The sequence below is a fragment of the Siccirubricoccus soli genome (assembly GCF_024178315.1).
Lineage (GTDB): Bacteria > Pseudomonadota > Alphaproteobacteria > Acetobacterales > Acetobacteraceae > Siccirubricoccus > Siccirubricoccus soli.
On the sequence record NZ_JAMZIK010000096.1, the window covers coordinates 1 to 55,338 of the forward strand.

Annotated in this window: 52 protein-coding genes and 1 pseudogene (1 of these 53 only partly in view); 35 read left to right on the forward strand and 18 right to left on the reverse strand. The window is 72.0% G+C overall.

Annotated features, from left to right (window positions below; translation table 11 throughout):
- The 8 genes and pseudogenes from NJ376_RS15240 to NJ376_RS15275 all read left to right on the forward strand — a co-directional run.
- Positions 1-552 (forward strand): annotated as a pseudogene (locus NJ376_RS15240) (hypothetical protein); the annotation flags it as partial.
- Between the two features lie 37 nt (positions 553-589).
- Positions 590-3,568 carry a virulence factor SrfB gene (locus NJ376_RS15245; protein ID WP_252954143.1) on the forward strand — a complete coding sequence of 993 codons (2,979 nt, stop codon included), beginning with the start codon at positions 590-592 and terminating at the stop codon, positions 3,566-3,568.
- Positions 3,565-6,189 (forward strand): virulence factor SrfC family protein, encoded by a 2,625-nt coding sequence (locus NJ376_RS15250; protein ID WP_252954144.1) that lies wholly within the window; start codon positions 3,565-3,567, stop codon positions 6,187-6,189. Before NJ376_RS15245 ends, NJ376_RS15250 begins: the two co-directional genes overlap by 4 nt.
- Positions 6,190-6,199: 10 nt before the next feature.
- Positions 6,200-7,360 (forward strand): hypothetical protein, encoded by a 1,161-nt coding sequence (locus NJ376_RS15255; RefSeq protein ID WP_252954145.1) that lies wholly within the window; start codon positions 6,200-6,202, stop codon positions 7,358-7,360.
- Positions 7,357-9,333 (forward strand): vWA domain-containing protein, encoded by a 1,977-nt coding sequence (locus NJ376_RS15260; protein WP_252954146.1) that lies wholly within the window; start codon positions 7,357-7,359, stop codon positions 9,331-9,333. The genes NJ376_RS15255 and NJ376_RS15260 overlap by 4 nt, the downstream gene beginning before the upstream one ends.
- Positions 9,330-10,151, forward strand: a complete 822-nt coding sequence (locus tag NJ376_RS15265) for an ATP-binding cassette domain-containing protein (protein WP_252954147.1) — start codon at positions 9,330-9,332, stop codon at positions 10,149-10,151. The genes NJ376_RS15260 and NJ376_RS15265 overlap by 4 nt, the downstream gene beginning before the upstream one ends.
- 283 nt (positions 10,152-10,434) lie before the next feature.
- Positions 10,435-11,628, forward strand: coding sequence for an ABC transporter permease family protein (locus tag NJ376_RS15270; protein ID WP_252954148.1), 1,194 nt, complete (start codon positions 10,435-10,437; stop codon positions 11,626-11,628).
- A complete protein-coding gene (locus NJ376_RS15275; RefSeq protein ID WP_252954149.1) occupies positions 11,625-13,172 on the forward strand; it encodes a formylglycine-generating enzyme family protein in 1,548 nt (515 codons plus the stop codon). Before NJ376_RS15270 ends, NJ376_RS15275 begins: the two co-directional genes overlap by 4 nt.
- A 170-nt stretch (positions 13,173-13,342) precedes the next feature.
- Here NJ376_RS15275 and NJ376_RS15280 read toward each other — a convergent pair whose 3' ends face one another.
- From NJ376_RS15280 to NJ376_RS29330, 3 genes are read right to left on the reverse strand one after another with little or no spacing between them, the layout of a single operon-like run.
- On the reverse strand, positions 13,343-14,398 hold the full coding sequence (locus NJ376_RS15280; protein WP_252954150.1) for a 2-oxoacid:ferredoxin oxidoreductase subunit beta: 1,056 nt from the start codon (positions 14,396-14,398) through the stop codon (positions 13,343-13,345).
- On the reverse strand, positions 14,395-16,242 hold the full coding sequence (locus NJ376_RS15285) for a 2-oxoacid:acceptor oxidoreductase subunit alpha (protein WP_252954151.1): 1,848 nt from the start codon (positions 16,240-16,242) through the stop codon (positions 14,395-14,397). Before NJ376_RS15285 ends, NJ376_RS15280 begins: the two co-directional genes overlap by 4 nt.
- A gap of 11 nt (positions 16,243-16,253) precedes the next feature.
- Positions 16,254-18,056: an FAD-dependent oxidoreductase gene (locus NJ376_RS29330; RefSeq protein ID WP_252954152.1), complete on the reverse strand. Its 1,803-nt coding sequence runs from the start codon at positions 18,054-18,056 to the stop codon at positions 16,254-16,256.
- A 255-nt stretch (positions 18,057-18,311) separates the two neighbouring features.
- On the opposite strand from NJ376_RS29330, the gene NJ376_RS15295 reads away from it, so the two are divergent.
- The 12 genes from NJ376_RS15295 (at position 18,312) to NJ376_RS15350 (ending at position 30,016) form a co-directional block, all read left to right on the forward strand.
- Positions 18,312-19,301 carry a Bug family tripartite tricarboxylate transporter substrate binding protein gene (locus tag NJ376_RS15295; protein ID WP_252954153.1) on the forward strand — a complete coding sequence of 330 codons (990 nt, stop codon included), beginning with the start codon at positions 18,312-18,314 and terminating at the stop codon, positions 19,299-19,301.
- 54 nt (positions 19,302-19,355) lie between these two features.
- Entirely contained in the window at positions 19,356-19,544 is a 189-nt protein-coding gene (locus NJ376_RS15300; protein ID WP_370288306.1) for a hypothetical protein, read from the forward strand.
- Positions 19,545-19,954: 410 nt separating this feature from the next.
- Entirely contained in the window at positions 19,955-20,509 is a 555-nt protein-coding gene (gene dcd, locus NJ376_RS15305; protein WP_252954155.1) for a dCTP deaminase, read from the forward strand.
- Between the two features lie 20 nt (positions 20,510-20,529).
- A complete protein-coding gene (gene murA, locus NJ376_RS15310) occupies positions 20,530-21,789 on the forward strand; it encodes a UDP-N-acetylglucosamine 1-carboxyvinyltransferase (protein WP_252954156.1) in 1,260 nt (419 codons plus the stop codon).
- 7 nt (positions 21,790-21,796) lie between these two features.
- Positions 21,797-22,537, forward strand: a complete 741-nt coding sequence (gene hisG / locus NJ376_RS15315; RefSeq protein ID WP_252954157.1) for an ATP phosphoribosyltransferase — start codon at positions 21,797-21,799, stop codon at positions 22,535-22,537.
- 229 nt (positions 22,538-22,766) lie between these two features.
- On the forward strand, positions 22,767-24,059 hold the full coding sequence (gene hisD, locus NJ376_RS15320) for a histidinol dehydrogenase (protein ID WP_252954158.1): 1,293 nt from the start codon (positions 22,767-22,769) through the stop codon (positions 24,057-24,059).
- Positions 24,060-24,618: 559 nt separating this feature from the next.
- Complete coding sequence (gene infA / locus NJ376_RS15325) at positions 24,619-24,837, forward strand: translation initiation factor IF-1 (RefSeq protein WP_111471402.1); 219 nt, start codon at positions 24,619-24,621, stop codon at positions 24,835-24,837.
- A gap of 12 nt (positions 24,838-24,849) precedes the next feature.
- Entirely contained in the window at positions 24,850-25,428 is a 579-nt protein-coding gene (locus NJ376_RS15330; RefSeq protein ID WP_252954159.1) for a Maf family protein, read from the forward strand.
- 608 nt (positions 25,429-26,036) lie between these two features.
- Entirely contained in the window at positions 26,037-26,390 is a 354-nt protein-coding gene (locus NJ376_RS15335; protein ID WP_252954160.1) for a hypothetical protein, read from the forward strand.
- A 74-nt stretch (positions 26,391-26,464) separates the two neighbouring features.
- Positions 26,465-27,865 carry a hypothetical protein gene (locus tag NJ376_RS15340; protein ID WP_252954161.1) on the forward strand — a complete coding sequence of 467 codons (1,401 nt, stop codon included), beginning with the start codon at positions 26,465-26,467 and terminating at the stop codon, positions 27,863-27,865.
- A gap of 57 nt (positions 27,866-27,922) precedes the next feature.
- Positions 27,923-28,888: a Bug family tripartite tricarboxylate transporter substrate binding protein gene (locus NJ376_RS15345; RefSeq protein ID WP_252954162.1), complete on the forward strand. Its 966-nt coding sequence runs from the start codon at positions 27,923-27,925 to the stop codon at positions 28,886-28,888.
- Positions 28,889-29,047: 159 nt separating this feature from the next.
- Positions 29,048-30,016, forward strand: coding sequence for a Bug family tripartite tricarboxylate transporter substrate binding protein (locus tag NJ376_RS15350; protein WP_252954163.1), 969 nt, complete (start codon positions 29,048-29,050; stop codon positions 30,014-30,016).
- Positions 30,017-30,078: 62 nt separating this feature from the next.
- Here the strand turns inward: NJ376_RS15350 and NJ376_RS15355 are convergent, their stop codons facing one another.
- Genes NJ376_RS15355 through NJ376_RS15365 form a run of 3 tightly spaced genes read right to left on the reverse strand, consistent with a single transcriptional unit; the run spans position 30,079 to position 31,769 of the window.
- On the reverse strand, positions 30,079-30,912 hold the full coding sequence (locus tag NJ376_RS15355) for a (Fe-S)-binding protein (RefSeq protein ID WP_252954164.1): 834 nt from the start codon (positions 30,910-30,912) through the stop codon (positions 30,079-30,081).
- A 58-nt stretch (positions 30,913-30,970) separates the two neighbouring features.
- Complete coding sequence (locus NJ376_RS15360; RefSeq protein ID WP_252954165.1) at positions 30,971-31,384, reverse strand: 4Fe-4S dicluster domain-containing protein; 414 nt, start codon at positions 31,382-31,384, stop codon at positions 30,971-30,973.
- A gap of 4 nt (positions 31,385-31,388) precedes the next feature.
- Positions 31,389-31,769, reverse strand: a complete 381-nt coding sequence (locus tag NJ376_RS15365; protein WP_252954166.1) for a RidA family protein — start codon at positions 31,767-31,769, stop codon at positions 31,389-31,391.
- Positions 31,770-31,992: 223 nt separating this feature from the next.
- Between NJ376_RS15365 and NJ376_RS15370 the strand changes: the two genes are divergently transcribed.
- Positions 31,993-32,406, forward strand: a complete 414-nt coding sequence (locus tag NJ376_RS15370) for a GFA family protein (RefSeq protein ID WP_252954167.1) — start codon at positions 31,993-31,995, stop codon at positions 32,404-32,406.
- A gap of 9 nt (positions 32,407-32,415) precedes the next feature.
- On the opposite strand, the gene NJ376_RS15375 is transcribed toward NJ376_RS15370, so the two are convergent.
- From NJ376_RS15375 to NJ376_RS15385, 3 genes are all read right to left on the reverse strand, one after another.
- Positions 32,416-33,720: a dicarboxylate/amino acid:cation symporter gene (locus NJ376_RS15375; RefSeq protein WP_370288298.1), complete on the reverse strand. Its 1,305-nt coding sequence runs from the start codon at positions 33,718-33,720 to the stop codon at positions 32,416-32,418.
- Positions 33,721-34,003: 283 nt separating this feature from the next.
- Positions 34,004-35,095, reverse strand: a complete 1,092-nt coding sequence (locus NJ376_RS15380; protein ID WP_252954168.1) for an alanine racemase — start codon at positions 35,093-35,095, stop codon at positions 34,004-34,006.
- A complete protein-coding gene (locus NJ376_RS15385) occupies positions 35,092-36,219 on the reverse strand; it encodes a threonine synthase (protein ID WP_252954169.1) in 1,128 nt (375 codons plus the stop codon). The genes NJ376_RS15380 and NJ376_RS15385 overlap by 4 nt, the downstream gene beginning before the upstream one ends.
- 45 nt (positions 36,220-36,264) lie before the next feature.
- Between NJ376_RS15385 and NJ376_RS15390 the strand changes: the two genes are divergently transcribed.
- Positions 36,265-37,359: a M20/M25/M40 family metallo-hydrolase gene (locus NJ376_RS15390; RefSeq protein WP_252954170.1), complete on the forward strand. Its 1,095-nt coding sequence runs from the start codon at positions 36,265-36,267 to the stop codon at positions 37,357-37,359.
- Positions 37,360-37,499: 140 nt separating this feature from the next.
- On the forward strand, positions 37,500-38,051 hold the full coding sequence (locus NJ376_RS15395) for a glycine zipper family protein (protein ID WP_252954171.1): 552 nt from the start codon (positions 37,500-37,502) through the stop codon (positions 38,049-38,051).
- Between the two features lie 31 nt (positions 38,052-38,082).
- Here the strand turns inward: NJ376_RS15395 and NJ376_RS15400 are convergent, their stop codons facing one another.
- Together NJ376_RS15400 and NJ376_RS15405 are read right to left on the reverse strand one after the other, a co-directional pair.
- Positions 38,083-39,060: a Bug family tripartite tricarboxylate transporter substrate binding protein gene (locus NJ376_RS15400; protein ID WP_252954172.1), complete on the reverse strand. Its 978-nt coding sequence runs from the start codon at positions 39,058-39,060 to the stop codon at positions 38,083-38,085.
- A 228-nt stretch (positions 39,061-39,288) separates the two neighbouring features.
- Entirely contained in the window at positions 39,289-40,023 is a 735-nt protein-coding gene (locus NJ376_RS15405) for an SDR family NAD(P)-dependent oxidoreductase (RefSeq protein WP_252954173.1), read from the reverse strand.
- Positions 40,024-40,141: 118 nt separating this feature from the next.
- Here NJ376_RS15405 and NJ376_RS15410 point away from each other — a divergent pair, with 118 nt between their 5' ends.
- The 6 genes from NJ376_RS15410 (at position 40,142) to NJ376_RS15435 (ending at position 43,534) form a co-directional block, all read left to right on the forward strand.
- Complete coding sequence (locus NJ376_RS15410; protein ID WP_252954174.1) at positions 40,142-40,408, forward strand: hypothetical protein; 267 nt, start codon at positions 40,142-40,144, stop codon at positions 40,406-40,408.
- 129 nt (positions 40,409-40,537) lie between these two features.
- Positions 40,538-41,260, forward strand: coding sequence for an acetoacetyl-CoA reductase (gene phbB / locus NJ376_RS15415; protein ID WP_252954175.1), 723 nt, complete (start codon positions 40,538-40,540; stop codon positions 41,258-41,260).
- Positions 41,261-41,549: 289 nt separating this feature from the next.
- Entirely contained in the window at positions 41,550-41,780 is a 231-nt protein-coding gene (locus NJ376_RS15420) for a hypothetical protein (RefSeq protein ID WP_252954176.1), read from the forward strand.
- 94 nt (positions 41,781-41,874) lie between these two features.
- Positions 41,875-42,540 carry a YciI family protein gene (locus NJ376_RS15425; protein WP_252954177.1) on the forward strand — a complete coding sequence of 222 codons (666 nt, stop codon included), beginning with the start codon at positions 41,875-41,877 and terminating at the stop codon, positions 42,538-42,540.
- A complete protein-coding gene (locus NJ376_RS15430) occupies positions 42,540-42,926 on the forward strand; it encodes a carboxymuconolactone decarboxylase family protein (RefSeq protein ID WP_252954178.1) in 387 nt (128 codons plus the stop codon). Before NJ376_RS15425 ends, NJ376_RS15430 begins: the two co-directional genes overlap by 1 nt.
- Positions 42,926-43,534: a GDSL-type esterase/lipase family protein gene (locus NJ376_RS15435; protein ID WP_252954179.1), complete on the forward strand. Its 609-nt coding sequence runs from the start codon at positions 42,926-42,928 to the stop codon at positions 43,532-43,534. The genes NJ376_RS15430 and NJ376_RS15435 overlap by 1 nt, the downstream gene beginning before the upstream one ends.
- Positions 43,535-43,622: 88 nt before the next feature.
- Here NJ376_RS15435 and NJ376_RS15440 read toward each other — a convergent pair whose 3' ends face one another.
- The gene (locus NJ376_RS15440) at positions 43,623-43,964 is read right to left on the reverse strand and encodes a phage holin family protein (protein WP_252954180.1); all 342 of its coding nucleotides are present in this window, start codon (positions 43,962-43,964) and stop codon (positions 43,623-43,625) included.
- Between the two features lie 68 nt (positions 43,965-44,032).
- Here NJ376_RS15440 and NJ376_RS15445 point away from each other — a divergent pair, with 68 nt between their 5' ends.
- Positions 44,033-44,932, forward strand: a complete 900-nt coding sequence (locus tag NJ376_RS15445) for a DMT family transporter (protein WP_252954181.1) — start codon at positions 44,033-44,035, stop codon at positions 44,930-44,932.
- Positions 44,933-45,017: 85 nt separating this feature from the next.
- A complete protein-coding gene (locus NJ376_RS15450) occupies positions 45,018-45,521 on the forward strand; it encodes a hypothetical protein (RefSeq protein WP_252954182.1) in 504 nt (167 codons plus the stop codon).
- Here NJ376_RS15450 and NJ376_RS15455 read toward each other — a convergent pair.
- From NJ376_RS15455 to NJ376_RS15465, 3 genes are all read right to left on the reverse strand, one after another.
- Positions 45,508-46,473, reverse strand: a complete 966-nt coding sequence (locus tag NJ376_RS15455; protein WP_252954183.1) for a Bug family tripartite tricarboxylate transporter substrate binding protein — start codon at positions 46,471-46,473, stop codon at positions 45,508-45,510. The genes NJ376_RS15450 and NJ376_RS15455 overlap by 14 nt on opposite strands.
- Complete coding sequence (locus tag NJ376_RS15460) at positions 46,473-47,276, reverse strand: SDR family NAD(P)-dependent oxidoreductase (protein WP_252954184.1); 804 nt, start codon at positions 47,274-47,276, stop codon at positions 46,473-46,475. The genes NJ376_RS15455 and NJ376_RS15460 overlap by 1 nt, the downstream gene beginning before the upstream one ends.
- Before the next feature lie 165 nt (positions 47,277-47,441).
- On the reverse strand, positions 47,442-48,116 hold the full coding sequence (locus tag NJ376_RS15465; RefSeq protein ID WP_252954185.1) for a glutathione S-transferase family protein: 675 nt from the start codon (positions 48,114-48,116) through the stop codon (positions 47,442-47,444).
- Positions 48,117-48,328: 212 nt separating this feature from the next.
- Between NJ376_RS15465 and NJ376_RS15470 the strand changes: the two genes are divergently transcribed.
- Positions 48,329-49,516 (forward strand): ABC transporter substrate-binding protein, encoded by a 1,188-nt coding sequence (locus tag NJ376_RS15470; protein ID WP_252954186.1) that lies wholly within the window; start codon positions 48,329-48,331, stop codon positions 49,514-49,516.
- A gap of 163 nt (positions 49,517-49,679) precedes the next feature.
- On the opposite strand, the gene NJ376_RS15475 is transcribed toward NJ376_RS15470, so the two are convergent.
- Positions 49,680-51,035 carry an MATE family efflux transporter gene (locus NJ376_RS15475; protein ID WP_305879986.1) on the reverse strand — a complete coding sequence of 452 codons (1,356 nt, stop codon included), beginning with the start codon at positions 51,033-51,035 and terminating at the stop codon, positions 49,680-49,682.
- A 173-nt stretch (positions 51,036-51,208) separates the two neighbouring features.
- On the opposite strand from NJ376_RS15475, the gene NJ376_RS15480 reads away from it, so the two are divergent.
- Together NJ376_RS15480 and NJ376_RS15485 are read left to right on the forward strand one after the other, a co-directional pair.
- The gene (locus tag NJ376_RS15480) at positions 51,209-52,264 is read left to right on the forward strand and encodes an alpha/beta hydrolase (protein WP_252954187.1); all 1,056 of its coding nucleotides are present in this window, start codon (positions 51,209-51,211) and stop codon (positions 52,262-52,264) included.
- A 193-nt stretch (positions 52,265-52,457) separates the two neighbouring features.
- Positions 52,458-53,435: a tripartite tricarboxylate transporter substrate binding protein gene (locus tag NJ376_RS15485; RefSeq protein ID WP_252954188.1), complete on the forward strand. Its 978-nt coding sequence runs from the start codon at positions 52,458-52,460 to the stop codon at positions 53,433-53,435.
- A gap of 196 nt (positions 53,436-53,631) precedes the next feature.
- Here NJ376_RS15485 and NJ376_RS15490 read toward each other — a convergent pair whose 3' ends face one another.
- Positions 53,632-54,387: an SDR family NAD(P)-dependent oxidoreductase gene (locus tag NJ376_RS15490; protein WP_252954189.1), complete on the reverse strand. Its 756-nt coding sequence runs from the start codon at positions 54,385-54,387 to the stop codon at positions 53,632-53,634.
- A 54-nt stretch (positions 54,388-54,441) separates the two neighbouring features.
- Here NJ376_RS15490 and NJ376_RS15495 point away from each other — a divergent pair, with 54 nt between their 5' ends.
- On the forward strand, positions 54,442-55,068 hold the full coding sequence (locus NJ376_RS15495) for a TetR/AcrR family transcriptional regulator (protein WP_252954190.1): 627 nt from the start codon (positions 54,442-54,444) through the stop codon (positions 55,066-55,068).
- Between the two features lie 134 nt (positions 55,069-55,202).
- Here NJ376_RS15495 and NJ376_RS15500 read toward each other — a convergent pair whose 3' ends face one another.
- Positions 55,203-55,338, reverse strand: the end of a protein-coding gene (locus NJ376_RS15500; protein ID WP_252954191.1) for an ABC transporter substrate-binding protein. Its footprint extends 1,418 nt past the window's final position; the window shows 136 of its 1,554 coding nt (coding positions 1,419-1,554); the start codon falls outside the window, past its right edge — the gene reads right to left on this strand; it ends in the stop codon at positions 55,203-55,205.

Consider the following 55,338-nt stretch of genomic DNA (forward strand, 5'->3'; position numbering starts at 1 on the left):
CGGGAGGCGGAGCGGCAGGACGCGCTGGAGGCGGAGCTTGCCCGGCTGGAGGAGGAGCGTGGCCGCCGCCGCCTCGCCTGCCCCCTGCCAGTGGAGCAGCCGCCCCCGCCCGAACCACCCCAGCGCCAGGCCGAAGCCCCACGTCCCCCTGAGCCGCCCCGCCGCCAGGAGCTGCCGCAGGAGCGCTGGGACCGCGGCGACCTCTCCATGCTGGAAGGCTGCTGGCGCAACACCGCGGAGATGACGACCGTCGATCCCACCACCGGGCAGCGCAACCCGCTGCGCTCCTGGCGCATGTGCTTCGACCGCAACGGCCATGGAAGGCAGGAATTGATCTGGGCCGATGGCCAGCGCTGCGCCGGCCCGCTCCAGGCCAGTTTCGAGGGGCGCCGGATGGTCATCGCCGAGCCCGCGCGCTGCACCGGCAATCGCGGCCTCTACACCGGCCGGCAGGATTGCGTCAGAATTAACGACAACGAGGCGGAATGCACCCGGACCGAGCTGGACGGTCCGCGGCCCGGCCCCAAGACGCCAGGACGTTTCCGGCGATGAGGGGCGGCGCCGGCAGGACGCTGCCAGGAATGGACGCATGACGAAGCTGATCACGCTGATGCCGAACAGCGGCATCCATTTCTGGGATGTCGATTTCGACCTGGATGCGCTGCCCAGGCTGAGCCGGCGCTTCTGGGAGGAGAAGCTGTCCGACGTCCCGGACGAGACCGGCGAGGTGCCGGTGGCGCTGCGCGAGCTGGTGGCGAATGAGGAGGGGGAGTTCGTCGATCCCGTCTCGCTCCACCAGCCGGTGGAGGAAGAGTGCTACTCCGTCAACGTGGCCCGGGCGCTGGAGCCCTTCCTCGCCAAATGGGTGCCGTTGCCGGTCTTCGCCGTGCTGCAGCCGCGCGCCAATGCGCCGGATCTGATGGATCGCGGCCCGAGCAACTGGGTGCGCGCCCGCATCGCGGAGCTGCCGCCCGACCCGCGCCGCAGCGCCACGCGCCCCGCCCGGCTGACGCTGGCCTTCGACACCGGGCTGATGGAGCCGGACCCCGACCACCCGGACACCATCGTGGCGCCCAATAGCCGCACGGTGATGCGCGGGCAGGAGCTCGCCCTGGTCGCCGATACCGAGCGCAACGCCTGGTTCATCAACGAGGAATGGGTGACCGCCTGGCTCGCCGAGATGTTCCGCGAGTTCAAGCAGGCCCAGACCCGCGGCCGGCCGCTGCGCAAGGAGGATTTCCCCTTCGCCTGCGAGCACCAGGCCCGCTACATCGCCTTCCTCGCCCTGCTGGGCGAGCTGGGCTGCGTCCCGCGCATCCGCTTCGTGGACACCATCTCCCCGGGGCTCGAGATCAACCCGGTGCAGGTCGATCTGGTGCTGGATGTCGGCAACAGCCGCACCTGCGGCATCCTGGTGGAGGAGCATCCCGGCCAGGGGATGAACCTCTCGGACAGCATGCCGCTGATCCTGCGCGACCTCTCCGAGCCGCACCGCTTCTATGCGCTGCCCTTCGAGAGCCGGGTGGAATTCTGCCGCGCCAGCCTCGGGCGGGACGCCATCGCCCGCCGTGCCGGCCGGCCCGGCTCCTTTGCCTGGCCCTCCCCGGTGCGGGTGGGGCCGGAGGCGGTGCGGCTGGCGGGGGCGCGGCTCGGCAATGAGGGGGCGACGGGCATCTCCTCGCCCAAGCGCTATCTCTGGGACAAGGCGAAGGTGGCGCAGCCCTGGCGCTACAACAGCCGCACGGCGGGGGAGGCGATCGACCCGCCGGTCTCCGGCATGTTCATGCGGCTGCTGACCGAGGAGGGGGAGGTGCGCGGCCTTGGCCGCGGCAAGCCGCCGCGCGGCACCCCGGCGACGCGGGCGCATTTCAGCCGCTCCTCCCTGTTCTCCCTGATGATCGCCGAGATCGTGCTGCAGGCCCTGGCCCAGGCGAATTCCCCGGGCGGGCGGCAGGAGCGGCGGGACAGCGACGTGCCGCGGCGGCTGCGCCGCATCGTGCTGACCATGCCGCCGGGCATGCCGCTGGCCGAGCAGCGTATCCTGCGGGCGCGCGCCGAGGCGGGCGTGCGGCTGGCCTGGCAGATGCTGGGCTGGACCGCGCCGGACGGCACGCCGCTGAACAAGCTGATGGAGGAGCCGAAGGTCCCGGAGACGCTGGACGAGGCGACCGCCACCCAGATCGTCTGGCTGCACAACGAGATCGCGGTGCGCATGGGCGGCGATGCCCAGGCGCTGTTCGATGTGCTGAACATCCCGGCCGGCCAGCCGCTCCGCGTCGCCAGCATCGATATCGGCGGCGGCACCACGGACCTCATGGTGGCCTCCTACCGGCTGGGCGAGGGCGATGCGGTGCTGCCGGCGCAGGAATTCCGTGAAAGCTTCAAGACCGCCGGCGACGATCTGCTGCGCCAGGTGCTGGCGGAGGTCGTGGTGCCCTGCCTCGCCGCCGCGCTGAAGATGGCCGGCGTGGTGGATGCCGGCGCGCTGCTGCGCCGCACCCTGGGCGGCGACCAGGGTGGGCAGAGCGAGCAGGAAAGGCACCTGAAGCGCCAATTCGTCTCCCAGGTGCTGGAACCGGTGGGGATCGAGATCCTGAAGGCGCGGGAAAAGGCGCAGGGCCGCAGCACCGGCGTGCTGCTGCAGGCGAAGCTCTCCGAGATCCTGCGCGAGCGCAGCATCGGGGTGGAGCGCGCCATCGCCTATGTCGAACGCCAGGCGCGCGAGGCCGGTGCGAGTGCCGAGAGCGTGCTGGAGGCCGAGATGGTCGCCACCGTGCCGATGGTGGACCGGCTGGTGCATGCCACCTTCGGGCCGATCCTCGCCAATCTCTGCGAGGCGGTCTGGCATCTCGGCTGCGACGTGCTGCTGCTCTCCGGCCGGCCTTCACGACTGACAGCGGTGGCCGACATCGTCACGGCGCGCATCCCGGTGCCGCCGCACCGCATCATCCGCATGCACCGCTACCAGGTGAGCGACGCCTATCCCTTCCGCGACGCCGCCAACCGGATCGAGGACCCCAAGACCACGGCGGCGGTGGGCGCCATGCTGGGGCTGCAGGCGGAGGCCAGGCTGCGCAATTTCCACCTCAGCAGCCGTGCCTTCCGGATGAAATCCACCGCGCGCTATATCGGGCGGCTCGACCAGTCCGGGCAGCTCCGCAGCAATGCGGTGCTGCTGCGGGATGTGGACCTGGACCAGGCGAAGGGCGGCGGCGATGTCGCCTTCACCACGCCGCTGGCCGCCGCCAGCATGATCGGCTTCCGCCAACTGCCGATCGAGCGCTGGACCGCCCAGCCGCTCTATGCCTTCGAGCTGCGGGAGCCGGAGAAGGCGGCGCGCCTCGCTTTGCCGCTGCGCGTCACCGTCCGGCGGCTGGATGAGCAATTCGGCGGGGAGGAGGGCGACCAGGAGGGGCTGGTGCGCGAGATGTTCAAGGTGGAGGAGGTGATCCAGGCGAATGGCGACCCCGCCAGCCCGAACGATGTCGATCTCCGCCTGCAGACCATGGAGCGCGGCGAGGGCTATTGGCGCGACACGGGCAATCTCGAACTCCGGAGCGTGCCATGAGCAACCCCCTGCTGGCGCGCGAGGCGGAGCGCGCGACCGAGATCGACCGGCTGGCGGTGGACAGCCTGGGCTGGGCGCAGACCGGTGCGCCGCAGTCGAGTGAGAGCCTGCCGCGCGACCTCCGCCGCGATGCCCGCCGGGCTAGGGGGCTGCGCAACGCGGCGCAGCGGCCGGTGGCGGTCGCTGTTTTCGGCGCCTCCCAGGCCGGCAAATCCTACCTCGTCTCGCGGCTGGCGGCGCCGCTGGGCAAGCCGCTGACGGCGCTGATCGGCACCCAGAAGCTGGACTTCCTGAAGGACATCAACCCGCCGGGCGGCAATGAATCCACCGGCCTCGTCACCCGCTTCACCATTGCCCCGCCGCCGGCGCCGGCGGATGCGCCCATCGCGCTGCGCCTGCTGACCCAGACCGATGTGGTGAAGATCCTCGCCAACACCTACCTGGAAGACTTCGCGCTGGACGAGGGCGCGGTGCCGCAGCCGGAGGACCTCCAGAAGCATCTGGCGCAGTTCGAAGGCGCGGCGGGGCCCGCGCCCTGCGACGGGCTGGACGTGGACGGCATCGAGGATCTGCAGGACTATCTGCGCAACCATTTCCGCGACCGGACGCTGATCGCCGCCCTCTCCAACAGCTTCTGGCAGCGCTTCGCGGATATCGTGCCGCGGCTGCCGGCGGAGCGGCGGGCGGAGGCCTTTGCCATCCTCTGGGGCCGGGACCCGACGCTGACCAAGGCCTGTAGCGAGCTGCTCGCCGTGCTGAAGCGCCTTGGCTTCCCGGAGGATGTGCGGGCGGGGATGGATGCGGTGCAGCCGCGCGAGACCAGCGTGGTGGATGTGCGCACCCTCTTCACCATGGGCCAGGCCTCGCCCGGCACGGTGCCGCTGCGCCCGGCCAGTGGCGGCGCCGCCGTGCCGGTGGACCGGGCGCTGGCCACCGCCCTCATCACCGAGATCGTCGTGCCCCTGGCCGAGAAGCCCTGGGCCTTCTTCGACCACACCGACCTGCTGGACTTCCCCGGCGCCCGGGTGCGCGAGGAGATCCCGAACGCCGAGAAATTCTTCGCCACGCCCGGCAATCTCGGCCGCGCCTTCCTGCGCGGGAAGGTCGCCTACCTGTTCCAGCGCTACAATGCGGAGCAGGAGATCAGCGCCATGCTGCTCTGCGTCGGGCCGCAAGTGCAGGAGGTGCAGACCCTGCCGAAGATGGTGGATGACTGGATCGGCCTGACCGCCGGCAGGACGCCGGCCGATCGCGCCGGCAAGCCTTCCAACCTCTTCTTCGTGCTGACGAAGTTCGACGCGGAATTCGAGGAGAAGGGGGGCGAGGACATCGCCTCCGGCCATCGCTGGACGGCCCGCATGCAGGCCAGCCTCGTCGATTTCTTCGGCAAGGCCTATGAGTGGCCGGATGAATGGGTGCCGGGCCAGCCCTTCACCAACACCTTCTGGCTGCGCAACCCCTCGGTCGGCTTCGATGCGGTCTTCGACTACGAGCCGGACCCGGAAGGCGGGCGGCGGGAGGTGGGCGTCTCGCCCCGCGCGGCGCAGCGGGTGCAGGAACGCCGCGACGCCTATCTGAACAACCCCCTGGTGCGGAAGCATTTCGCCAACCCGGCCAAGGCCTGGGACGAGGCGCTGCGGCCGAATGACGGTGGCATCGGGCATCTGGCGGCGGCGCTGGCGCCGGTCTGCGACCCGACGCTGAAGGCCCGGCAGCTCAAGGCCCGTGCCGCGGCGCTGGTGAGCAGCATGTCCGGCCGCCTCCGCCCCTTCTTCCGTGGTGGGGATGCCGAGCAGCGGGTGGAGGATGCGCGGCGCCGTGCCCGAATCCTCGGCCGTGCCCTGGCGCAGACGGCGCAGGCCCAGCTTCTCGGCCCCTTCCTGCGCAGCCTGATGGTGGATGCGGACAGCATCGCGGCCGTCTATTGGCGGCTGCGCGCCGATGCCAGCCTCAGCCTGGCGCCGATCGGCGCCGTCGCCACCAAGGACGATTACGACGATCTGCTGGGCGACCTGCTGGGCGAGCCGGAGGCCACCGAGGAGGCGCCTTCCGCCGCCGGGCCGCGCGACGTCTTCGAGCAATTCGCCAGCCTGGCGCTGGAGGATTGGGAGATGCGCATGCGGGCGCTGGCGGATGACGAGTCGGCGCTCGCCTATTTTCCCCTGCCGCGGGAGGTCATCGCCGAGATCGCCGGGGAGCTGGCGCAGGGCGCGCGCCGGCTGAAGCTGCGCGACAGCATCGCCGATGCGCTGCGGAGGCGGGCGAATTTCCAGGCCCGCGCCGATGCGATGGAGCAGAAGCAGGTGGCGATCGTCGAGGAACACATCAACGAATTCGTCCACCGGCTGGGCTGGCCGGCGGTGGAGCCGGCGAAGCGCCCGAAGCTCGGCCGCGATGAGCGGCCGATCTTCCTTGCCCGCGCGCCGGACCCGGCGCCGCCGCCCTTGCCGGAACAGCCCTCCGCCTATGACCGGCAATACAATGCCGACTGGATCGCGGGCTTCGCCGGGCTGATGGAGGGCAATGCCCGCTCCTCCGACGGCGTGGATTACGACATCGTGGCCAATGCGCGGCTCGGCCAGATCCTGCAGGGGCTGGCGGCAACGCTGGATGCGGCGTGAGGGCGCGGGCGTGAGCGAGGGCAGCGTCCGCCGCCATCCGACCCGCGGCGCCGGCTATGCCGAGCTGCGCCTGCCCGGCGCCGCCGCGGCCGTCGAGGACCCGCGCTTCCGCCTGTATTGGGAGCCGCATCACGACCCGTATCTCGGCCCGAATGGCTGGCAGGCGGCAGAGGCGGTGCTGCATCCGGAGGAGGCAGCGGTGGAGGGGCGGGACCTGCTCCTCACCCTTGGTCCCGCGATCTGCGAGCACCTGGAAACCGACACCTATGAGGTGATCCTCCTCGCCTTCCCCAATGGCCGCTTCGTCGTGCCCTGGGTGGAGATCCCACGTCGGCCCCGGCAGGGGCGCGGCACGGTGGTGGGGCGCGAGGCGCCGCACCAGGGCGTCGGAACCGTTGGCGGCGGCGGGGCGACGGGCGGTGGGACCACCGGTGGCGGGACCACTGGCGGCGGCGATGCGGTTCAGGATGGTGGTGTCCCCGGCGGTGGCGGCACCACCCTCGGCGGGACCGCTGGCGGCGGCGACACCATCGGGGGCGGCGGGACCACCGGCGGAGACACCATCACGGGCGGCGAGGCGGAGAGGCCCCCACCCAAGCCCCTCTGGCCCTGGCTGCTGCTGTTGCTGCTGCTTCTCGCCGCCGCGGGGGGCGCTTGGTGGTGGTTCCGCAACCCGCCGCCCGCCCCCGTGCCGGAGGCCGGCCCACGGACCGAGGCGCCGCCCAGCCCCGCCCCGCCGCTGGCCACGCCATCCCCCGGTCAGGCCGATGCCTGCCTCGGCGAGGGCGGCGTGCCGGCCGGGCAGCAGACCGCCCGCGATGTCGCTGGCCGCAGCGGCTGCCAGCCGGCGGAATATGTGCGCATCGCGGAGGCAATGCGGGAGGCCGGGCGGCATGACGATGCGCTGCTGCTGCTGGAAGCCGCGGCGGAACGCGGCGTGGGCGGCGCCATGGCGGCACTCGGCCGGATGTACGACCCGAACGGCTTCCGCCCCGGCCAGCCCTTCAACGAGCCCGACCCCCGCCAGGCGGCGCGCTGGTACCGCGATGCCGAGCGGGCCGGGGAGGCGGGCGTCGCCGGGCCTCGCGCGGCCTTGCGGAGCTGGTTGCAGCAGCAGGCGCAGCAAGGGGATAGCATGGCGCGGCTGACGCTGGAGGATTTCTGGCCATGATGCTGCGCCGCCTGCTGCCCCTGCTGCTGCTGCCGGCCCTGCTGCCCGGCGCCGCCCTGGCGCAGCCGGCAGATCCCTGGCGGCAAGGGGGCGGCGGCCAGGCTGGGCGCCCCGCGCCGCTGCTGGTGCCGGGCAAGCGCAGCCTCTACCAGCGCGTGCTGCTGCGCCCGGGCGCCACGCTGCACCAGGCGCCGGGCGGGCCGGGCCGCCCCGCCCTCGGTTTCAGCGCCTTCTTCGTCTACGCGAAGCAGGGCCGGGGCGCGGAGGAATGGCTGCAGATCGGCCCCGCGCCGGATGGCAGGACGGAAGGCTGGGTGCAGGCCGCCCGCACCGTGGAATGGAACCACGGCATGGTGGCGGCCTTCACCAACCCCGCCAATCGCGGCCGCGGCTTGTTCATGGAGACCGAGGCCGGTGCCCGCGCCCTGCTGAATGCCGGCGGCGCTGCGGAAGCCCAGCGCCTGCGCACGGAAGCCGCCGCCGGTCGCCCCGCCCCCGGGGTGCTGGCGCTGGAGCCGGCGAACCATGTGGACATCACGCAGCAATTCTATCTGCTGCCCATCCTCAACGCGGCGACGGTGGAGCGCGAGATCGGCGGTCCGGTCCGGGTGCTGGAGGTTGCCTCCGCGCCCGAGGAACGCCCGCCCCAGCCGCAGCAGGCGGCAGCCGATCCGCTGGCCAATTTCCGCGCCGGGCTGGTCTTCGTGGTGGATACCACGATCTCCATGCAGCCCTATATCGACGCGACGCGGGAGGCGATGACGGGCATCGTCGGCCGCCTGCGGCAGACGGCGCTGCGCGACAAATTCCGCTTTGGCGTGGTCGGCTACCGGGACAGCAAGGAAGCGACGCCGCAGGGCTACGAATACACTGCCCGCACCTTCGCGAAGCCGGATTTCGGCCAGCCGCCGGATGCCTCGCTTTCGGCCATGCAAGGGCTGGTGGCCAGCACCGGCGGCAATGAGGGCTTCGACGAGGATCCGGTGGCCGGCCTCGCCACCGCGCTGGACGAGGTCGATTGGGCCTCGCTCGGCGGCCGCTACCTCATGCTCATCACCGATGCCGGCGGGCGGGATGCGGCGGACCCGCTCTCCGCCACCCGCCAGGGCTTCGAGGAGATCGCCCAGCGCGCCCGCGCCGCCGGCGTGGTGGTGATGGTGGTGCATCTGCTGACGCCGGAAGGCCGCACATCCGGCAACCATTCCCGGGCGCGGCGGCAATATCTCGGCCTCGCGGCCAACGGCAATACCGGGGACAGCCTCTATTTCGGCGTGGAGAACGGTGCGCCGGAGGCCTTCCGCGGCACCGTCTCCGCCCTGGTGGAAGGCATCCTCCGCCAGGTCTCGGCCACCACCGGCGTCTCGCTGGAGGCGCTGCGCGGCGCCGGCGGCGGCCAGGTGCCGCAGCGGGAGGCGCAGCGGATCGAGGCGCAGATGCGCATCGTCGGCGAGGCCATGCGCCTCGCCTATCTGGGGCGGGAGCAGCGGACGACGGCGCCCGATGTGGTGCGCTCCTTCGTGCTGGACCGCGACCCGGCGCCGCCCGGCATCGCCGCCATCGATGTCCGCGTGCTGCTGACGCGCAACCAGCTCGAGGATCTCAGCAAGACGCTGGAGGAGATCCTGCGCGCCGGCCGCGCCACGCGGCTGCAGCCGCGGGAATTCTTCGGCCAGCTGCAATCCGCCATGGCGGTGGCGGCGCGCGATCCTTCGCGCATCGCCCTCTCTGGCGCGCTGGGCGGCCTGCTGGGCGAGTTCCTGGAGGGGTTGCCCTATAATTCCGAGATCATGGCGATGACGGAGCGGGAGTGGAATGCGATGAGCGCCGGCGCCCAGGCCCGGCTGCTGAACCAAGTGGAGGCGAAGCTCCGCCTCTACCGCGACTTCGCCCGCTCCAACCTCTGGACCACGCTGTCCGGCCGGCGGGAGGCGGGGGAGCAGGTCTTCCCGGTGCCGCTCGACGCCCTGCCGTGAGCGCGCCCGATCGCCCGAGCGGCAGCGAGGGCGTGAATCGGCCGCGCCAGCTACCGAACGCGCCCGATCGTCCGGGCGATAGCGAGGGCCGGGATCGGCCGCGCCGGATCCTGCTCGAGGTCTCGGGGCTGGAGCGGCGGCTGGGGGAGGGGTTCCGGCTCAGCGTGCCGGAATTCGCCCTGGCGGAGGGCGACCGGGCGGCGGTGGTGGGGCCGTCCGGCGCCGGGAAATCCACCTTCCTCGCCCTGCTGGCCCTGGCGCTGAAGCCGGGCCGCGCCACGCGCTTCACCCTGCGCCGCGGCCCGGGCGGGGCGGCGGTGGATGCAGCGCATCTCTGGGCGCGGGGGGATGAGGCGGGGCTGGCGGCGCTGCGGGCGGCGGCCATCGGCTATGTGCCGCAGACGGCGGGGCTGCTGCCCTTCCTGACGCTCCGGCGGAACATCGCCCTGACGCAGGAGCTGGCCGGCCGACGGGATGCAGCGCTGATCGGGCGGCTGGCGGAGCGGCTGGAGATTGCCGGGGTGCTGGAGCGGCTGCCGGCGCAGGTCTCCGTCGGGCAGCGGCAACGGGCAGCGGTGGCGCGGGCCCTGGCGCACCGCCCGGCCTTGGTGCTGGCGGATGAACCGACCGCCTCCGTCCATCCCAGCCAGGCGGATGAGATCCTGCGCCTGCTGCGCGACACGGCGGAGGAGGGGGCTGCGGTGCTGCTTTCCACCCATGACCTGCCGCGGGCCGAGGCGGCCGGGCTGGCCCTGCTGGGCTGCGTGCCGGAACCGGGGCCGATCCCCGCCTCCGTGCTGCGGCCGCTGGCGGCATGAGCGTGCATCCGGTGCAGGCAGGGAAGGCTGCGGTCGCTGCGCGTGGGCGGCGGTTCCGCCAGGCTCCGCCGGGGACCGGACCGGCCGCCGGCGCTCGTCGTGACATCGGAGGCCGAAGGATTGACCGGCTTGGCATGGCGGACCGGCGGAGGGCAGCCTGCCGGGTCTGCGGCATGCCGGTGGCCCCCCCGCCGGCCGAAAGGCCCCTGATCAGCCCCGCCGGGCGGAGTGGTGCGCCTTTCCGCCCGGGCCGGCCGCCTCGGGGCCAGGACGGGCAGGGGTGATGCTGCCGCTCCGCCTCGCCCTGGCCGATCTGCGCGGGGAGCTGCGCATGACGCTCTGCCAGGTGCTGGCCGTCGCCGCCATCCTGACGCCGCTGCTGGTGCTGGCCGGCCTCCGCGCCGGGGCGGTGGAGGGGATGCGCGCCGCCGTGCTGGAGGACCCGCTGGCGCGGGAGGTGATGTCCCTCGCCAGCCGGGAGTTCAGCCAGGACTGGCTGGCCGCCCTGGCGGCGCGGCCGGAGGTGCTGCACCTCTCCCCCCGCACCCGGCAGCTTGCCGCGACCCTGCTGCTGGAGACGCCGGATGGCGCGCGGCAGGTCTGGGCGCCGGTGGTGCCCTCCTCCCCTGGCGACCCGCTGCTGCCGGGGGGCGCGCCGGTCGCCGCTACCCAGGTGGTGCTCAGCGCGCCGCTGGCGGCCCGGCTGGGGCTGAAGGCGGGGGATGAGGTGGTGGGACGGCTCGGCCGCGGGGAGCGCGGCGCGGCGCCGGAGCGGCTGCGCGTGGCGCTGACCGTGCAGGAAGTGGCGCCCATCACCGCCTCGGACCGCGACGCCATCTTCGCCGCCCCGGCGCTGGCGGATGCGTTGGAGGACTGGTCCGAATTCCGGGCCGGGATGCCGGCGGAGGCGGGCGCACCGCCGCGCGCCGCGCCGCGCACCGGCTATGCCGGCTTCCGCCTCTACACGAAAAGGCTGGAGGATGTGCCGCCCCTGGTCACCGCGCTGCGCGCCGCCGGCATCGAGACCCGCTCCCGGGCCCAGGACATCGCCCCGATGCTGGCGATCGACGCGGCGCTGGGGCGGCTGCTGCTGGCCATTGCCGCGGTGGCGGGGAGTGGCCTCGTGCTCTCCCTCGGCGCCGGGCTCTGGGCGAATGTGGAGCGGAAGCGGGGGCTGCTGGCGGGGCTCCGGCTGATGGGGCTCGGGCGGGGCGGGGTGGTGCTGATGCCGGTTGCCCAGGCCGCCGCGCTGGCACTGGCCGGCGCGCTGCTGGCCGCAGGCCTGGCGCTGGCGGTGCAGGCGGGCATCAATGCCGGGCTCGGGGGCGTGCTGCTGGACCGGCCGCTATCGCTGCTCGGTGCCGGCACCATCGGCCGCGGCATCGGCATCACGCTGCTGGCGGCCATCGGGGCCTCGGCGCTCGCGGCCTGGCAGGCAGCGCGGATCGAACCCTATGAGGCGGTGAGGGGCGGATGAAGCGAGCGATCCTGGCGGGGCTGCTGGCCTGCTCCCCGGCCCTGGCCCAGGCCCCGGCGGCCTGGGAGACTCCGCGCTGGAACCCGCAGCCGGCGGAGGGCGACCTGGTGCTGCCCCTGCCCTGCGGCGGCCGCCTCGCGTTGCGGGAGGTGGTGGTGCCCGCCGGCAGCGGCCCGCTGGACGACAAGCGCGTGACGCTCGGCTCCCCGGAGCTGGAGCAGGGGCCGGCGGAGTTCCAGCACCCGGATTTCATCGCCGGCGGCTTCCGCGGCACGGGTCCGGCGCGGCGCTTCTGGATCGGCAAGTACGAGGTGACGCGCGACCAGTATGCCGCCGTCATCGCCGCGCAATGCCCGCCGGCCAGCCCCGAGGGCCGGCGGCCCGCCGCCGATCTTTCCTGGTTCGACGCGCAAGCCTTCGTGGAAAAGCTGAACGCCTTCCTGCTGGCCAATGCGCGCGGCGCGCTGCCGAAGGAGGATGGCGCCATCGGCTATCTGCGCCTGCCGACCGAGGCGGAGTGGGAATACGCCGCCCGCGGCGGCGCGGCGGTGAGCGAGACGGAGTTCCTGGCGCCGCTGCCGCCCATGCCGGATGGCGATGCCGAGGCCTACATCATGGCCGGCAGCCGCCGCACCGGCGGGCGGGCCCAGGCGGTGGGGCAGTTGAAGCCCAACCCGCTGGGCTTGCACGACATGCTGGGCAATGTGGCGGAGATGGTGCTGGAGCCCTACCGGATGAACCGGGTGGGGCGGCCGCATGGCCATGCCGGCGGCTTCGTGCTGCGCGGCGGCTATTACGGCAGCCCGATCGACGAGCTGCGCAGCAGCCTGCGGGAGGAGATGCCGCCCTTCGACGCGACGACGGGTCGCGCCACCCGCACGCCGCAGGCGGGATTCCGCCTGGTGCTGTCCGTGACGGCCACCACCAGCCTGGCGCAGACCGAGGAGGTGAAGCGCGCCTTCCTGGCGGAAGCCAACAGCCGGCAGCAGGATGTCGCGCGGTCCGCCGACGACCCGCAGGCGGCGCTGGCGTTGCTGCGGCGAACGGTGCAGGACCCGGCGCAGCAGGCGGCGATCCGCCGGGTGGAGGCGCAGCTTGCCAGCGATGCCCGCGCCCGCGGCGAGCAGCAGCGGGAGATCGTGCGGGCGCAGATCGAGAGCCTGGCCGGGCTCGCGGCCTCGGCACGCGATGTCGCGCTGCGGGCGACCCTGATCGAGAGGAACTCGGCCGAACGGGAGCGGGAGCAGAACCAGGCCGCCATCGCCGAGCTGCGCCGCATCCGCGGATCGGTGATCGACATCTATGCCACGACGATGCGGCGGACCGCCGAGGGCGCGCCGCGCAGCGTGGTGGTCGAACAGGTCGCCCTGGTGCGGCAGGACCTGCAGCGGCGCAACCTGCCGCGCTTCGGCATCTATATCGACATGATCGACCGCCACATCCGGGACAGCCAGCTCGGCCGCAGCCCCGCCGCACCGGCCATTTCCGCGGACATGGACCGGGCGGTGGAGGAAGGGATCCGCAATCTGCGGCAGGGAAGGTAGCCCCCTGTCGGGGAAGGACGGTCCCGGCTGGCCAGCTCGGGCGCCCCAGGCTTCGCGCCGCCCGCCCTGGCGGCCGAGGCGCTACGGCACCTCTGGCCTGCGGCGGGAGACGGCAGTGCCCGTCACCCGCCTGCACGGCGCGCCGGGTATCCCGGCGCCGTCTCGCCGCGTTACCGCAGCGCGGCGTTCAGCTTCTCCAGCGCCGCCTTGCCCGGCACCAGCGCCGAATCGTCCAGCCGGTTCAGCGGCGTCGGCACGGTGTTGAGGTTGCTGTGCAAATCCTGCGGATCGGGGTCGATATAGAGCAGGCCGGTGACGATCTCGCCCGCCGCCTTGCGCTCATGCAGGTGGTTCATGGCGCCGATGCGGTCGGTCGGGTCGTATTCCGCATGCAGCTTGCGCAGCCGCAGGACGGAGCCGTCATGCTGCTCCACCTCCCGCACCTCGCCCGGGGCGTACTCCGCGGTGATGGCGCTGCGGCCCGGGAAGACGTCGAGGAAGTTCATCGCCTCGTTGTGCTCGCGCACGAAGTCGTAGCTCTTGGTGGAGCCTTCGTGGTTGTTGAAGGCGACGCAGGGGCTGATGCAGTCGATGAAGGCGGGACCCGGATGCCGCAGCGCCCCCTTGATGAGGGGCACGAGCTGCGCCTTGTCGCCGGAGAAGCTGCGGGCGACATAGGTGGCGCCGAGCTGCAGCGCGATGCCGATGAGGTCGATCGCCTCGTCGGTGTTCACCGTGCCCTTCTTGGCCTTGGAGCCCTTGTCCGAGGTGGCGGAGAACTGCCCCTTGGTCAGCCCGTACACGCCGTTGTTCTCGACGATGTAGGTCATGTTGACGCCGCGGCGGATGCTGTGCGCGAACTGGCCGAAGCCGATGGAGGCGCTGTCGCCGTCGCCGGAGACGCCGAGATAGATCAGGTCCCGGTTGGCGAGGTTGGCGCCGGTCAGCACCGAGGGCATCCGGCCATGCACGGAGTTGAAGCCGTGCGAGGCGCCGAGGAAGTAGTCCGGCGTCTTGGAGGAACAGCCGATGCCGGAGAGCTTGGCCACGCGATGCGGCTCGATCTCCAGCTCGAAGCAGGCCTGGATGATGGCGGCGCTGATGCTGTCATGGCCGCAGCCGGCGCAGAGGGTGCTGATCGCCCCCTCATAGTCGCGCCGGGTGAAGCCGAGCGCATTCACCGGCAGCTTCGGGTGATGCAGCTTGGGCTTGGGCAGGAAGCTCATTCGGCGGCTCCGGCGAAGGGCAGGATGTTGAGGCCCGGCAGCGCCTCGGCGATCGCGCCGCGGATGAAGCGGGCGGTGATCGGCGTGCCGTCATAATGCAGGATGGGGACGAGGCGGGCCGGGGCGATGCTCAGCTCGTTCATCAGCAGGGTGCGGAGCTGGGCGTCGCGGTTCTGCTCCACGACGAAGACCTTGTCGTGCCGGGCAATGAAATCGGCCACGTCGTCATGGAAGGGGAAGGCGCGGATGCGCATGGCGTCCAGATGCACCCCTTCCGCCTCCAGGGCCGAGAGCGCTTCCTTCATGGCCGCGGAGGAGCTGCCGTAATAGAGCACGCCGGTGCGGCTGGGCTGCGAGGCCGGGCGTTCCACCGGACGCGGCACCAGCCCCTTCGCCGTCTCGAACTTCTTCAGCAGGCGCTGCATGTTGTCCACATAGGCGGCACCCACCTCGGTGTATTTCGCGAAGCGGTCGCGGGAGGTGCCGCGGGTGAAGAAGGCGCCCTTGCTGGGATGCGTGCCCGGATAGGTGCGGAAGGGGATGCCGTCCCCGTCCACATCGAGGTAGCGGCCGAATTGGGTGCCGGCTTCCAGCGCCTCCGCCGTCATCACCTTGCCGCGGTCCAGCTTGCGGCTGTCATCCCACTGGAAGGGCTCGCACAGCCAGTCATTCATGCCGATGTCGAGGTCGAGCAGCACGAAGACCGGCTGCTGCAGCCGGTCCGCCAGGTCGAAGGCATCGGCGCCGAAGGCGAAGCATTCATGCGGATCCTCGGGGAACAGCACGATATGCTTGGTATCGCCATGGCTGGCATAGGCCGCCGCCAGCACGTCGGATTGCTGGGTGCGCGTCGGCATGCCGGTGGAGGGGCCGGCCCGCTGCACATCGAAGATGACGGCGGGGATTTCCGCGAAATAGGCGAGGCCGACGAATTCCTGCATCAGCGAGATGCCGGGGCCGGAGGTGGCGGTGAAGGCCCGCGCCCCGTTCCAGGCGGCGCCGATGACGATGCCGATGGAGGCCAGCTCGTCCTCCGCCTGGATGATGGCGTAGCGCTTCTGCCCGGTCTCCGTCTCCGTGCGGAAGCGCTTCGCATAGCGCTCGAAACCCTCGGCCAGCGAGGTGGAGGGGGTGATGGGATACCAGGCGCAGACCGTGGCGCCGCCATAGACGGCGCCGAGCCCGGCCGCGCTGTTGCCATCCACATAGATGCGGTGGCCGACCATATCGGCGCGTTCCAGCTTCAGGGCGATGGGGCAGGAGAGATTCGCCAGCGCCCAGTCGCGGCCCATGTGGAAGGCCTCGCTGTTCGGCTTGGCCAGCCTTTCCTTGCCCTTGTACTGCTCGGCCAGGAGCTGCTCGATCACCGAGGGCTCGATTTCCAGCAGGGCGGAGAGCACGCCGACATACATGATGTTCTTGAGGAGCTGGCGCTGCCGCGCATCCGTGTAGGCGGCGTTGCACATCTCGGTCAGCGGCACGCCGATGACCTGGATGTCCTCCCGGAAGCGGGAGCGCGGCATGGGGCGCGTGCTGTCATAGAGCAGGTAGCCGCCGGGATCGATCTCGGCCAGGTCGCGGTCCCAGGTCTGCGGGTTCATCGCGACCATGAGGTCCACGCCGCCGCGCCGGCCGAGATGGCCTTCGCCGGAGACGCGCACCTCGAACCAGGTCGGCAGGCCCTGGATGTTGCTCGGGAAGATGTTGCGCGACGCGATGGGGATGCCCATGCGCAGGATCGACTTGGCGAAGAGCTGGTTGGCGCTGGCCGAGCCCGAGCCGTTCACGTTGGCGAATTTGACGACGAAGTCGTTGACCATGGCGGCCGCCCCCTCCGTGCTCATTCCCTCGGCACTCACTGGGCCTGGCATGCGGCCACCCTCCCGGCATAGGGCTTCGCGGTCTCGAGGAAGAATTTCTGCATGTCCCAGGCCCCGGTCGGGCAGCGCTCCGCGCACATGCCGCAATGCAGGCAGACATCCTCGTCCTTCACCATGACGCGGCCGGTCTTGAGACCGTCCTGCACATAGAGCGGCTGGTCGAGGTTCAGCGCCGGGACCCGCAGCCGCTCCCGCAGCTCCTGCTCCTCGCCATCCGCGGTGAAGGTGATGCAGTCCACCGGGCAGATATCGACGCAGGCGTCGCATTCGATGCAGAGGCTGGTGGTGAACACCGTCTGCACGTCGCAATTCAGGCAGCGCTGGGCTTCCTTGTAGGCCAGCTCCCGGTCGTAGCCGAGCTCGACCTCCGTCCGGATGTCGCGCAGCGCCACCTCATGTTCCGCGTGGGGCACCTTGAAGCGGAGGTCGAGCGAGACGCCGCTGTCGTAGCTCCACTCATGGATGCCCATCTTCTGGCTGGACATCACCACCTCGGGCGGCGGGCGCTCGCCCACATCCAGGCCGCGGCAATAGCGGTCGATGGAGACCGCCGCCTCATGCCCATGCGCCACGGCCCAGATGATGTTCTTCGGGCCGAAGGCGGCATCGCCGCCGAAGAAGACGTTGGGGATGCTGCTCTGCAGCGTCTTCTCGTTCAGGGCAGGCAGGCCCCAGCGGTCGAATTCAAGGCCGAGATCGCGCTCGATCCAGGGGAAGGCATTCTCCTGGCCGATCGCCACCAGCACGTCATCGGCCTCGATGGTCACGTCCGGCTCACCGGTCGGGACCAGGGTGCGGCGGCCCTTGGCGTCGCGCTCCGCCTTCACCTTCTCGAACACCATGCCGGTCAGCTTGCCGCCCTGGTGCAGCACTTCCTTCGGCACCAGGTAGTTGAGGATGGGGATGCCCTCGTTCATGGCATCCTCCTTCTCCCACGGGCTCGCCTTCATCTCCTCGAAGCCGGAGCGGACGACGACCGTCACCTGCTCGCCGCCGAGGCGCCGGGCGGAGCGGCAGCAATCCATCGCGGTGTTGCCGCCGCCGAGGACGATGACGCGCTTCCCGATGCTCTCGATATGGCCGAAGGAGACGGAGGAAAGCCAGTCGATGCCGATATGGATGTTCGCCGCGGCTTCCTTGCGGCCCGGCACGTCCAGGTCGCGGCCGCGCGGCGCGCCGGAGCCGATGAAGACCGCATCGTAGCCGGCATCCAGCAGGGCGCGCAGGCTCTCCACCCGCTGGCCGAAATGCGTGGTCACGCCGCCGCGCTCGGTGATGTAGCCCACCTCCTCGTCGATGACGGATTCCGGCAGGCGGAAGCGGGGGATCTGGCTGCGGATGAAGCCGCCGCCCTTTTTCTCCCCGTCGAAGACATGCACCTCATAGCCCATCGGGGCGAGGTCGCGGGCCACCGTCAGGCTGGCCGGGCCGGCGCCGACGCAGGCGATGCGCTTGCCGTTCCGCACCGCGGGGATGGGCGGCAGCCGCGCCTGGATATCCTCCTTGTTGTCGGCCGCCACGCGCTTCAGCCGGCAGATCGCCACCGGCTCCTCCTCCACCCGGCCGCGGCGGCAGGCCGGCTCGCAGGGCCGGTCGCAGGTGCGGCCGAGGATGCCGGGGAAGACGTTGGAGTGCCAATTGACCATGTAGGCGTCGCTGTACCGCCCCGCGGCGATCAGCCGGATGTATTCGGGCACCGGCGTATGCGCCGGGCAGGCCCACTGGCAGTCGACGACCTTGTGGAAGGTGTCGGGATTGCTGATGTCGGTCGGCGTCACGCGGGGGCCTTCCTTGGACGATTGCGCTTTGGGCCTTCGTAGCGGGGAGGATCATGGTAACGCAGGGCCGGCGGCCATGCCGGGCCGGCCGCGGCGGCGCCTGGGGCGGCCGCCTGCGTATCGCCATTTTCCTCCCTTGCCACTCGGGCATTTCCCAGATTGCCCCAAGCCGGGGAGGGCCGCAACGGACCCCCTCTTTGCGGCCGTTTCGGCTTCCGGCAGGCTGGGGCGAAGGATATCGGGAGGAAGGCCGGGATGCCGACGCGCCGGAGCTTGCTTGCCACCCTGCCAGCACTGGGCGCCGCGCTGCCCGCCGCCGCCCGGGCCCAGGCCGCCTGGGTGCCGGACCGGCCGCTGCGCATCGTCCTCCCCTTCGCCGCCGGCGGGAATACCGACGTCATGGCCCGCGTGGTGGCTGAGCCGATGGGGGCCCGCCTCGGCAAGCCGGTGGTGGTGGTGGCGCGGCCGGGCGGCGGCGGCACCATCGGCACCGAGGTCGTGGCCCGGGCGGCGCCGGATGGGACCACGCTGCTGCTCGGCTCCGGCGGCACCATGGTCGCCAACCCCGTGCTGCAGGCGCACCTGCCCTATGATGCCGAGAAGGATTTCCGCCCCATCGGGCTGATCGCCACCGTCCCGCTCGGCCTGGTGGTGGGGCCGCGGCAGCGGGCGGAGGGCTGGCCGGCCATGGCGGCTGCGGCCAAGGCGGCGCCGGGCAGCATCAGCGTGGCCACCCCCGGCAATGGCAGCGTGGCGCATCTGGCGCTGGAGCTGCTGCAGCGCGGGGCGGGCGTCCAGCTCACCCATGTCCCCTATCGCGGCGGCGGGGCGCTGGTGCCGGACCTGCTGGGCGGGACGGTCGATGCCTCGCTGCTGGAGCTGACGACGGCGCTGCCGCTGCACCAATCCGGCCAGGCGCGCCTCCTGGCCGTGGCGTCGCCGCAGCGCGCGGCCCTGCTGCCGGAGGTGCCCAGCTTCCAGGAGCTGGGGGTGGAGGGCTTCACCGCCCTCAGCTTCGGCGGGCTGCTGCTGCCGGTGCGGACGCCGGACCCGGTGGCGGCGGCGCTGCTGCAGGCGCTGCAGGGCGCGCTGGCGGACCTGGCGGTGCAGTCCCGGCTGGCGACGCTCGGCGCCACGATCGCGAGCGCCGAGCAGCAGACCCCCGCCGGCTTCGGCGCCTTCCTGGCCGCGGAGCGGGCCAGGGCCCGGCAGGCGGCGGAGCTGGCCGGGCTGAAGCCGGAATAGCCGGCCATGCCCCCGCGGTTGACGCCGCCCGAGGGTGCGGGCACGCCTCCCGCCATGGCGGAGGATCCGAAACCTGATTCGAAGGCGGCGCGAGAGGCGCGGCTGGCGGCCGCGCTGCGCGCCAATCTGCGGCGCCGCAAGGCCCAGGCGCGGGGAAGGGAGGTAGCGCAGCCTTCCGAGCCCGCGCCGGAGACGGAGGTGCCGACCAGCCGACCTCGCCCGCCGGAGACGCCAAGCGATTGAAAATCCTGGCTCTACGCCGAAGCATCACAGCTCGGCGAGGTGATATATCAGGCAGCAACCGATAATATATTGACCTGGCGGGCAGTGATATGCTGCCCTCCGGTCAGCCGCGCTCCTTCCCGCAGGCGCAAAAAAAAGGCGGCACCGGATGGTGCCGCCGAGTTTAGGGAGGAAACGTCCAAGAAAGGCGGGCGGTGCGGCGTGCCGTACCGTCCACCCACGCCCTATCTACGCTCTCCACCCGGCTGGTGCAAGTGCAATTGTGCAACGCACCAACGCATCCAGCGCATGGCCCGGCGCCACCCCTGCCATACCCGCAGGTCGGCCTAGCCCCGCCCCCGCCGCGGTTGCCCGCCTCCGCGCCCTGGGGTAAGGGGTCCGGCCCCGCCACGCGAAGGCAGCGCAAACCCATGTCCATCATGCCCGATCATTGGATCCGCCGGATGGCGGCGGAGCACGGCATGATCGAACCCTTCGTCGAGAGCCAGCGGCGGGAGGGCACGATCAGCTACGGCCTGTCCTCCTACGGCTACGATGCCAGGGTGGCGGATGAGTTCAAGGTCTTCACCAATGTGGACAACGCGTTGGTGGATCCGAAGAATTTCTCCGAGGAAGGCTTCGTCACCCGCCGCGGCGAGACCTGCATCGTCCCGCCCAATTCCTTCGTCCTGGCCCATACCGTCGAGTATTTCCGCATCCCGCGCGACGTGCTGGTGATCTGCCTCGGCAAATCCACCTATGCGCGCTGTGGGCTGATCGTGAACGTCACCCCGCTGGAGCCGGAATGGGAAGGCCAGGTGACCATCGAGATCAGCAACACCACCCCGCTGCCCGCCCGCATCTATGCCAATGAGGGGATCTGCCAGTTCCTGTTCCTGAAGGGCGACTCGATGCCCGAGATCAGCTATGCCGACCGGGCCGGGAAGTACATGCACCAGCGCGGCGTTGCGCTGCCGAAGCTCTAGGCACCGGGGGACATACGGGGATGGACCGCATCCGCATTCGCGGCGGCCGCCAGCTCAGAGGCAATGTGCCGATTTCCGGCGCCAAGAATGCGGTGCTGGCCCTGATGCCCGCCGCCCTGCTCGGCGGCCCGCTGACCCTGACCAATGTGCCGGATCTGGCCGATACCCGCACCATGGCCCTGCTGCTGGAGCAGCATGGCCTTGCGGTGGAGCATGACCGGGCGAGCCGCCGCATGCACCTGGCGGGCGAGGCGAACAACCTCGAGGCGCCCTACGACATCGTGCGCAAGATGCGCGCCTCCGTCCTGGTGCTCGGCCCGCTGCTGGCGCGCTACGGCGAGGCGCGGGTCTCCATGCCCGGGGGCTGCGCCATCGGCACGCGGCCGGTCGACCTCCACCTGAAGGGGCTGGAGGCGATGGGGGCGACCATCGACCTCACCGGCGGCTATATCGAGGCCCGCGCCCCCGCGGGAGGGCTGCGCGGCGCCCGCATCCTCTTCCCCTCGGTCAGCGTCGGCGCCACGGAAAACCTGCTGCTTGCCGCCGTGCTGGCCAAGGGCGAGAGCGAGCTGGTGAACGCGGCGCGGGAGCCGGAGATCGAAGACCTCGCCCTCTGCCTCATGCGCATGGGCGCCCGGATCGAGGGCGTGGGCACCGACAAGCTGCGCATCCAGGGGGTGGACAGCCTCTCCGGCGCCACCCACCGCGTGCTCGCGGACCGGATCGAGGCCGGCACCTATGCCTGCGCCGCCGCCATCACCGGCGGCGAGGTGCTGCTGGAGGGCGCCCGGCTCGAGCATCTCGGCGCCGTCGCCCGGGTGCTGCGGGAGGCCGGGGTGGGGCTGGCGGAGGAGAATCGCGGCCTCCGCGTCACCCGCCTCAACGGGCTGCACGGCGTCGATGTGCAGACCGATCCCTTCCCGGGCTTCGCCACGGACATGCAGGCCCAGTTCATGGCGCTGATGAGCATCGCCGAGGGCGCCAGCATGATCACCGAGACGATCTTCGAGAACCGCTTCATGCATGTGCCGGAGCTGATGCGCATGGGCGCGCGCATCAACTACCACGGGGCGTCGGCCATCGTGCGCGGCGTGCCGAAGCTCTCCGGCGCGCCGGTGATGGCGACCGACCTGCGCGCCTCCGTCTCCCTGGTGCTGGCCGGGCTGGCGGCGGAGGGGGAGACCATCGTGAACCGCGTCTATCACCTCGATCGCGGCTATGAGCGGGTGGAGGAGAAACTCGCCGCCCTCGGCGCCGATATCGAACGGATGCCTGGCTGAGGGCTGCATGGACCTGCCGTTGCCGACCGAAGCTGCCGCCATGGCGGAGGAAACCGGGCCAATCGTCCTGGCCTTGCCGAAAGGGCGCATCCTGGCCGAGCTTGGCCCCGTGCTGGCGCGCGCCGGCATCGTCCCCGCCGCGGATTACGTGGACGAGGACAGCCGACGGCTGCGCTTCGAGACGAACGACCCGGCGCTCGACGTGGTGCGCGTTCGGCCCTTCGATGTCGCCACCTTCGTCGCCCATGGCGCGGCGCAGATCGGCATCTGCGGCGCCGATGTGCTGATGGAGTTCGACTACCCGGAGATCTATGCGCCGCTCGACCTCGGCATCGGCCGCTGCCGGATCAGCGTGGCGGAGCCGGCGGCGACCGCCGGGCGGGACGATCCCAGCCGCTGGTCGCGGATCGCGGTGGCCAGCAAATACCCGAACATCGCCCAGCGGCACTACGCGGCGCGCGGGGTGCAGGCCGAGGTGGTGCATCTGAACGGCGCCATGGAGCTGGCGCCCTCCCTCGGCCTCGCCCGGGTGATCGTGGACCTGGTGCAGACCGGCAGCACGCTGAAGGCGAACGGGCTGATCGAGACCGAGGTGATCGCCCATGTCACCTCCCGCCTCGTCGTCAACCGCACCGCGCTGAAGACCCGGCCGGAGGCGATCGGCGCCTGGATCGCCCGGTTCCGGGCGGCGCTCTCCGATCCGATCGCGGAGCCCCGCAGCGCCGCGGGCGCGAGGAGCGGCGCGTGAATCGGATCGGCCAACCTCGCTCCGATCGCGGAGCCCCGCAGCGCCGCGGGCGCGAGGAGCGGCGCGTGAATCGGATCGGCCAACCTCGCTCCGATCGCGGAGCCCCGCAGCGTCGCAGGCGCGAGGAGCGGCGCGTGAATCGGATCGGCCCACCTCGCTCCGATCGCGGAGCCCCGCAGCGTCGCAGGCGCGAGGAGCGGAGCGTGAATCGGATCGGCGCGCGTTTCACATGAAGCGGCTGGACACAAGCGCCCCGGCCTTCGCCGCGGAGTTCGCCGCGCTGCTGGACACGGCGCGGGAGACGACCTCGCGCGTCGATGCCGCCGTGGCCGCGATCATCGCCGAGGTGCGGGCGCGGGGCGATGCGGCGCTGCTGGACTGCACCGCGCGCTTCGATGGCTGGACGCCGGCGGATGCCGCCGCGCTGCGCGTGACGGAGGCCGAGATCGCCGCCGCCACCGCCGGCATCCCGGCGGAGCTGCTGGCGGCCCTCGACCTCGCCGCCGAGCGGATCGAACGCTTCCACGCGGCGCAGAAGCCGGCTGACCTGGCGTTGCCCGATCCGGCGGGGCTGACCCTCGGCATGCGCTGGAACGCGCTGGATGCGGTCGGGCTCTATGTGCCGGGGGGGAAGGCCAGCTACCCCTCCTCCGTGCTGATGAACGCCATCCCGGCCCGGGTCGCGGGCGTGGCGCGCATCGCCATGGCGGTGCCCTGCCCGGGCGGGGTGCTGAACCCGCTGGTGCTGGCCGCGGCGCGGCGGGCGGGGGTGACGGAGGTCTATCGCATCGGCGGCGCCCAGGCGGTGGCGGCGCTGGCCTGGGGCACGGCGAGCATCGCGCCGGTGGACCGGATCGTCGGGCCTGGCAATGCCTATGTGGCGGAGGCGAAGCGGCAGGTCTTCGGCCGGGTCGGCATCGATTCCATCGCCGGGCCCTCCGAGGTGGTGGTGCTGGCGGATGCCACCAACGATCCCCGCCATGTGGCCGTGGACCTGCTGGCCCAGGCCGAGCATGACGAGAGCGCCCAGGCCATCCTCATCACCGAGGATGCCGGCTTCGCCGATGCCGTCGCGGCGGCGGTGGAGGCGGAGCTGAAGGTGCTGCCGCGCGGCGCCATTGCCGGCGAGAGCTGGCGGCGCCATGGCGCCGTCATCCTGGTGCGGGACTGGGCCGAAGCCTTTGCTCTGGTGAACCGCCTGGCGCCGGAGCATCTGCAGTTGATGCTGCCGGATCCGCGCGCGGCGCTGGCCGAGGTGCGCCATGCCGGCGCCGCCTTCCTCGGGCGGTATTGCCCGGAGGCGCTGGGCGACTATGTCGCCGGCCCGAACCATGTGCTGCCCACCGGCCGGACCGCCCGCTTCGCCTCCGGCCTTTCGGTCTTCGACTTCCTGAAGCGCACCACCTGGGTGGAGGCGAGCGCCGAGGGCCTTGCCGCCATCGGCCCCGCCGCCGTGGCGCTGGCCGAGGCGGAGGGGTTGCAGGCCCATGCCCGCAGCGTGGCGCTGCGCCTGCCGGGATAGGGTCCGGCGGCGGTGGTTCGGCCGCCCTCGCCGGCGGGGGTCGTCTTCCCTGCCCACCGGGCTGGCCGAGACGGCGTTGGAGTTCCGCAGGATCCGCTGCGCGGCCTTTCCCGGCCCCGACCCGCTGACCCCTGAGGTCGCGCACCGCCTGCCACGGCCGGTCCGCGACAGGACAGCGGGTGGCAGGCTTCGATAGGCGCACGCAGCTGCGTCGCGCCGCCCGAATCCCCTGCCGCGTGCCAGCGGAAGCGGGCCATGCCGCCCAGCCCGAAGCCGCCTGCGCCGTCAGCATCCTCGCCAGCCGTTTCGCCCTGCCCGCCGCAGGGCGGAGGCCGATTGCCTCCCCCGAAAGGGGAGCCATCCTTGACCTTGGCCGCCCCCGCCGCCATCTTCCCGCCCGCCGGCCCGCCCCCTGGCCTTCCCGCTTCGTGACCCCATGCGCCGCTGGCGCCGCTGAGGCTCGCCCGGCGGGCGTCAGCCCCGGGCCGTTTACGGCATTCCGCGCCCCGCCCCAGCCCCCGCGGGCGGCTTGACGCGGCGCGGCGCAGAAGGGTTTCGGATGTCCAAAGAGGATATGATCGAGTTCAGCGGTACCGTGGTGGAGTTGCTGCCCAACGCGATGTTCCGGGTGAAGCTCGACAACGAGCACATGGTCCTGGCCCATACCAGCGGGAAGATGCGCAAGAACCGCATCCGCGTCCTGGCCGGGGACCGGGTGAATGTGGAGATGACGCCCTACGACCTGACCAAGGGGCGCATCACCTTCCGGTTCAAGTAGGGCTTGAACCTCATGCGGCCGCCCCTGGTGCTGGCCTCCGCCAGCCCGCGGCGGCTGGAGCTGCTGGCGCGGATCGGCGTGGTGCCCGACCGCGTGCTGCCGGCCGACATCGACGAGACCCCAGGGAAGGCGGAGCTGCCGCGCCTGCTGGCCGCCAGGCTGGCGGCGGCGAAGGCGCGCGCCGTGGCGGCCCAGGCGCCGGGGGCGCTGGTGCTGGCCGCCGACACGGTGGTGGGGGTGGGGCGGCGCATCCTCGGCAAGCCGGCGGATGCGGCGGAGGCGCGGCGCTTCCTCGAACTCCTCTCCGGCCGGCGGCACCATGTCTATACCGGGGTGGCGCTGGTGACGCCCGATGGGCGGCTGCGGCAGCGGCTGGTGGACACCATCCTCGCCTTTCAGCGCCTGACCGAGGCGCAGATGGCGGCATACCTCGCCGGCGAGGAATGGCAGGGGGTGGCCGGAGGCTACCAGATCCAGAAATCGGCCGAGGCCTGGGTGCGCCACCTGGGCGGCTCGCATTCCAACGTGGTGGGGCTGCCGCTCTTCGAGACGGCGCAATTGCTGCGGGGCGTGGGGTGGCTGCGGCCCTGATGCCCGGCTAGGAAGATCCTGACTTTCCAGGCCGGGCGTTGCGCGCAGGGCTGGTGTGCCGGCGGCGTGCCGAACTCAGGAAATGCTGGCTGCGTGCCTCTGGGCCGGCAAGGGCCAGCATGTCATGCGGCCGGTATGAGAGGCCGGACGGCACCCGCGCCCGCCCGGCGGCGCTGCTCGGCCCCGCCCGTCCTGTCCCACTGCTTTTCCGTTTCCGTCACGGCTCGCCCGGCAGGCTGCGCGCATGCGCCTCCGGATACGGCACTGCCGATGCCGTCCCGGCCCTCAGGCCTTCATCGCGATGCACCTCGCCCCGCGCCCGCCGGTCGCGCCGGCGCCGGGGGTACTCGTCGTGCCGCCAAGCACCGGCGGCCCACGTGATGCCGGCCCGAGGACAGGCCTGCCCCTCCCTGGTGCAGGGCGTGCCGGGCACTGCGCATCTCGCCGCTTCAGCGGCCCGCTGGCGCGTATCTCCGCCCAGCGCGAGGGGTTGGTGGGCGGCATCACGCGAAGGACATGGCGCGGAGGCGCGGAAGCAGGCCGCGCCCAGCCTGCCGGCGCCGAAGCCCGCGCAGGCGCCTTCGTGCCGGCCGCCGCCCGGCCCCGCGTTGACCGCGCCCCGCCTGCCCCGCAGCATGGCCGCCCGCCGCAAGGGACCCCGCCATGCCCGCTTCTTCCCCGCCAGCCGCACCGACCCGGACGATTCCTGGGTGAAGGCGGTGGCGCGGTCCATGCAGCGCAGCACCAACCGGGCGCCGAACATCGTGCCCAATTCCTCCGGCTCCTCGCCCTCCGACCTCTTCCTGAAGATCCTCGGCGCGCCCTGCATCTGGATTCCGAACTCCTATCCCGGCTGCAACCAGCACGGGCCGGATGAGCACGCCCTGGCGCCGCTGCTGCGCGAGGGGCTCGGGCTGATGGCCGGCATCTGGTGGGACCTCGGCGAAAGCCCGCCGCGCTGACCACGGCCGCAACGACATCTTGCAAGCCGGGGGAGCGCCCCGGCATCCTCCGGCGCCTCGCGGAGGAGTCCTGCATGCGCCTGCCCCTGATCCTGTCCCTGCTGCTGGCGTGCTCCGCCGTGGCGCAGGCGCAGCAGGCCCCGCCGCCGCAGCCGCCGCGCGAGGCGACCATCGCCAACGAGACGGATCAGGCGCTCTACGAGCTCTACCTCTTCCAGCCCGGCCAAGCGGAGGGGGCGGACCGGCTCGGCGCCAATGTGCTGCCGCCGCGCGCCGCCTTCCGCGTGCCGCTGGCCGGGGTGCGGGCCTGCCGCTGGGAGCTGCGCGCCGTGCTGGAGGATGGCGAGGAGCTGCGCCGCCACGTCAACCTTTGCCAGAGCCCGCGCATCCGACTGGCCGAGACCGGCCCCCGCCGCGAGGTGGAGGTGGCGAACGACGCCGACCAGGAGCTGCGGGAGCTCTATCTCGGCCGTCCTGGCAGCGGGGAGCGGGGGCGGGACCGCCTCGGCAGCTCCACAGTCTCCCCCGGGGAGCGCTACCGGCTGCGGCTGCGCGGCTCCGAATGCGTCTTCGACATGCAGGCGGTGTTCACCGACGAGACGGAGGAGGTGCGGCGCGGCGTCGATCTCTGTCGCACGCCGCGCCTCGCCTTCGGCGATCCGAGCCTGCCGGTGCGGGAGGCGCAGGTGGAGAATCGCGGCCGCCGCACGATCCGGGAGCTGTATGCGCGGCGGGTCGGCGCCACCGGCTGGGGGCCGGACCGGCTGGGCACCTCGATCATATCGCCGCAGGAGGGGTTCACCCTGCGCGTCCGGGCGCAGGAATGCCGCTTCGACCTGCGCGCGGTGTTCGAGAACGACCAGGAGGTGGTGCAGGAAGGGGTGGATCTCTGCGCCGGCGGGCCCTTCGCCTTCGGCCAGGCGCCGGCCGGCGAGGCGCGGCGGGTGACGCTGCGCAACCTGATGCCGCGGGCGATCGAGCAGCTCTATCTCAGCCCGACCGAGGATGATGAGTGGGGCGAGGACCGGCTGGGTGAGCGGGTTCTGCCGCCCGGCGAGAGCCAGGTGGTGGCGTATGAAGGCGGCTGCCAGGCGGATCTCCGCCTCGTCTTCGACAACCGCGCGGCGGAGGAGCGGCGGGAGGTGGATATCTGCGCCACCCCGGTGATCGCGCTGCGCCCGGGCTGGACGGCGGCGGAGACGCTGGAGGGCGGGGAGGCGGCGCCGGGGGCAGCCCCGGCCGGCAGCGGCTTCCGGCTGCGGAATGCCGGCACGGTGCCGGTGGTGGCGGTCTATGCCGATGCGCCGGGCACGGAGCGCGGGCCGAACCGGCTGGGCACGGAGCTGGCGCCGGGCGAGCAGGCGGAGCTGGCGACGACGACCTGCCGCGCCGATCTGGTGGCGGTCTTCGCCGATGGGCATGAGATGCGGCTGGAGGGGCGCGAGCTCTGCGGCGAGGAGCTGGGGGTGGAGTAGCGCGGCCGGCACAGGCTAGCCTTCCGGCAAAGATTCAGGTCGGGAGGATTCACGCCCATGCGCCGTCGTTCGCTGTCCCTGCTCGCGACTGCCCTGCTCGCCAGCCCGGCGCTCGCCCAGGGGGGCTTCCCCAGCCGCCCCATCCGCATGATCGTGTCGCTGCCCCCCGGCGGCGCCACCGATATCTGGGCCCGGCTGGTGGCGGAGCCCATGGGCGCCTTCCTCGAACAGCCCGTGGTCATCGAGAACCGCGCCGGCGCCGGCGGCATGATCGGGACGGAGGCGGTGAAGAACGCCGCGCCGGACGGCCACACCATCCTCTTCCACATCGCCAGCTTCGTGCAGACGCCGGTGGTGCTGCGCCGCTGGCCCTACCAGCCGCTCGAGGATTTCGCCTTCCTCGGCAAGATGGGCACCACGCCGCTGCCCTTCTGCGTGCGCGGCGACATCCCGGTCCGCACCCTGCCCGAATTCCTCGCCTATGCGCGCAGCCGCCAGCTGTCCTACGGCACCTACTCCCCGGGCTCCTCCGGCCATGCCTTCGCCCAGCTCTTCTCGGACACCGAGAAGCTGGACATGGTCCCGGTGCATTACCGTGGGGAGGCGCCGATGCTGCAGGACGTGCTGGGCGGCCGGATCGACTGCGCCTTCCATTCCATGACCGGCTCTGGCGACCATATCCGCGCCGGCCGCGTCCGTCCGCTGGCGACGCTGGGGCGGGACGGCATCCCCAGCCTGCCGCAGGTGCCGACCTTCCTCTCCCTCGGCTACCGGGAGGAGGATTTCGGCCAGAACGGCTTCGTCGGCACCTTCGCCCCGCGCGGCGTGCCGCCCGCCATCCATGCCAGGCTGGCGGAGGCCTTCCGCCACGCCATGACGCGGCCGGAGGTGCTGCAGCGCCTGCGGGAGATGGACACCATCGCCCAGTACCTGCCGCCCGACGCCTTCCGCGAGGATGTGGCGAGCTACATGCGCTTCTGGTCGGCCCTGGTGGACCGCATGGGGCTTTCCGTGGAAGGCTGAGCGCGACCGGGCGAGATCGGTCGGCCGAAGCCGTGAATCACCGGGTCAAACAACAAGCTGGAGCGGGATGGGTGAGCGTAGCTCAGCCACTCCCGCTCGAAGCGCCAGGCTCCGCAGCGGGCCGGCCCGCCAACCGGGCCCAAACGGGAAGGAAACCGCATGCAACGTCGCCGGCTTCTGGCATTCACCGCCCTCGCCATCCCCGCCCTGGCCCGGGCCCAGGGCAGCTACCCCGACCGCCCCATCCGCTTCATCGTGCCCTTCCCGCCAGGCGGCGGGACGGATACCTGGGCCCGCATCGCCTCCGAGGGGATGCAGCCGGAGCTGGGCCAGCCCATCGTCATCGAGAACCGGGGCGGCGCCGGCGGCATGGTGGGCACCGAGGCGGCGGCGAAGGCGACGCCGGACGGCTACACCCTGCTTTTCACCATCACGACGCACATCCAGTCGCCGGTGGTGATGCGCCGCTTCCCCTATGATCCGGTGAACGATTTCGCGCCGATCGGGCGGCTCGGCACCACCTCCATCACCTTCGTCGTCGGGCCGCGGGTGCCGGCGGAAATCACCACCTGGCCCGCCTTCGCCGCCTGGGCCAAGGGGCAGGACCTGTCCTTCGGCTCCTACGCCCCGGGCTCCACCGGCCATGCCTTCGCCCTGCTGCTGGCGGAGGAGGCGGGGCTGAAGATGGAGCATGTCGCCTATCGCGGCGAGACGCCGATGCTGCAGGACATCCTGGCCGGCGCCATCCATGGCGGCTTCCATTCCATGGCCGCGGCCGGGGAGATGATGAAGGCCGGCCGCGTCCGCCCGCTGGCCACGGCCGGGGATCGTCGCATCCCGGCGCTGGGCGAGGTGCCGCTGCTGAAGGAGCTGGGCTTTTCCCAGCGCTTCTCCTTCAGCGGCTTCTCCGGCCTGCTGGCCCCCGCCCGCACGCCGCAGCTGATCCTCGACCGGCTGACCGAGGCCTTCCGGGTGGCGGCGGCGAAGCCGGAGACGCATCGGCGCCTGCTGGCGGTGGATACGGTCCCGAGCTACCAGGACCCGGCCACCTTCCGTGCCCAGATCGCGCGCAACCTCCGCGAATGGACCGAGATCGCGGAGCGGCTGAACCTGACGGTCGAGGGGTAGTCCCGAGGGCGGAGGCTCCGCAGGGCCATCCGCGGCGAACTCGCGGATGGCAGCGGGCGGCGTCAGACCACCGGCGGCTTGGCCAGTTCCGGCAGCACCAGCTTCTCCACCGCGACGCTGCCTGCCGCCTCCATGCGCTCGGCGCCGATGGCGGCGCCGGCATCCGCGGCGTTGCGCCAGGCCTTGTACTCGTCCTCGGCCGGCCAGCCGGCGCTTTCCGCCAGCAGGTGGATCCAGTTCGCCACCCGGATGCCGCGGCGTTCCAGCGAAACCGCGTCCCGGTGGCAGGAATGGAAGATGGTGCAGAGCGTGTCGGCGCCCGTCTCCGCCATGGCGGCCAGCGTCGCGCGCTGCGCATCCGCCAGCGCGCCCGGCACGCCGGCGAGGGAGGAGCACATATGCCCCGGCGAGCGATAGGGGTGCTCCACCAGCTCCAGCCCCGGGATCAGCCGCAGCAGGTCCGCCACCAGGCTGTTCACCGGCACGCGGCCGTTGAAGCCCAGATGCTGGTGCAGCAGCACGCGGCGCGGCACGGCGCGGGCCAGCAGCGGCCGCAGCTTCTCCTGGCGTGCGTGCAGCACCTCGGTGACGTGCACCGTCTCGAAATTGGTCGGCGTCACCGGCGCCATGCTGTCCTGCATGTTCATGTGGCAGGAGGGGCACCAGGTGACGACCTGCGCCGCCCCGCGCTGGTTGAAGCCCTGGATGGTGCGCCGGGCCATGCCCTCATTGATGCGCGCGCTGGCATCCTTCGGGCTGCCGCAGCAATGGGCGGGGCCGCCGGAGGGCTCCGCGACGACGCCCACGGCTTCGAGGAAGCGCGTGGTGGCACGGATCACCTCGCCATGCCGCGTCATGTTGCAGCCATACCAGAAGATGGCGGCGTTCTCCGTCATGGCACCCTCCCGGTCACGGTCGCGGCCTGCTGTCCCGAAGCGGGGGCGAGGGGAGCTGTCAGAGCCATTTCGCCTGCTCCTCCTCCGTCAGGGTCAGCCGGGCGAAGGCCTTCACCTTCGGCGAATACTGCGTGTCCTCCTTCACCGGGATCAGCGGCGGGGTGCCGAGGGCGCCCTTGGCCCGCCACTGCGCCAGGCGCAGCATGAAGGCGGCGTCCAGCCCCTCCGGGCAGGCCGGGCTGCAGACGCCGCTGCGGGTGCAGGCGGCGATCCAGGCGCGGGCCTCGGGCGTACCCTCCCCATCCTGCAGCACGTCCCGCATCCCGGCCGCCACCGCATTCGGCGCCGCCGCCTCCACCCCGGCCGCATAGGCCGTCATCGGGCAGGCTCGGACGCATTCGCCGCAGGCCACGCAGAGCGCCGCCAGCCGCGCCGATTCCGCCCGGATCCGCTCGGCGAGGCCCGTGCTCATGCGCTCATGTCCCCTGGGGCCCCGGCAGCACCGCGATCGCCTCGATCTCGATGCAGACATCGGTGGAGGTGAATTGCGCCCCGCCGACGCAGGTGCTGGCCGGCGGCGTCGCCATGCCGGCGAAGGCGGCGCGGCGGATCTCGTTGAAGCCCTCGTAATGCCGCATGTCGGACAGCCAGGTGGTGATCTTCAGCAGATGGTCCAGCCGCGCCCCTTCCGCGCCCAGGGCGCGCTCGATCCGGTTCAGGCATTCCCGCGCCTGTTCCTGCACGGAGCGACCGGCGGCCTGGCTGCCGCGGGCGGTGACGCCGGAGCAGAAGATCAGCTTCGCCCCGCCGCCGAGCGGCACCACGCGGGCAGGCGGGAACAGGGGCGTCGGCGGCATGGGCAGCAATCTCCTCGGAAGGCCAGCCTCGCCCATTCCGGCGCCCGGCCGCAAGCCGCCGCGCTTGACGCAGCCCGGTCGGCAGCGGCGATGATGCCCGCCCAGGCGCGTGATCGGCTGGGGCCGGCTCGGCCGAAACCGCGAATCGCGCGGCCAAGCAATGAACCCGAGCGGGAAGGGCGGGCGAGCCCGGCCGATCCCGCCCTGGGGCCAGGAGACGCACATGCTCACCGGCGGCTGCCTCTGCGGCGAAATCAGGTATGAGGCGCATGGCACGCCCTTCCACCCCACCCTCTGCCATTGCCGCATGTGCCGGCTTGCCGCGGGCGCGCCGGTGGTCGCCTGGTTCTCGGTAAAGCGGGAGGACTACCGGCTGGTGGCCGGCACGCCTGCCCGCTACGCCTCCAGCCCCGGCGTGGTCCGGACCTTCTGCCCGCGTTGCGGCACGTCCCTCACCTTCGAGAGCGCGGCGCATGCGGCGGAGATCGACATCACCACCGCCAGCCTGGATGACCCGGACGCGGTGCCGCCGCAGGACCATACCCGCGCCGCCTATCGCATCGGCTGGGTCAGCCTGGCGGATGGGCTGACGGTCTATCCCGAGCGGCGCCCCAGCCGGTCCCAGGGCGATGGCTGAGCGCCCGCCTCACTCCGCGGCCCGGGCTCGCGCCGCTTCGGCCAGGGGCGGCGCATCCGGGCCGCGCGCCAGCTCCGCCTGCAGCCGCGCCGTGTCGAGCGCGCCCTCCCAGCGGCTGACCGCCACGCAGGCCACGCCATTGCCCACCAGGTTGGTCAGCGCCCGGCACTCGCTCATGAATTTGTCGATGCCGACCAGGACGGCGAGCGCGGTGATCGGGATGTCCGGGATGACGGAAAGCGTCGCCGCCAGGGTCACGAAGCCCGCGCCCGTCACGCCGGAGGCGCCCTTCGAGGTGAGCATGGCGACCAGCAGGATGGTCAGCTCCTGCCCCAGGGTCAGCGGCGTGTTCGTGGCATAGGCCAGGAACATCGTCGCCAGGGTCATGTAGATGTTGGTGCCGTCCAGGTTGAAGCTGTAGCCCAGCGGCACCGTCAGCCCCACCACCTGCGGCGCGCAGCCCAGCCGTTCCAGCTTGCGCATCACTTGCGGCAGCACGGATTCCGAGGAGGAGGTGCCGAGGACGATCAGCAGCTCCTCCCGGATATAGGCGACGAAGCGGAGGATGGAGAAGCCGCAGAAGCGGGCGATGCTGCCCAGCACGAGCAGCACGAAGAGGATGGAGGTGAGGTAGAAGGTCGCCACCAGCTCCCCGAGCTGCAGCAGGGAGCCGACGCCATAGGCGCCGATGGTGAAGGCCATGGCGCCGAAGGCACCGATGGGCGCCGCCTTCACCACGATGCCCACCACCCCGAAGAAGATGGCGGAGAGCCCGTCCACCGCCTGGCTGGCAGCGAGCCGCAGCTTCTCCGGCAGGGCGTTGATGGCGAAGCCGGTCAGCACCGCCAGCAGCAGCACCTGCAGCAGGTCGCCGGTGGCGAAGGCGCCGAGGAAGCTGTCCGGGATGATCGCCATCAGGTGGCCCACCACGCTCTCTGAATGCGCCCGCTGGGTGTAAGACTGCACCGCGCTGGCATCGAGCTGGCCGGGGTCGATGTTGAAGCCGCTGCCGGTCCGGAACAGCTTGGCGACGCCGAGGCCGATGAACAGGGCGAAGGTGGAGACCAGCTCGAAATAGACCAGCGCCTTCACGCCCACGCGGCCGACCTTCCCAGCATCCCGCACGCTGGCGATGCCATGCACCACGGTGAAGAACACCACCGGCGCGATGACCATCTTGATGAGCTTGATGAAGCCATCGCCGAGCGGCTTCAGCGCCGCCCCGGCCTGCGGCCAGAACACGCCGACGGCGACGCCGATGACGATGGCGATCAGCACCTGGACATAGAGCAGGGACAGCCAGCGCCGGATCATCGCATCGCTCCCACAACAGGGGCGGCCGGGCGGCTGAGCCGGGCCGGTAGAAAGACGGCAGCCCGGAGCGGCTCCGCGTCAAGGATCATGTCGTGGTCCGCCGGCCCGGCGATAAGCCGCTTCAGGTACTACGCTTTCCGGAGCGGGAGAGCCAGCCGGGCGATGTCATACAGCGGCGGGGGATGGTGCCGAAGACGTCTGCTCCCTGCCGCCCCGGAAGGTCCGGATCGCGCCGGCCTTCCGCAGCCCATGTCCCTTGCGGGGGAGCGGAGGGACGCCCGGGCTACCAGTAATTCACCCGGTCCCAGACCGCGATCACCTCCCGCCCGCCATCCACCACATGGTAGCGGTCATGCGCCGCGGCGGTGAGGCAGGTGTGGTTGGGCGCGACCCGCAGCTTCGCCCCCACCGGCAGCATGGGCAGCGGCGCGTGGGCGCGGACCTCGCCATGCTCCTGGTAGGCGCGGGCGATCCAGGCCTCGCCCGGCAGGGGCTTGCCATACAGGTCCAGGACGCGGCCGAAGCCCCAATCCTTCGGCGCCGCTTCCGTGCTGCGGTCCTTCGAAAGCGCCAGCGCCCCGGCATCCAGCAGCAGCGTGTTGCGCGAAGCGCTGCGGCCGATGACGGCGCCGAGCACCGTCACCGCAATGTCCTCCAGCCCATGGGTGCCGAGCTGGGCCTGGAACAGGTCGCCGAACATGTAGACCCCGGCCCGCACCTCGGTGACCCCCTCCATGCTGCGGGCATGCAGCGCGGTGGGGGAGGAGCCGAGGGAGACGATCCCCACCTCATGCCCCGCTTGCCGCAGCCGCGCGGCGGCCAGGGTGATGCCGGCCCGCTCCTCCTCCGCGATGCGGGCCATGTCGGCCTCGCTGCGCCCGGCGTAGGAATGGCCGGAATGGCTGATGACGCCGGCCAGCTTCGGCCCGAGCGCCGCGGCGATCTCCGGCAGCAGGGGGCTGTCCGGCGGGATGCCGCCGCGGCCCTCGCCGACATCCACCTCGATCAGGGCGCGCAGCTTCGCCGGATGCGCGGCGATGGCGCGGGCGACGTCGAGATCGTCGGTGATGAGCTTCACCTCGGCCGCGATCGCCGCCACCGCATCCAGCTTTTGCGGCGTGATGCCGACGGCATAGATCTGGTCCCGCCAGCCGCCGGCGGCGAAGTAGCGGGCCTCCGCCAGCGTGCTGACGGTGACGGGGCCACAGCCCGGCGCCGCCAGCTTCGCCACCTCGATGCTCTTGGCCGTCTTCAGGTGCGGCCGCAGCACCAAGCCGGGATGGCGCGCGATGGCGGCCTGCATCGCCGCCAGGTTGCGCTTCAGGATGCCGAGGTCGAGGATCAGGCAGGGCGTCGGCAAATCGTCCAGCGTCACAGCGCCATTCCCATCAGCTCGGCGATGCGGGGCGTGGCCTTCAGCCCGCTTCCGGTCAGCACCACCACCGTCTTCTCCTCCGGGTTGATGGTCCCGGCCTGCAGCAGCTTGGCGAAGGCCGCCGCCGCCTGGGCGCTGGTCGGCTCCACATAGATGCCGCTCAGCGCCAGGTCGCGCGTCGCGCCGGCAATCTCGGCCTCAGAGAGCATCACCGCCCCGCCCAGGCTCTGCCGCAGCACGCCGAGGCATTCCGCCATGCGCAGCGGCTGGGCGATGGCCGTGCCCTCCGCCAGGGTCGGTTGCGGCGCCACCGGCTCCAGCCCCAGGAATGCCCGCGCGATGGGCGCGCAATGCGCCGGCTGGGCGGCGAAGATGCGCGGCATGCGGCCGATCTGCCCGGCCGCCAGCAGCTCATGGAAGCCGATGCCGCAGCCGAGGACGTTGGAGCCGGCGCCGCAGGGCACGATGACGTTGTCCGGCGCCTGGAAGCCCAGATCCTCCCACAGCTCATAGGCCAGCGTCTTGGTGCCCTGCAGGAAGAAGGGGTGCCAGTTGTGGGAGGCGTAGAAGATGTTGGCGCTCTCCCGCAGCGCGGCATCGGCGCAGTCCTGACGGCTGCCCGGGACCAGCTCGATCTCCGCCCCCGCGGCGCGGTTCTGCACCGTCTTGGTCGGGGAGGTGCTGGCGGGAACCATGATCTTCGCCCGCATCCCGCCCGCCGCCGCATAGGTGGCGATGGCGGCGCCGCCATTGCCGGAGCTGTCCTCCAGCACCGCCTGCACCCCCTGGGCCCGCAGCAGGGAGAGCATGACCGAGGCGCCGCGATCCTTGAAGCTGCCGCTCGGCATCAGCCATTCGCATTTCAGCAACGCGGTCGCGCCGGCCACCTCCCGCGGCACCAGCGGGGTGCAGCCCTCGCCCAGGGTGATCGGCTCGCCGGCCAAAGGCGGCAGGGCGCCGCGGTAGCGCCAGAGGCTGCGCGTGCCGCGGTCGATCCGCTCCGGCGTCAGGCCGGGCAGCTCGGTCAGCAGCAGCGGCTCCTGTGCGTCCCCGCACCAGCGGGGCGGGTCCAGCTTCCAGGTGCGACCGCTGCGGGGGTCGAGATAGGCAAGGGGCTCGAGCATGCGCCGAGACTTGCCCTTTGCGATGCCGCCCGGCAAGGCTCTGCCATGACCGAAACCGATATCGCCCGCCTGACCGCCGAGCTGGTGGCCATCGACAGCCGCAGCTCCGTCTCCAACCTCGCCATCGCCGAGCGGATCGAGGCCGAGCTGCCGGGCTTCGGGATCGAGCGGCTGGACTACCGGGATGCCGCCGGGGTGGCGAAGCGGGCGCTGATCGCCCATCGCGGCCCGAAGGGCGGCTATGCCCTCTCCGGCCATATGGACACGGTGCCGGAGACCGGCTGGACCGAGGACCCCTGGACCCCGCGGATCGACGGCCAGGGCGTGCTGCACGGTCTCGGCAGCGTGGACATGAAGGGGGCGGTCGCGGCCTGCATCCTGGCCGCCCGGAGCGTGCCGGAGGGCGTGCCGGCCACCCTGCTGATCACCACCGACGAGGAAACCACGAAGGACGGCGCCCGCGCCATCGCCGCCAGCGAGCTGGCCCGCTCCCTCGGCCTCAAGGGCATCGTGGTGGCGGAGCCGACCGGCCTCGCGCCGGTGCGCGGCCACCGCTCCTCGGTCAACATCACGGCGACGGCGCGCGGGGTGCAGGCGCATTCCTCCACCGGCCAGGGGGTGAACGCCAATTGGGCGCTGATCCCCTTCCTGGCCGAGATGCGGGAGATCCACGCGACGCTGCGCCACGCGCCGGAATGGCAGGACCCCGCCTACGACCCGCCCTTCTCCGATTTCAACTTGGTCATCGGCAATCACGGCACGGCCGTGAATGTGAACGTCCCGCTCGCCACCTGCCGGATCAAGTACCGCTCCAGCCATTCCCGTCCGCCCGCGGCGATCCTGGAGCGGGTGAAGGCCGCCGCCGAGCGCGCCGGGGTGGAGCTGGCGCTGCGCGCGGAGGGCCCGCCACCGGAACTGCCGGCGGAGCACCCGCTGATTCGCCTGGCGAGCGAGCTCTCCGGCCAGCCCGCCGGCACCGCGCCTTATGGCACCGATGCGTCGGAGCTCTCAGCGCTGGCGCCCTGCGTCATCCTCGGCCCCGGCAGCATCGCCACGGCGCATACGCCACGGGAATGCGTGGCTGTGGCGGAGCTGACGGCGGCGGTGCCGCTCTTCGCCCGCCTCCTTGCCAGCGCGTGAGGCCTCGCCGGCAAGTGATGAAAGTCGCCGCATACTTGCCGCAAGCATTTGTAACGAGACCGACGAAACGCGGAAGGGTGTCCCATGTTAGGAAAAATCCCGCTCGGACACCCCTCCGAGCCATGAGAAGACGACACGCCATGATCCGTACCCCCACCCTTCGCTCCCTGGCCGGCCTCGCGCTGCTGGCGCCGCTGGGCCTCGCCGCCTGCACCGTGGCGCCGCCCACCGGGCCGCAGGTGCTGGCCATGCCCCCTGCCGGGAAGAACCTTGCCGTCTTCCAGGGCGAAGATGCGCAGTGCCGCAACTACGCCTCCGCCAGCATCGGCAATGCCGACCCGGCGCAGGCGGCGAATCAGTCGGCGATCGGCAGCGCCGCGGTCGGCACCGCGCTCGGTGCCGCGGCCGGTGCGCTGATCGGCTCCGCCACCGGTAATTTCGGCGCGGGCGCGGCGATCGGCGCCGGCACCGGGCTGGTCGGCGGCTCGCTGGTCGGCGGCGGCAATGCCCGGTCCTCGGCCGGTGCGCTGCAGCAGCGCTACGACACCGCCTATGCGCAATGCATGGCGAGCCTCGGCAACCAGCTCCAGGCGCCGGTCGGCACAGTGGGCTATGGCTATCCGGCGGCGGCGCCGTACTACGCGCCCTCCGGCGTTTCGGTCGGCGTTGGGTACGGGCGCGGCTACTGGTAGGTCCTGGCGGGCGGGGCTGCCCCGGCGCGGCTCACTCCAGCTTCAGGTCCAGCTCCTTCGCCTTCTGCGCCCAGAAATCGCTTTCCTGCCGCACCGCGGCGGCGAATTCCGCCAGAGGCCGCTCCGGCGCCGGCTCCAGCCCGTCATGCGCCAGCCGCTCGCGGAATTTCGCCGTGGCGGCGGCGCGCTTCGCCGCGGCGGAGAGCCGCTCGAGCTGCGCCGGCTCCATCCCCGCCGGGGCGAAGACGCCGTGCCAGCCGGTGATGACGGCGCCGGGCAGCCCGGCCTCGGTCAAGGTCGGCACATCCGGCAGGGTGGCGATGCGCTTCTCCCCGGTGACGGCGATGGCGCGCAGCTTCCCCTCCCGCACCAGCGGGATGGCGGGGGGCGGGGAGGAAAAATTCATCGTCACCCGCCCCGCCACCACATCCATCAGCGCCGGCGCGGTGCCGCGATAGGGAACATGCTCCATCTGCACCTTCGCGGCTTCCGAGAAGAGCAGCCCGGCCAGATGGTTGGCATTGCCGACGCCGCCCGAGGAATAGGTCAGCTCCCCCGCCGGCCGGCTGCGGATGAAGGCCAGCAGCTCCGCCAGGTTCTGCGCCGGCACGTCCGGATGGACGACCAGCAGGTATTGGTAGGAGGAGACCTGCGCCACCGGCGCGAGGGCGGTGGCGAGATCGATGCGGTCGCCGCGCTGCAGATGCGGGTTCACCACGATGTTGGTGGAGACGGCGAAGAGCAGGGTGGTGTCGTCCGGCCGCGCCCGCGCGACGGAGACCGAGCCGACATGCCCCGCAGCGCCGCCGCGATTGTCCACCACCACGGTCTGGTTCAGCTCCGGCGCGAAGACCTGGGCGAATTCCCGCCCGGTGATGTCCGTGCCGCCGCCCGCCGCATAGGGCACCACCAGCGTCACCGGCCGTGCCGGCTGGGCGAGGGCCCGGGTGACGGTGCAGGGCGTGGCCAGCAGCGGCGTGGCGAACAGGGCGCGGCGGGGGAGGAGCATGGCAGGGTTCCGGTCGGGAGGCGGTGTGGAGAGTGCGGCGGCGGGGCAGGGGGCGCAACCGGCGCGCTACCTCATCCTTCCCGCAGGGCGGGAACCCGATGCCGGCCGCGGCTTCGCCGTGGCCGGCTGCGCGAGATCACGGGACGCCAGGGGCCCCATGACGCCGCGCAGCGGCGTCATGGGGATTGACCGGGGCCCCCGCGGCGTCGCGCAGCGACGCCGCGGGGATCAGAGGCTTGCCCCGCCATCCACGGCGATCTCGGCGCCGGTGACATAGGCCGCCTCGTCGGAGAGCAGGAACAGCACCACCCGCGCCACATCCTCCGCCGTGCCCATGCGCCCCAGCGGGATCTGCGACAGCCGCTTCGTCCGCTGCTCGTTGCTCCAGACCTTCACCATCTCCGTGTCGATCGGACCAGGATGCACGGAATTCACCCGGATCTGCTTCGGCGCCAGATCCACCGCCGCCGCCTTCGTCATGCCGCGCAGCGCCCATTTGGTGGAGGAATAGGCGATGGCATTCGGCGAGCCGCGCAGCCCGGCCGTGGAGGAGATGTTGACGATGGAGCCGCCGCCGCCACGCTCCATCACCGGCACCACCGCCTGCATTCCGAGGAAGCAGCCGAGCTGGTTCACCTCGAAATGCCGCTCCCAATGCGCCGCATCGGTCTGCATCAGGGGCAGCGGCCGGTAGATGCCGGCGTTGTTCACCAGGCCGTGCAGCCCGCCGAACTCCCGCTCCGCCAGCGCCACCGCCGCCGCCCAGTCCTCGGCCCTCGTTACGTCCTGGCGCAGGAAGCGGGCGGCCGCGCCCAGCTCCGCGGCCAGGGCCTGGCCTTCGGCCTCCAGCACGTCGCCCAGCACCACCCGGCCGCCCTCGGCGACGATCTGCCGCGCCTCCGCCGCCCCCTGGCCGCGCGCCCCGCCCGAGATCAGCACCACCTTGCCGCTGAACCGCGCCATTCGTCCCTCCCGCTTTCCGAACTCGGGTGCAGGATGGACCAGCCGGCGGCATCCCGCCAAGGAGGGCCCGGATGGCTCCCCTGCGGATCCTCGCCGTGGCCCTGCGGCTGCACCCCGCATGGCGCGGCCGCGGGATGCCGCGTCGCGGCAGGGGCGCCTGGCCCATGCGCGGCATGGCCGCGAATCGGTGCGCCGGTTGTCGGCCTGCGAGTCGGAATCCGGCCAGCGTGCCGGGCGACGCCACGCCGCCCTTCGCCGCCGGCCCGCTTCCACCGAGATGCCGCTGCGCGCCTTCCTGCAGGCGCCGCAGGCCGACAGGCCGCGCCACCGGCCGGACGAGGTGGCGCTCGAGAGTGTCGTCCTTCACATCCTCTCGCTGCGGTGAAGCCGCGCTTGATCGAGGCCAAGGTGCGCGGCGCGAAGGCGCTTGATGCTGCACTGCGATCCGCGCTCATTTGGCCCCACCGGCCGGTGCCGCCGCCCGGCGCGGGGCTGCGAGCAAGGGAGAGGCAACATGTCGAGGGTAGCATTGGTCACCGGCGGGCAGCGAGGCATCGGCGCTGCGATCAGCGAGGCCCTGAAGGCCGCCGGGCGAAAGGTGGTGGCCAGCTATGCCGGCAACGATGCCGCGGCCGCCGCCTTCACCGAGCGCACGGGCATCCCCTGCATCAAATTCGACGTGTCGGATTTCGAGCAATGCGCCGCCGCGGTGCAGAAGATCGAGGCCGAGCACGGGCCGATCGAGATCCTGGTGAACAATGCCGGCATCACCCGCGACGGCACGATGAAGCGGCTGTCGCGGCAGATGTGGGACGACGTCATCGATACCAATCTCGGCTCCTGCTACAACCTCTGCAAGCTGGTCTGGGACGGGATGATGGCGCGGCAATTCGGCCGCATCGTCAATATCGGCAGCATCAACGGCCAGGCCGGGCAGTATGGCCAGGTGAATTACGCCGCGGCGAAATCCGGCATCCATGGCTTCACCAAGGCGCTGGCCCAGGAAGGGGCGCGGGCGCATATCACCGTGAACGCCATCGCCCCCGGCTATGTGGATACGGAGATGGTGCGCGCCGTGCCGCCGGAAGTGCTGGAGAAGATCGTCGCCCGCATCCCGATCGGCCGGCTCGGCCGGGCGGAGGACATCGCGCGCGGCGTCGTCTTCCTCACCGCCGACGAGGCCGAGTTCATCACCGGCTCCACCCTCTCCATCAATGGCGGGCAGCATATGTACTAGCATTCCCCCCGAAGCTGCTCCGCAGCTCCGTGGGGACCCCGGATTCGCTTCCGTCCATCGCAGCCTCGCACAGCCTGGAGCGGCGAAGCCGCTTCAGGCACCGGGCGGCGGGGTTGCGGTTGGGCGCTCGCCGGCCCGGCATGGGGTCGCCCGGCGGCAGCGATGCGGGCGCGCGGTTGCAGCCGGCGGTTGCGCCGCCCGGCCCGGCCCAGCATTGTTCTGCCGGGGGATGCGTCGGGAACATCGCGGCGGGCCTGCCGTTGCTGGCGGACATGGCAGGAGGCAGCCCATGACCAACAAGCACCCGCAAGGCCCCGCCAACCGCGGTGGCGCCATCGATGACGGCGATACGCCGCGCCCGCCGGACGACCTGAAGCGCAACCCCGGCATCGGCAGCAGCAAGGGCGGCGACCGGAAGGAGCTCCTGGCCGGCGACGCCACCGAGGAAGGCGACGTGATGAACGACACGACGCGGCAGGGCGGCGTCAATCCCGGCCAGCGCGGCCGCACCAACAAGTAGCGCCGGCGGCCATTCGGCGGCATTCTCCGCCGCCCTGGCGCTTCCCTGCCGTCTGCCGCGGCGGGGAGCGTGCGGGGCAGAGCGGGAGGACGGCATGGCCTATGCGGTGTTCGGCTGGGACGGGCAGGATGAGGGTGCCCTGCCTCGGCGGATGGCGGCGCGGGATCGCCACCTCGCCGTCATCACGGAATGGGCGCGGGATGGCCGCCTCGCCTTCGGCGTGCCGCTCTTCACCGCCGAGGGGAAGATCGCCGGCTCGCTGATGATCCTGGACGTACCGGACCAGGCCGGGCTCGACGCCTATCTGGCGGCGGAGCCCTTCAACGACCGCACCGATCCGGCGCAGCAGGTCTGGCAGCGGGTGGAGGTGCGGCCCTTCCGCATCGCGCCGCTGCCCTACCGGCCGCTGCCGCAGCCGGGCACGCCCATGGCCAGCTCCCGCACCCATACGGTCATCCTCGCCCTGGACGGCACCGATCCGGGCGCCGAGCAGCGCCGGCTGGCGGTGCGGGAGGCGCATTTCGCCCGCGTCCGGTCCATGGCGGCGGATGGGACGCTCGCCATCGGCGGCGCCATACTCGACCGGCCGGAGGGGAGGATGATCGGCTCCGTCGCCGTCATCGCCCGGGACAACGACGCCGCGGCCCAGGCCTGGATGGCGGAGGACCCCTATGTGACGGGCGGGGTCTGGCGTGACGTCACGCTCTACGGCACGCGCTTTGCGCCGCTGCCCTACCGTCCCCTGCCGGGCGCCGCGTGATGCCGCGCCTCGTCGAATATGCCGAGGCCCCGCCAGAGGTCCGCGCCGTCTTCGACGCCATCAAGGCGGCGCGCGGCGTGCCGGATGTGAATAATTTCTGGAAGGCGCTGGCGGTGGACCCGCCCAGCTTGAAGCGTACCTGGGAAAGCCTCAGCGAGGTGATGGCGCCCGGCGCGCTGGATGCGCGGACGAAGGAGATGCTCTACCTCGCCGCCTCCATGGCCGCCGGCTGCGCCTATTGCACCGCCAGCCACACCGCCGCCGCCCGCCGTGCCGGCATGGATGAGGCGATGTTCGGCGAGCTGCTGGCGGTGGTCGGCATGGCGGCGGAGACCAACCGCCTGGCCGAGGCGCTGCGCGTGCCCATCGACCCGGCCTTCGACTGATGCGTGACCTGCGGATCTGCTTCCTCGGCGACAGCTTCACCGCCGGCGTCGGGGACGAGACCGGCCTCGGCTGGGTCGGCCGCGTCACTGCCCAGGCCTGGGCGCGCGGCGTGGCGCTGACCCCCTACAATCTCGGCGTGCGGCGGGACACCAGTGCGGACATGCTGCGCCGGGCAGGGGCGGAGGTGCTGGCGCGGCTGCTCGGCAATCCCGGCGACGGGCAGGGGCTGGTGCTCTGCTGCGGCGGCAACGACACCACCTTCCTTGACGACGCGCCGCGGGTGCCGCCCGCGCAGGTGGCGGAGAATGTGCGGGAGATCCTCGCCTGGGGCGCGGCGCGCTGGCCGGTGCTGCTGCTCGGCGTGCCGCCGATCTGCCATGACGCCGCGCATGATGCCCGGGCGGCGGCGCTGGAACCGGTGCTGGCGGCGGTGGCGGCGGAGCTGGAGGTGCCCTTCCTGCCCCTGCATGCGGCGCTTGCCGCCACTCCGGCCTGGCGGGCAGGGACGCAGCGCCGCGACGGCGTGCACCCGGATGGCGCCGGCTACGCCGTCCTTGCCGGGCTGGTGGAGGCCTGGCCCGCCTGGCGCGCCCTGGTGGCCGGATAGCCCAAGCTTTCCGCTTGTGATCACAGACTCATGGTTTCCAAAGGCCTTTCGGCCTTTGGTGGGGGAGCTTGAGAGGGGCAACGCCCCCTCAATCCTTCGCCACCTGCCGCGCCGTCGCCCAGCTCACCACCGAGACCAGCAGCGCCCCCAGCAGCGCCGGCCCGAACCCCGCCACCCGGAAGCCGGGCAGCAGCCAAGCCGTCAGGCCGAGCATCGCCGCATTCACCACCAGCAGGAACAGGCCGAAGGTCAGCAGGGTCAGCGGCAGGGTCAGCAGCACCGCCACCGGCCGCACCAGCGCATTCACCAGGCCGAAGACGAAGGCCGCCAGCAGCAGCGAGCCAAGGCCCCGCACCTCGATCCCCGGCACGATCTCGGCGGCGATCCAGAGGGCGAAGGCGGTGAGCAGCAGCCGGATCAGGAACCCCATAACCCTCTCGCCCTCGAACACTGCCGGCGGCATAGAGCAGCCGGCCGGCGGGGGAAATGCCCAAAGGCGTGACGTCATCGCCGCCAGGAGACCCGCCCCTGTCCGCCTCCCGCCGTGCCACCCTCGCCGGTTGCGCCGCCCTGGCGCTCTGGGCCTTCCTCGCCCCGCTCGCCCGGCTGGCCCAGCCCCTGCCGCCGCTGCTCATCACCGCGCTCGGCTTCGCCGCGGGCGGGCTGCTGGGGCTTGCCGTGGTCGCGGCGCGCGGGCGGCTGGGGGCGCTGCGCCAGGGTGGCCTCGCCTGGGCGCATGGCGTCGGCGGGCTGGCCGGGTTCCATGCCCTTTACTTCGCCGCTCTGGCCCTGGCGCCGCCGGTGGAGGCGAACTTGCTGAACTACCTCTGGCCGCTGCTCATCGTGCTGCTCTCGGCGCCGCTGCGCGGGCTGCCGCTCGGCAGGCAGCGGCTGGCGGGGGTGGCGCTGGGGGCGGCGGGGGCGGCCCTCCTGCTCGGCGGCGGCGCCAGCTTCCCGGTCTCGGCGCTGGCCGGCTTCGCCTGCGCGCTCGGGGCGGCCCTCACCTGGGCGCTCTATTCCGTCACCGCCGCCCGCTTCGCCGCGGTGCCGACCGAGGCGGTGGCCGGCTTCTGTCTGGCCTCCGCCGCCCTGGCCGGGCTCGGCCACTGGGCGCTGGAGCCGCCGGCCGAGCTGACGGCGCGGCATTGGCTGGCGGTGCTGCTGCTGGGCGCGGGGCCGATGGGGGCGGCCTTCTTCCTTTGGGATCTGGGCATGAAGCGGGGCGATCCGCGGCTGCTCGGCACGCTGGGCTATGCCACCCCGGTCGCCTCCACCCTGCTGCTGGCCGCGGTGGGGGAGGGGCGGCTGAGCGGACGGGTGCTGCTGGCGACCGCGCTGGTGGCCGGGGGCGGGCTGCTGGCGGCGCTGGCCGGCCGCCGTGAGGTCGCGAAGCTCTAAATTGACGCGCTCTTCGCAGTCGCGGTAGATTGTGGCGTGAAATGAGACGTCGTCGTAGGTTTCTGGAATAAGCCTGCACGACTTCGTGAACCTGCCCGGGAAAAGGGTCACCGCCCTGCCATCCTTCGCCCCTCTCGATCCTCCCCCGCCCGGGGAGGGGAGGTTCGACCTCCTCCTGCTGCCGGCGCTGCGGCTGCTGCTGCTGCGCTACCTGGGCGAGGTGCGGCTGGGCCAGGTGCTGGCGGGGCTGGGGGAGGCGCTGCGGAGCCGGCCGGAGGTCGCCGGTTGGAACACGGTCGCCGATCTGCGCCGCTTCACCGGCCATCTCGGGGTGGAAGGCATCAACGCCCTGGCCGCGCTGCGCCGGGAGGCCTGCCCGGAGCCGGCGCCCTCCCGCCAGGTGCTGTTGAGCCATGACCCCGGCATGGGCTTCGTCGCGACCTATCTGAACGCGATCCTGCCGGAGGTCCACCACAGCGTGGCCGCCGAGCCGGCGGCGGCCTGCCGCGGCCTGCTGCCGGAGGGGATGGCCCTGCCGGAGGAGGCGCTGGCCTTCCTCGGCCTGGCCCCCAGCCTCAATCCGGCTTGATCCCTGCCGCCTTCACCACCTCCGTCCAGGCGGCGATCTCCCGCGCCAGCCGCGCGGCGACGGCGGGGCCAGCGGCCGGGGTGACGAAGGTGCCGGCCTCCGCGGCACGGGACTGCACCTCGGGCATGGCCAGCACCGCCATCACCTCCCGCGCCAGCCGGTCCTGTACCGGTTGCGGCGTGCGCGCGGGGGCGTAGAGCGCGTACCAGACATTCACCGGCATGTCGGCGATGCCGACCTCCGCCAGCGAAGGCACCTCCGGCAGGGCCGGATGGCGCTGCTGGCCGGTGGTGGCGATGGCGCGCAGCCTGCCGTCGCGGACGAAGCCGATCACCGGCGGCGGGGAGTTCATGTAGAACTGCACCCGCCCGGCGATCAGGTCGCTGATCGTCTCCCCGGTGCCGCGATAGGGGACATGCACCAGGTCGATGCCGGTGCGGCGCTTCAGCAGCTCCGTCCCCAGATGGTGCAGGGAGCCATTGCCGGCCGAGGCGTAGTTGAGCTGGCCGGGCCGCTGCTTCGCATAGGCCACGAATTCCGGCAGGGTGCGGACCGGGAGGGAGGGATGCACCAGCATCACCTGCGGCGTGTCGGTCAGCAGGGCGATGGGGGCGAAATCCTTCTGCGGGTCGAGGTCCGCCACGCCCTCCACCGCCGGCCGGCCGGTCATGGTGCCGGAATAGCCGACCGTCAGCGTATGGCCGTCCGGCCGGGCGCGGGCGGTGGCGAGCAGGCCGATGCTGCCATTGCCGCCCGGCCGGTTCTCCACCACCACCGGCACGCCGAGGCGCTGGGCCAGCGGCTCGGCGATCAGCCGGGCGGAGAAATCCGTGCCACCCCCGGCGGGGGAGGCGACGAGGATGGTGACGGGGCGGTTCGGGAAGGCCTCCTGCGCCCGCGCCGGCAGGGCGGCGAGCAGGGCGGGGGCGGCGAGGATCGCGCGGCGGCGCATCACACGGGACCGGAAGCGGTGAAGCCGCCATCGACGATGATCTCGGTGCCCGTGACGTAGCGCGCCTCATCCGAGACCAGGTAGAGCACGGCATGGGCGATGTCCCAGGCGGTGCCCATATGGCCCATCGGCACGCTGGCATTGCGCTTGGCGATCAGCGCCTCCGCGTCATTGGCGCCGAGCTGGCGGACCAGGCGGTGCTCCACCAGCGGAGTGTGCATGAGCCCGGGCACCACCGTGTTGCAGCGGATGCCCTTCTTCGCATAGCCCATGGCGACCGACTTGCTGAAGCCGATGATGCCGGCCTTGCTGGCGGAATAGGCGACATGGACGCGGGCCGAGCCCATGCGCAGCCCGGCGACGGAGGAAAGGTTCACCACCGCGCCGGAGCCCTGCGCCTCCATCACCGGCAACACGTATTTGCAGCCGAGGAAGGCGGTCTTCAGGTTGAAGTCGATCTGCCGGTCCCACAGCTCCTCCGGCATGTCCGCCGGGCCGCCGGGGGCGGAGCCGCCGACATTGTTCACCAGGATATCGATGCGGCCGAAGCGCTGCAGGCAGGCGGCGACGGCTGCTTCCACCGCCGCGCTGTCCAGCATGTCGCAGACATGGGCGGTGGCGGTGTTGCCCTCCCCGGTGATGATGCCGAGGGTCTCCTCGACCGCCGCCGGCACGATGTCGATGGCGAAGACGCTGGCACCCTGGCGGGCGAGCAGCACGGCGGTGGCCTTGCCATTGCCCCAGCCGGGCCCGACGGAGCCGGCCCCGGTGACGATTGCGACCTTTCCGGCCAGGTTGAGCATGCGCTTCTCTCCCACTGCGATCCGGCTGCGCGGATATCCCCGAAGCCTAGCGGCTGGCGGCGGGAGGACAAGCCATGGGAGAGAAGGGCGATGTGCGCCATCCACCGGGGCGACCGGCGGCGGCGCAGCATCCCTCCTCGCCCTGGGGGCAGGGAGTGCCGCGCGCTATTCGGCCGCCACGTGCCGGAACATCGCCCGGCGCGCTTCCTCATCCATCTCGGTCTTGAAAGCGTGGCGGTCCTTCAGGGCATTGGCCCGCGCCGCCGCCGGCCGTGCATTGATGGCGGCGAAATGCCGCTGCACATGCGGCACCGCCGCCCAGCCCTCGGCGCCCAGCACAAAAGCCGCGGCGCGTTCCCAGCCCCAGGCCGCCATGTCCACGATGGAATAGCTGTCGCCCACCAGCCACTCCCGCGTCGCCAGCCGCTCGTTCAGGATGCCCCAGTGGCGCTTCGCCTCGTAATCGTAGCGCTTGATGGCGTAGGGCAGCTTCTCCGGTGCGTGGTTGGCGAAATGCACGCTCTGCCCGGAATAGGGCCCGATGCCGGAGGCGATGAAGAACAGCCAGGAAAGCGTCTCGCCGCGCAGCTCGGCGGGCGGCAGGAACTGGCCGGTCTTCTCCGCCAGGTAGAGCAGGATGGCGTTGCTGTCGAAGACCGGCTTGCCGTCATCGGTGATGGCCGGCGTCTTCGCATTCGGGTTGATGGCGAGGAATTCGGGAGTGTGCTGCTCGCCCTTGCGCGTGTCCACCGGCACCGCCTCGTAGGGCAGGCCGGCTTCCTCCAGGAAGAGCGCGACCTTCATCGGATTCGGCGCGGTGTGGTAATAGAATTTCAGCATGGTGGGGGTCCTCCGCCCCGCATGGGACGCCGATTGGTCCATCCCCGCAAGCGCCCCGCAGGCACGCGACGCCGGCGGCACCCGACATGACACGGCGGATAAGGAACGGTAAGGATGCCCGCCGGCAAGACGCACCCGTTCGACTGGTGACGCAAGGGAAAACGACCATGGGTATGCCAAGAAGAAGCCTGTTCCAGGCGGGTGCTGCAGCGATGGCCGCCGGCCTGCCCTGGGGCACGGCGCGGGCGCAAGCCGCCAACACCATCCGGATCGGCGTCCTCACCGACATGTCCGGGACCTATCGCGACGTCAACGGGCCGGTCTCGGTGGCCTGCGCCCGGCTTGCGGTGCAGGAATTCGCCGGCCGGGGCTTCGATGTCGAATTGCTCGTCGCCGACCACCAGAACCGGCCCGATGTCGCGCTGAACATCGCGCGGCAATGGTATGACCGGGACGGCGTGGATGCCGTGGTCGGCCTCGCCGCCTCCTCCGTCGCGCTGGCGGTGGCCGAGCTGACGCGGGAGAAGAACAAGGTCGCGCTCGCCACCTCGCCCGCCACCTCCGACCTGACCGGCAAGGCCTGCACGGCGAATACGCTGCAATGGGTGTACGACACCTACATGCTGGCCCAGTCCACCGGCGCGGCGACGGTGCGGGCGGGCGGCGACACCTGGTACTTCCTCACCGCCGACTATGCCTTCGGCCATTCGCTGGAACGCGACACGACCGCCTTCGTGCAGGCGGCTGGCGGCAAGGTGCTCGGCGCGGCGCGCACCCCCTTCCCCGGGACCACGGATTTCTCCTCCTTCCTGCTGCAGGCGCAGGCCAGCCGCGCCAAGGTCATCGGCCTCGCCAATGCCGGCACGGATACGGTGAACTGCATCAAGCAGGCGGCGGAATTCGGCATCACGCGCCGGGGCATCAAGCTCGCCTCCCTGCTGATGTTCCTGCCGGACGTGCATGCGCTGGGCCTGCAGACCGCGCAGGGGCTGGTCTGCACCGAGACCTTCTACTGGGACCTGAACGACCGCACCCGTGCCTTCTCCCAGCGGGTTCGGGCAAATGCCGGACAGGTGCCGATCTGCATGATCCAGGCCGGCGAGTACTCCGCCATCCTGCACTACCTCAAGGCGGCGGCGGATCTCGGGGTGCGGGCCGCCAAGGCCAGCGGCGCGGAGACCGTGGCCCGCATGAAGGCGATGCCCACGGATGACGACGCCTTCGGCCCCGGCAGCATCCGCGCCGATGGCCGGAAGCTGCATCCCGCCTATCTCTTCGAGGTGAAGAAGCCCGAGGAAAGCCGCGGGGCGTTCGACTACTACAAGCTGCTGCAGACCACGGACGCCGCCGCGGCGGCCCGGCCGCTGAACGAGGGCGGCTGCCCGCTGGTCCGGAGCTGACCCGGCGCACCGCGTCGGCAGGTGCGATCAGCGCCTGCTTGGCGCGGTGTCCCGCCTGCTGCTGCCGATGGCCGGGAGCAGGAATGCATCCGGCCAAGTGCCGCCGGCCAGGGGCAGGTCGGCGGCGCCTGGGCGGCCGATAGGACGGAGCCGGCAGCCCGCCTCAGCCCAGGGCCGGCGCCGCCGCCAGCCGGGACCAGCGCCGCAGCATCAGCGCCGCCACCACCGCCAGCCCCGCCGCCAGCCCCAGCCAGATGCCGAGCGGCCCGAACCCGCCCGGCAGCGCCAGCCCCAGCCCCACCGGCATGCCCAGCCCCCAATAGCCGAGCGCCGCCAGCAGCATCGGCACCCGCGTATCCTTCAGCCCGCGCAGCGCCCCGCCGGCCACGGCCTGGATGCCGTCGGCCAACTGGAACAGCCCCGCCACGGTCAGCAGCACGGCCCCCAGCGCCGCCGCCTCCGCCGCATCCGCCGCCCGCATGTCGAGGAAGGCGCGGGCGATCGCCGGCGCCAGCAGGATCAGCAGCAGCGCCATCGCCGCCATGAAGCCGGCGCCGAGCCCGACCGACACCCAGCCGGCCAGCCGCGCCCCCGCCGCCTCTCCCGCGCCGGCCAGGATGCCGACCCGCGCCGTCGCCGCCTGGCCGATGCCCATGGGCACCATGAAGGTGCAGGCCGCCACCTGCAGCGCGATGGCATGCGCCGCGACCGCCACCGCGCCGAACCAGCCCATGGCCAGCGCCGCGGCGGTGAAGACGCCGATCTCGAGCAGCATGGTGCCGCTGATCGGCAGGCCAACGCGCCAGACCTCCGCAATGCGCGCCGCATCCCAGCGCCAGAACCGCCCGAGCAGGCGGAAGCGGCCGAGCTGCCGGTCCCACGCCACCACCGCATAGAGGCCGCCGGCCAGGAAGAGATCGGCCAGCAGGCTCGCCAGCCCCGCCCCGGCGATGCCGAGCCCCTCCCAGCCGAAGCCGCCGAAGACCAGCAGCCGGCAGAGCAGCGCGTTCAGCCCCACCGCGATGCCGGTGATCCAGAGCGCGGGGCCCGGCCGCTCCATCGCCGCGGTGAAGCCGCGCAGCACGATGAACAGGGTGAAGGGCAACAGCCCCCACATCATGGCCCGGAGATACTCGCCGGCCAGCGCCGCCAGCCGCGCCTCCTGCCCCAGCAGCAGCAGGACCGCCTCCGCATGCCAGAGCACCAGAAGGGAGGGGATCAGCAATAGCAGGGAGGCGAGCAGCGAGGCCCTCGCGCCCCGCCGCATCTCCCGCACCCAGCCGCGCCCCGCCCCGCCCGGCCGCCGCCCCTGGCCGCGCGCCTGGGCGAGGATCGGCCCGGCGGCGAAGCCGGTGCCAAGCGCCGGGGCCATCAGCACCCAGTAGAGATTGGCGCCGAGCGTCGCTGCGGCCAGCGCTTCGGTCGAGTGCCAGCCGAGGATGACGGCGTTGGTCAGGGTCATCAGATGCTGGCTGAGATTGGTCAGCGCCAGCGGCCAGGCGAGGGCGAGCACGGCCATGGCCTCTCGCCAGGCCGCGCGATCATGGGGTTTCCTCATTGCGCGGCTTGTAGCCCGGAAGGCCCCCGGCGAAGCAAGCGCGCCCTGGACGGCCCTGCCATGCCGGCCACGCCCCGGCTTCCTGGGCCCGTCGCGAGGCTGCTAGCCTCCCGCCAAAGCCCCTGGAGAGACGCATGCAGCGCCGCACGATCCTTGCCGCCCCGCCCCTGATGGCCAGCGCCGCCATCCTGCCGGCCGCAGCCCAGACTGCCCCCTCGGCCGCCGCCCCGGTGCTGACCGAGGAGTTCATGGTGCCGTCCCGCGATGCCGGCATCGAGCTCTTCGTCCGCAACAAGCGGCCGGACGGGCTGGCGGCGCGGCCGGACCGCACACTGCTCTTCGTCCATGGCGCCACCTACCCGGCGCACTCCGCCTTCGACCTGCCGCTCGGCGGCCTGTCCTGGATGGACTACATCGCCGGCCGCGGCTTCGATGTGTGGTGCATGGACCTGCGCGGCTATGGCCGCAGCACAAGGCCGCCCGAGATGTCCCAGCCGCCGGAGGCCAACCAGCCCCTGGTGCGCGGCGAGGTCGCGGTGGCGGACATCGCCGCCGTCGCCGGTTTCATCCGGCAGCGCCGGTCGCTGCCGAAGATCGTCCATATGGGCTGGTCCTGGGGCACCAGCCTGATGGCGCGCTTCGCGGCGGACAACCCCACCCTGGTGGAGCGCCTGGTGCTCTACGCGCCGCAATGGCTGCGGGAGGGGCCGAGCCCCGCCGCCTCCGGCAATACCGGCGAACTCGGCGCCTATCGCTGGGTCACCCAGGCCCAGGCGCGGGAGCGCTGGCTGAACGGGGTGCCGGAGGCGAAGAAGGCGGCGCTGATCCCGCCCGGCTGGTTCGAGCACTGGGCCGGCCTCACCTGGGCCACCGATCCGGACGGGCTGCGCCGCAACCCGCCGGCGCTGCGGGCGCCGAATGGCGTGCTGCAGGACAGCCGGGAATTCTGGCAGGCCGGCAAGCCCTTCTACGATCCAGCGAAGATCGCCGCCCCCACCCTGCTGGTGGTGGCGGAATGGGACCGCGACACGCCGCCGGTGATGGCCAGCACCCTTTTCCCGCTGCTGACCTCCAGCCCCGGCAAGCGGCTGGTGATGCTGGGGGAGGGGACCCATACCATCATCATGGAGCGCAACCGCGGCGCCCTGTTCCAGGCCGTGCAGGTCTTCCTGGAGGAGGCGATTGGTTAATCCCATGAAGCCGCTGGGCGGCTTCATGGGGGCCCCGGAGGCGCTTCCTGCGGACAGGTCTCGCACAGCCTGAAGCGGCAAAACCGCTTCAGGACAACGGCCGGTCCGGTTTCGCGGGGCGGCCTGTCCTGGATTGAGCGGGGCGCGGAAGCAGCGCATCCTCTCCGGCAAACAACCCGGGAGGAAACCGCGCATGCAGCGCCGCGCCCTGTTGCTCGCCACGCCCTTGCTCGCCGCGCCGCTGCTGCGGCGGGCGGCCGCCCAGCCGCGCTGGGCGCCGGACCGGCCGGTGCGCATCATCGTCGCCTTCCCGCCGGGCGGCTCCACCGATGTCGTCTCCCGCCTCATCGCCTCGCCGCTGGGGGAGGCGCTGGGCCAGCCCGTGGTCATCGAGAATCGTGGCGGCGCCTCCGGCATGATCGGGACCGAGGTGGCGGCGCGGGCGGCGCCGGACGGCCATACCCTGCTGATGACGGCGAGCGGCCCGCAGGCGATCAACCCGAGCCTCTTCCCCTCCGTCCCCTATGAGCCCGTGCGCGGCTTCGCTCCCATCCTGCTGGTCGCCATCTACCCGCTGCTGATGGTGGCGCCGATGGACCGGGCGCCGCGCTCCGTCGCCGAATTCGTGGCCCAGGCCAAGGCGCAGGGCGGGCGGCTGAACTATTGCTCCATCGGCACCGGCCAGCCCTCCCACCTGGCGGGGGAGCTGTTCAAGTCCATGGCCGGCATCGAGATGACGCATGTCCCCTATCGCGGCAGCGGCCCGGCGGTGACGGCCGTGGTCGCCGGGGAATGCGACGTGCTGTTCGACAGCGCCCTCTCCTCCGGCCCACAGGTGCGCGGCGGGCGGCTGCGCGCGCTGGCGGTGACGACGAAGGAGCGCATCTCCTCCTGGCCCGATCTGCCAACCATCGCCGAGGCCGGGTTGCCGGGTTACGACGCCTATACCTGGAACGCGCTGATGGCGCCGGCCGGCACGCCGCCGGCGGCGATCGAGCGGCTGAACGCGGAGGTGGGGAAGATCCTCACCTCCCCCGCCTTCCGCAGCCAGCTCGAGGCGCAGGGCGCGGTCCCCGGCGGCGGCACCTCGGCGGAGATGGGCCGCTTCCTGGAAGCCGAGATCGCCAAATGGGCCGAGGTCATCCGCGCCGGCAATATCCGCCCCGACTGAGCCGGCGCGATCCCTGGCCCTGATGCCAGCGGCATCGGTCCCGACCGATGCCGAGGCTGCGGATGCTGCCCGCCGGCGGCCAAGGGCAGTTGATCGGTCACGATCACCTGCCGTCGGGATGAGGGGGCTGGCCGAACCGCCGTGCAGCAAGCCTCTCACCGGGGCCGGGGCAAAGCCCGGGACTTCCCGGCGCAGCCTATTTCGCCACATACCCTCCGTCGACGCACCAGCACTGGCCGGTGACGAAGCTGGCGCGGGTGGAGGCGAGGAAGAGGATCACCTCCGCGATCTCTTCCGGCTTGCCGTAGCGGCCCATCGGGATGTTGCCCACCATCTCCGCGAAGATCTTCGGATCGGCACGGCTCGCCGCGGTCAGCGGCGTCTCGGTCGGGCCGGGGCCCACGGCGTTCACCCGCACGCCGCGTGGGGCGTATTCCAGCGCTATGGAGGCGACGAGGCCGTTCAGCCCGAATTTGCTCGCCGCATAGGCCGCGCCGGCGCGGAAGCCGACCGTGCCGAGCTGCGAGGAGACGATCACCGCAGCCGGCAGGCTGGGCGAGGCCTCGAGCGCCGGCAGCACCTCCCGCAGCACGCGGAAGCCGCCGGTCAGGTTGATCTCCATCAGCCGATCCCAATCGGCGTCCGGCATTTCCGCGGCGGCGGTGCGGATCATGATGCCGGCGCTGTAGACCACCGCGTCCACGCCGCCCATGCCGGCGATCAGCCCGCCCAGTACCGGCGCCACCATCTCCCGCTCCCGCAGGTCCAGCTTCTGCACCGCGATGCCGGGATGCGCCGCCGTCAGCGCCGCCGCTTCCGCCTCGTCCAGCACGGAGACAGCGAGGGTTGCGCCGCGGGCGGCGGCGAGGGCAACGGTCGCCGCGCCGATGCCGGAGCCGCCCCCGACAATCAGGAGACGACGGTTGCGAAATTCCTGGCTCGCTACGCTCATTCGCTTGATTCCTGGCCTGAAACCTGACACCTGCACCGCTGGAGGACTACACCGGTGTCACACGAGAACCTGCTGGCCGCACCCCGGCCACGCGGCCGTCCGCGCCTGGAAGGCGCGGAGGACCGCGCCCTGGATGCCGTGATCGAGCTGCTGGAGATCGCGCCGGTCCAGGACATCACCATGGAACGGATCGCCGAGCGCGCCGGGCTTTCCAAGATCACGCTCTATCGGCGCTGGCCGTCGCGGCTGGCGCTGTTCATCGATGCCCTGCTGCGGCGCGTCGCCGAGACCCAGCCGCTGGATGAATCGCTGCCGCCCATCCTCGCCATCGCCAACAACCTGGCGACGTTCGGGCGGCGGCTGAACGGCATGAACGGCGCCCTGGCCCGCGCGGTGCTGGGCGAGAGCCTTGCGGACCCGGAGATGGCGCATATCCTGCGCGACCGCTACCTGGCGCATCGGCGGGATGCGGCGATCCGGCTGATTGGCCGTGGCCAGGCGGATGGCAGCTTCGCGGCGACGGGGGAGGCGGAGGAGCTGCACGACATGCTCTATGGCGCCCTCTGGTACCGGTTCCTGTTCGGCGTCGGCCGCTTCAGCGAGGCGGTGGCGCTGGACTTCATGGAGAAGGTGCTGCGGCCGAGGGCAGGCTGGCAGGAGAGCTGGACCGCGCCGGCTTAGCTCCCCGCGACGTCGCTCCGCGACGCCGCAGGGATGCGTGGAGGCTTTGCACAGGCTGAAGCGGCAGACCCGCCTCAGCGCAGCGGTTGCGCCGTGCGTGGCATGAGCCCATCGGCCGTCGTGACCCATCTGCCTCAACGCACCATGGTCACCGGGACGAAGTCCTGGAACCAGCTTTGCGCCTGGACGAAGCCGCGGACGTTGCGGGTCATCGCCCGGGCATTCAGGTCATGGACGATGAAGACCCACGGGGCGTCGTCCACGAAGACC

What these genes read in the sequence shown, in the direction of transcription:
- NJ376_RS15250 (WP_252954144.1), top strand. Translation starts at nt 3,565, where the DNA reads ATGAGCAACCCCCTGCTGGCGCGCGAGGCGGAGCGCGCGACCGAGATC.
- NJ376_RS15295 (WP_252954153.1), top strand. Translation starts at nt 18,312, where the DNA reads ATGCCGACGCGCCGGAGCTTGCTTGCCACCCTGCCAGCACTGGGCGCC.
- NJ376_RS15470 (WP_252954186.1), top strand. Translation starts at nt 48,329, where the DNA reads ATGGCCGCCGGCCTGCCCTGGGGCACGGCGCGGGCGCAAGCCGCCAAC.
- NJ376_RS15340 (WP_252954161.1), top strand. Translation starts at nt 26,465, where the DNA reads ATGCGCCTGCCCCTGATCCTGTCCCTGCTGCTGGCGTGCTCCGCCGTG.
- hisG (WP_252954157.1), top strand. Translation starts at nt 21,797, where the DNA reads ATGGACCTGCCGTTGCCGACCGAAGCTGCCGCCATGGCGGAGGAAACC.
- NJ376_RS15490 (WP_252954189.1), bottom strand. Translation starts at nt 54,387, where the DNA reads ATGAGCGTAGCGAGCCAGGAATTTCGCAACCGTCGTCTCCTGATTGTC.
- NJ376_RS15465 (WP_252954185.1), bottom strand. Translation starts at nt 48,116, where the DNA reads ATGCTGAAATTCTATTACCACACCGCGCCGAATCCGATGAAGGTCGCG.
- NJ376_RS15400 (WP_252954172.1), bottom strand. Translation starts at nt 39,060, where the DNA reads ATGCTCCTCCCCCGCCGCGCCCTGTTCGCCACGCCGCTGCTGGCCACG.
- NJ376_RS15275 (WP_252954149.1), top strand. Translation starts at nt 11,625, where the DNA reads ATGAAGCGAGCGATCCTGGCGGGGCTGCTGGCCTGCTCCCCGGCCCTG.
- NJ376_RS15480 (WP_252954187.1), top strand. Translation starts at nt 51,209, where the DNA reads ATGCAGCGCCGCACGATCCTTGCCGCCCCGCCCCTGATGGCCAGCGCC.
- NJ376_RS15365 (WP_252954166.1), bottom strand. Translation starts at nt 31,769, where the DNA reads ATGCCGCCGACGCCCCTGTTCCCGCCTGCCCGCGTGGTGCCGCTCGGC.
- NJ376_RS15440 (WP_252954180.1), bottom strand. Translation starts at nt 43,964, where the DNA reads ATGGGGTTCCTGATCCGGCTGCTGCTCACCGCCTTCGCCCTCTGGATC.
- NJ376_RS15485 (WP_252954188.1), top strand. Translation starts at nt 52,458, where the DNA reads ATGCAGCGCCGCGCCCTGTTGCTCGCCACGCCCTTGCTCGCCGCGCCG.
- NJ376_RS15420 (WP_252954176.1), top strand. Translation starts at nt 41,550, where the DNA reads ATGACCAACAAGCACCCGCAAGGCCCCGCCAACCGCGGTGGCGCCATC.
- NJ376_RS15330 (WP_252954159.1), top strand. Translation starts at nt 24,850, where the DNA reads ATGCGGCCGCCCCTGGTGCTGGCCTCCGCCAGCCCGCGGCGGCTGGAG.
- NJ376_RS15360 (WP_252954165.1), bottom strand. Translation starts at nt 31,384, where the DNA reads ATGAGCACGGGCCTCGCCGAGCGGATCCGGGCGGAATCGGCGCGGCTG.
- NJ376_RS15355 (WP_252954164.1), bottom strand. Translation starts at nt 30,912, where the DNA reads ATGACGGAGAACGCCGCCATCTTCTGGTATGGCTGCAACATGACGCGG.
- hisD (WP_252954158.1), top strand. Translation starts at nt 22,767, where the DNA reads ATGAAGCGGCTGGACACAAGCGCCCCGGCCTTCGCCGCGGAGTTCGCC.
- NJ376_RS15270 (WP_252954148.1), top strand. Translation starts at nt 10,435, where the DNA reads ATGCTGCCGCTCCGCCTCGCCCTGGCCGATCTGCGCGGGGAGCTGCGC.
- NJ376_RS15350 (WP_252954163.1), top strand. Translation starts at nt 29,048, where the DNA reads ATGCAACGTCGCCGGCTTCTGGCATTCACCGCCCTCGCCATCCCCGCC.
- NJ376_RS15405 (WP_252954173.1), bottom strand. Translation starts at nt 40,023, where the DNA reads ATGGCGCGGTTCAGCGGCAAGGTGGTGCTGATCTCGGGCGGGGCGCGC.
- NJ376_RS15475 (WP_305879986.1), bottom strand. Translation starts at nt 51,035, where the DNA reads ATGGCCGTGCTCGCCCTCGCCTGGCCGCTGGCGCTGACCAATCTCAGC.
- NJ376_RS15300 (WP_370288306.1), top strand. Translation starts at nt 19,356, where the DNA reads ATGGCGGAGGATCCGAAACCTGATTCGAAGGCGGCGCGAGAGGCGCGG.
- NJ376_RS15245 (WP_252954143.1), top strand. Translation starts at nt 590, where the DNA reads ATGACGAAGCTGATCACGCTGATGCCGAACAGCGGCATCCATTTCTGG.
- infA (WP_111471402.1), top strand. Translation starts at nt 24,619, where the DNA reads ATGTCCAAAGAGGATATGATCGAGTTCAGCGGTACCGTGGTGGAGTTG.
- NJ376_RS15385 (WP_252954169.1), bottom strand. Translation starts at nt 36,219, where the DNA reads ATGCTCGAGCCCCTTGCCTATCTCGACCCCCGCAGCGGTCGCACCTGG.
- NJ376_RS15455 (WP_252954183.1), bottom strand. Translation starts at nt 46,473, where the DNA reads ATGCGCCGCCGCGCGATCCTCGCCGCCCCCGCCCTGCTCGCCGCCCTG.
- dcd (WP_252954155.1), top strand. Translation starts at nt 19,955, where the DNA reads ATGTCCATCATGCCCGATCATTGGATCCGCCGGATGGCGGCGGAGCAC.
- NJ376_RS15285 (WP_252954151.1), bottom strand. Translation starts at nt 16,242, where the DNA reads ATGAGCACGGAGGGGGCGGCCGCCATGGTCAACGACTTCGTCGTCAAA.
- NJ376_RS15260 (WP_252954146.1), top strand. Translation starts at nt 7,357, where the DNA reads ATGATGCTGCGCCGCCTGCTGCCCCTGCTGCTGCTGCCGGCCCTGCTG.
- NJ376_RS15425 (WP_252954177.1), top strand. Translation starts at nt 41,875, where the DNA reads ATGGCCTATGCGGTGTTCGGCTGGGACGGGCAGGATGAGGGTGCCCTG.
- phbB (WP_252954175.1), top strand. Translation starts at nt 40,538, where the DNA reads ATGTCGAGGGTAGCATTGGTCACCGGCGGGCAGCGAGGCATCGGCGCT.
- NJ376_RS15435 (WP_252954179.1), top strand. Translation starts at nt 42,926, where the DNA reads ATGCGTGACCTGCGGATCTGCTTCCTCGGCGACAGCTTCACCGCCGGC.
- NJ376_RS15280 (WP_252954150.1), bottom strand. Translation starts at nt 14,398, where the DNA reads ATGAGCTTCCTGCCCAAGCCCAAGCTGCATCACCCGAAGCTGCCGGTG.
- NJ376_RS15460 (WP_252954184.1), bottom strand. Translation starts at nt 47,276, where the DNA reads ATGCTCAACCTGGCCGGAAAGGTCGCAATCGTCACCGGGGCCGGCTCC.
- NJ376_RS15345 (WP_252954162.1), top strand. Translation starts at nt 27,923, where the DNA reads ATGCGCCGTCGTTCGCTGTCCCTGCTCGCGACTGCCCTGCTCGCCAGC.
- murA (WP_252954156.1), top strand. Translation starts at nt 20,530, where the DNA reads ATGGACCGCATCCGCATTCGCGGCGGCCGCCAGCTCAGAGGCAATGTG.
- NJ376_RS15390 (WP_252954170.1), top strand. Translation starts at nt 36,265, where the DNA reads ATGACCGAAACCGATATCGCCCGCCTGACCGCCGAGCTGGTGGCCATC.
- NJ376_RS15410 (WP_252954174.1), top strand. Translation starts at nt 40,142, where the DNA reads ATGGCGCGGCCGCGGGATGCCGCGTCGCGGCAGGGGCGCCTGGCCCAT.
- NJ376_RS15395 (WP_252954171.1), top strand. Translation starts at nt 37,500, where the DNA reads ATGATCCGTACCCCCACCCTTCGCTCCCTGGCCGGCCTCGCGCTGCTG.
- NJ376_RS15375 (WP_370288298.1), bottom strand. Translation starts at nt 33,720, where the DNA reads ATGATCCGGCGCTGGCTGTCCCTGCTCTATGTCCAGGTGCTGATCGCC.
- NJ376_RS15430 (WP_252954178.1), top strand. Translation starts at nt 42,540, where the DNA reads ATGCCGCGCCTCGTCGAATATGCCGAGGCCCCGCCAGAGGTCCGCGCC.
- NJ376_RS15370 (WP_252954167.1), top strand. Translation starts at nt 31,993, where the DNA reads ATGCTCACCGGCGGCTGCCTCTGCGGCGAAATCAGGTATGAGGCGCAT.